This is a genomic window from Sphingobium sp. B2D3C (assembly GCF_025961835.1).
GTDB lineage: Bacteria > Pseudomonadota > Alphaproteobacteria > Sphingomonadales > Sphingomonadaceae > Sphingobium.
Genome location: NZ_JAOQOK010000001.1, coordinates 398,945 through 453,990, shown reverse-complemented (window position 1 = coordinate 453,990; position 55,046 = coordinate 398,945). Strand labels below are relative to the sequence as shown.

Below are 55,046 nucleotides of genomic sequence, written 5' to 3'. Positions count from 1 at the left end.
AAAGCCGATCAGCTTGCCCATGATCCAATCCTGGATGCCGCCGGCTTTGCGGGGCGGGCTGTTGGTCTCCGCCACCAGAATGTCGCCATTGGGCAGGCGCAACATCTGGCGTGGGTGATCGAGACCGGCCGCAAAACGCTGCACGACGAGACCACGCGCGGCCACCGGCGCGGCGCCATCGGCCCAGCCGACTGGCTTGGCGATCATGACGGTGGGGAGGATCTGCTTGCGCGCCGGCGTGAACTCGGGCTCGCGCCCTTCGAGCGCGGTTTCCGGCAGGCGCGCGACATCGGGGCGCGACAGATAATAGAACACGCCACCCGCGATGAGGATCAGCGCGGCGAGTGTCAGCAGGATGATCTTTTTCATGGCGACGATCTTACGGCTGCACCTGCCTTGACGCAACAAGCCGAGCGGCCATGCGCGCCCTTATCTGCGCGGATCAGCCCCGGCCCTTCAGCCAGATCGCGACAGCCACGATCACCCCCAGCGCAAGCCCGGCCAGAATGCCGATCGAGGGCTGCCCGGTCGCGATGCCGACGATCGTGCCAAGGAGAATAAGGCCTGCCAGCGGCGCACCGCCGCCCATGGGTGATTTGTCGCCTGGAGAATTCGGATCGGTCATGTCACGCCCATGCCATGTCCCGCGCCGCGATGCCAGCCGAACAAGCCGGCGGTCTTTGTCGTGCCGTAACTGGACAGATTGCTCCCGCGCGGGACTTGGTTAAGCCGTACTTAGCCAGCGTGTGGCGTCCGGCACGGATAGAGGGCGAAGCTGGCACGGTCCGTGAATGGATACAGCTGGACCAGAATGACTTGATTTTGCGGGGGCAAGGGATTCGAATATTGAATGCATCTTCCGATCATGGTCGACCGTCGGAGTTACGACGACGCCACCGCATTGATGCGCATTTTCGGCGATCACGCGGGCCTTGAAGCGGCTCAGCGCGCAGATCGCAGCCGCGATGTCGGCAACCACATCCGCTTCTGCCACTGGAGAGAGGTGGAGCGCGTCCTGTTTCTTCTCCAGGTCCAACATTGCGTGGGAACCGTCCATTGACAGCCGCGTTGAGGGAATGATGCGGCTCCCCGCAATTGCCGCTATCATCTCTCCCGGCTCATCCCTCAGTCCCCCCCAACGATGAGCCGGGAGAGAAACCCTCAAACAAGCCCCGCCTTGGCCCGCTCTTCCGCGACAAGTTCCTTGCGCGAGAGCTTTCCGACCAATGTGCGCGGCAGGCTCTCACGGATTTCAACCGCGCAGACGCGCTCATGCTTGCCGAGCTGCGGATTGAGCCAGTCCTTGAGACGCTCGCCGTCGATGTCGTCCTCCATCTCTGACCGCAAGGTCACGAACGCCTTGGGCACCTCACCGCGATAATCATCGGGAATGCCGATCACGAGCGCTTCCCGGACCGCGGGATGGCGATACAACACGTCTTCGACCTGGCTAGGGAAGACCTTGAAGCCGCCGACCGCGATCATGTCCTTGATGCGGTCGACCACGCGGAAATAGCCGTCTTGATCGATGGTGCCGACGTCACCGGTGCGCAGGAAACCATCGACGAAGACCTCCCGATCGGCATCCGGATTCTGCCAATAGCCTTGCATTCTTTGCGGGCCGTCAAAGGCGATCTCACCCGGTTCCCCCGGCTGGGCAAGCCGGGACGGGTCTTCCCGGTCGAGCAGGCGCACGCGCGTGCCGGGAATGGGCTGGCCGATCGAGCCGGTCTTGCCCGGCCCATCATAGGGATTGGCCGAGACGACCCCGCTGCTCTCCGTCAGCCCATAGCCTTCGACCAGCCGCGCGCCGGTGGTCGCCATGAACCGCTCCTTGAGCGGCAGCGGCAGCGGCGCGCCGCCGGAAATGCAGACGCGTAGCGAAGAGAGGTCGGCTTTGGCGAGATAGGGGCTGTCGAGCAAAGCCTGGAACATCGTCGGCACGCCCGGGAGCGAGGTGACGCGGGTCCGCTGGATCGCCGCGATGACCTGCCGGGCATCGAACCGCGGAAGAATGACGATCTCGCCGCCGCGAACGACCGTGCGATTGAGCACCGCGGTGTTTGCGAACACATGGAAGAAGGGCAACGCACCCAGAATGCGGTCCTCAAGGGCATGCCAGGGATCGAGCAGGTCGATCTGCCGCGCATTGGCCGAAAGGTTCTGGTGGGTGAGCATCGCACCCTTGGGCCGCCCGGTGGTGCCACCGGTATATTGCAGCAAGGCAAGGTCGCGCAGCGGATCGATCGACGGCAGGCTGGAGGGATCATCGCCCAGCAACGAGCCGAACGAGAGAATGCGCGGATCGGAGGGGACATGGTCGTCCGCCGACCGCTTGAACAGGCGGTAGAGCAAGGATTTGCCCAGCGGCAGGCCACCGGCGACGGAGCCGACCACCAGCCGGTCAATGCAGGAGCAATCCAGCACGGCGCAGGCATTGCCAAACAGCGGTTTGGCGGAGATGGTCACCAGCAGGGTCGTCCCGCTGTCCTCGGCCTGATGCGCCAGCTCCTCGACCGTATAGAGCGGCGAGAAATTGACCGCGATGGCGCCGGCCATCATCGCGCCATAATAGGCCACGACGTAGTGCGGGACGTTGGGGAGGTAGAGGCCGACCCGATCGCCGGGCTGGACGCCGAGGCCGATCAACCCGGCCGCGAAGCGCCGTGCATTGCGGTAGCACTCGGCATAGCTGAACTTGCGCCCGTAAAAATCAAGCATCGGGCGGCTGCCGTCCTGCTCCACGGCAGATCGCAGCATCTCCGGCAGCGATAGCGGGGCAAAGTCCTGCGCCCACGCAACGGGGTGATCATAATGGTCCTGCCAGGCGGGTTTTTCGCTCTCCATACGGAGAGGCTATGCGATCCCGCGTGGCAAGGCAACGCCATGCCGGGCGACGCTACGTCGCCCGGATGAATGCTTTTGATGACAGTGCAAATTCGACCCCGAACGCCCCGAATCGGGGCGCGAAATCAGTCTTCGCGGGGGCGGCTCGCGAACAAAGCGGCTTCCTCCGCCAGCATCGTTTCAGACGCGCGGCGCTGTGCGTCCTCGCGCTCCTGACGCAGTTCGGCGATCAGTGCCTCACGGTCGCCATCGAGACGGTTGTCGGTGGGCGCTTCGATGCCGGCCTTCTTGGCCGCCTTTGCCACCAGCGCATCCAGCTCACGCTGCGAGCACAGGCCCAGCGTCACCGGGTCCTTGGGCTGGATATTGCTGATGTTCCAGTGCGTCCGCTCACGGATCGCCTGGATGGTCGTGCGCGTCGTGCCGATCAGCTTGCCGATTGCGCCGTCCGAAACCTCGGGATGGTGGCGCAGAATCCATGCGATGCCGTCCGGCTTGTCCTGACGCTTGGAAACCGGCGTGTAGCGCGGTCCCTTGGTGCGGCGGACCGGGTCCGGCCCCTTGAGCATCTGCAGCTTGTAATCGGGGTTCTGCTCACCCTTGTGGATTTCCTCCACCGAGATTTCATGCGCACGGACCGGATCACGGCCGGTATATTTGGTGCCGGCGGTATCGTCCGCGATCGCCTGCACCTCGAGGATGTGCAAACCGCAGAATTCCGCAATCTGCTCAAAGCTGAGCGCAGTGTTGTCGACCAGCCAGCTGGCTGTGGCGTGGGGCATGAGCGGCTGTGCCACGGGACAAGTCCTTCTGTGCAAAATAGAAGGGCCACCCCTCACGGGATGGCCTTGATGGTCGCACAGATAAGCTATTCCGGCTGGATCGGCAAGCGTTCGCGCGCGTCGCGGCCCCCGAGGGAGCGAAAGACCGTTCGGCCCTTACAACGGGCTCAGGCCGCGTGTGCCAACGCCGGGGCGTCGAGCCAGTGCAAGCTCTCGAGGAACTGCTCCGCGCTGCGCCGCCAGGTGAAGCCGCGCGCATGCGCCGTGCAGGCCGACGGAGAAAGCTCCAGCGCCTGCGTCACGGCGCGCGCGAGATCCTCGTCCATCGCGCCGGTCTGTGCTGTCAGCACGTCGACCGGGCCGGTGACCGGATAAGCCGCCACCGGCGTGCCGCAGGCGAGCGCCTCGATCATCACCAGCCCAAAGGTGTCGGTGCGACTGGGGAAGACGAAGACATCGGCAGCCCGATAGGCCGAGACAAGCGCCTCTCCGCTCAACATGCCCAGGAAGTGAACGGCGGGATGCCGCGCCTCCAGCGACGCGCGCGCAGGCCCATCGCCCACCACGACCTTGCTGCCGGGCGTATCGAGCGCGAGGAAGGCCTCGATATTCTTCTCCACGGCGACACGGCCGACGTGGAGAAGGATCGGCCTCGGCAAGCCGGCAAGCGCGGGATGCCCATCCCCCTGCGGCGAGAACTGCGTCAGATCGACGCCGCGCCCCCAGTGATGCGTGTGGCGGATGCCGGCGCGATGCAGTTCGGCGCGCACGGACGGCGTTGCTGTGAGCACCGCTTGCGCCGCCCCATGAAACCAGCGGAAATACGGCCAGAACCAGTCCGCCGAGAGGCCCGTGCGTCGCTCGACATAATCAGGGAAATTGGTGTGGAATGCCGTGGTGAACGGGCGGTTGTGGCGCAGGCACCAGCGCCGCGCGGCCAGACATAGCGGGCCTTCGGTCGCGAGATGAATCGCATCCGGCCCGAACGCCGCGATCATGCGGGCAATCGCCCCCGGCGCCGGCATTGCCAGCCGAATTTCGGGATAAGTGGGGCAAGGCAGCGTGTGAAAGCGGTCGGGCGCAATCACCTCGACCGCGTGCCCCATGGCGATAAGTTCTGCGCGAACCGCCTGAAGCGTGCGCACGACGCCATTGACCTGGGGTGCCCAGGCATCGGTGACGATGAGGATGCGCCGGCCGGCCGGAGCAGGCCCATAACCGCTCAAGCGGCGGCCTCCAGATCATCCGCAGCGGCGCCTGGGGTGCGCGCCGCCATCACCTCGGCCCAGTGCAGGATTTCCATCCGCCCATCATGATGCTCGACAAGCGCCGTGCATCCCTCCACCCAGTCGCCATCATTATAATAAGTGATCTCGCCGAACTGGCGGATTTCCGCCGTGTGGATGTGCCCGCAGACGACGCCATCGACACGCCGTCGTCCCGCCTCATGCGCGACGATCTCCTCGAAGCGCGTGATGAACGCCACGGCGTTCTTGACCTTGTGTTTGGCGATCTTGGAGAGCGACCAATAAGGCAGGCCCAGCCAGCGGCGGACCTGGTTGACGCGGCGATTGAGCGCCATCAGCGCGGTGTAAGCGGCGTCCCCCACGAAGGCGAGCCAGCGATGGGCGAGCATGACCGTGTCGAACTCATCGCCATGCAGCACCAGCAGCTTGCGGCCCTCTACGGTCGTGTGGATCATCTTGCGGCGGATCTCGACGCCGCCAAAGCTCATGCCGGTGAACTGGCGAAAAATCTCGTCATGATTGCCGGGGATATAGATGACGCGCGTGCCGCGCCGCGCCCGCTTCATCACGCGCCAGACCACATCGTTATGGGCGGTCGGCCAGTAGACCCGCTTCTTGAGCTGCCAGCCATCGACGATGTCGCCGACCAGGTACAGCGTGTCGCTGTCCACATTGTCGAGAAAATCGACCAACATCTCCGCATTGCACCCTTTGGTGCCGAGATGGATGTCGCTGATCCAGATCGTGCGGTAGTGGGCGCGCGGATGACCGCTGCGGACAGCCCGCTCCTGCGCGATTGAGCTGATGGCGTTCATGGCTTTCTCGACCCCCGGGGACACCATTTCCCCAAGCGCGCTCTAGCCGAACAATGTGACAGTTTTTCTGGGAATATGACGGATTTGCGTCACTCGGCAACTCTTCACCGCACCTTCAGGACGATCTTGCCAAAGTGCTCGCCCGCTTCCATCAGCGCGTGCGCTTGCGCTGCTTCGCCAAGCGGGAAGACGCGGTCCAGTGCGGGACGCAGCGCACCCTCCTCCGCCATCGACCAGACCGTGCGGCGGATCTCATCGACGAGCAGGCCCTTGAAGCCCGCGGTCCGCGCCCGCAATGTGGACCCGGTGAGCGTCAGGCGGCGCATCATGATTTTGGGAATGAACAGGTCGGCCTTGGCCCCACCCAGCACCGCAATGGAGACATGCCGGCCGTCCTCGGCCAGGCACTCCAGGTTGCGCGGGAGATAATCGCCGCCCACCATGTCCAGCACCGCCGTCACGCCCTTGCCGTCCGTGATGCGCTTTACCGCCTCGACGAAGTCCTCGCTGCGATAATTGATCGCATGGCCAGCGCCCCATTCCAGCGCGGCGCGGCACTTGTCGTCACTGCCACAGGTGACGATCGTCGTGATCTCGAACAGTCGGCATAGGGCCACGGCCATGGTGCCGATGCCGCTCGTCCCGCCATGGATGAGCACGCTGTCGCCGTTCACGATATAGGCGCGCTCGAAGAGATTGTGCCAGACCGTCATCAGCGTCTCAGGAATTGCGGCCGCTTCTTCCATCGAGAGCGCCGAAGGGATGGCGAGGCATTGGGCATAGTCGGCGCAGGCATATTCGGCATAGCCGCCGCCCGCGACCAGCGAACAGACGCGCTCGCCGATCACGTCAGGGCCTATCCCCTCACCCACCGCAACAATGGTTCCGGCCACTTCGAGCCCGGGCAGCGGGGAGGCGCCGGGCGGAGGCGGATAGCTGCCCTGCCGCTGCAGAACGTCTGGGCGATTGACGCCTGCCGCCGCGACCGCAACGAGCACTTCGCCTTGCGCGGGCACCGGCAGGGGAACCTGAACCTCGGTCAGCACATCCGGCCCGCCCGGCTCCAGAATAGCAATGGCGCGCATGGTCTCGGGCAGGTTCGTCACCTTGGCTTGCTCCCCCTGGCTGGCCGTGATCGGCCCTACGTCTAGAGTCCGGTGCGAAAAAGACCAGCCCGGAAAGCAGGGTAGGCGGATTGAGATCGCCCCTTCCGGCATGCCGAGGCTTCTGCCAACCCCGGTTGACTTGCGCGGACTTTGGCGCAAGCATGTCGCCATGGATTTCGACGACGCCTCACCCCGGGCGCGGCCCGGCGACCTGATTGCACAGCTGATCCGCGAAGATTTGGATCGGCTTTCGGTCGATGAGCTCGATGAACGCATCAGCCTTCTTTCAGCCGAAATCGAGCGCACCCGCGCCAAGAAATCGAGCGCAGTTCACCATAAGGCAAGCGCTGAGGCGCTATTCAAGAAATGAGGAGAGCGGAGGCAGGATCGCCTTCTGGCGCATATCGGCCCCCGGCAAATCGGTGGATGACAGAGCGGCCCTTGAAGGCGGCTCGCGGCGTGCCGACATTGACCCTAACGCGACCCTCTCTCGGGCCGCAGGAGTAGAACATATGCCCTCTTTCGCGTCCGCCCTCGAAACAACTCTGCACAATGCTCTGGCACATGCCACGGAGCGCGCGCACGAATATGCGACGCTCGAGCATCTGCTGCTGGCGCTGATTGACGATGAACATGCCGCAAAGGTCATGCAGGCCTGTGGCGTGGATCTTGGTGAGCTTGGCGACACGGTCACCCATTATCTCGATACCGAACTGGAGAGCCTGAAGGTCTCCGGCGGCGTCGACCCCTCTCCCACCAGCGGGTTCCAGCGCGTCGTCCAGCGCGCGATCCTTCACGTCCAGTCTTCCGGCAAGGAAGAAGTGACCGGTGCGAATGTGCTGGTGGCTTTGTTCTCCGAGCGGGAGAGCTACGCCGTGTATTTCCTGCAGCAGCAGGACATGAGCCGCCTCGACGCGGTTTCCTATCTCTCGCACGGCGTCGGCAAGGGCGCTGCCTCGCCGGAGCCGGCCAAGCCGGCCCAGGCCGAGGAAGAGAAGAAGCCGGAGGCCAAGAAGAAGGAAGGCGCGCTCGACCAGTTCACCGTCAATCTCAACGAGAAGGCGAAGGAAGGAAAGGTCGATCCGCTGATCGGCCGCGATTCCGAGGTGGATCGGACGATCCAGATCCTGTGCCGGCGTTCCAAGAACAACCCGCTCTATGTGGGTGATCCGGGCGTGGGCAAAACGGCCATTGCCGAGGGTCTGGCGCGCAAGATCGTCAATGGCGAAGTGCCCGACGTGCTCAAGGAAGCGGTGATCTACTCACTCGACATGGGCGCGCTGCTCGCTGGCACGCGCTATCGCGGCGACTTCGAGGAGCGGCTGAAGGCCGTCGTCACCGAACTGGAAAAGATGCCGCACGCGGTGCTGTTCATCGACGAGATCCACACGGTGATCGGCGCCGGCGCGACGTCAGGCGGAGCCATGGATGCCTCGAACCTCCTGAAGCCTGCGCTGTCGGGTGGCGCGATCCGCTGCATCGGCTCGACGACCTACAAGGAGTTCCGCAACCACTTCGAGAAGGACCGCGCGCTGCTGCGTCGCTTCCAGAAGATCGATGTGAACGAGCCGACCGTGGATGATACCGTCAAGATCCTCATGGGCCTGCGTTCGGCCTTCGAGGATCACCACTCGGTCAAATACACGCCCGATGCCATCAAGGCGGCGGTGGAGCTGTCAGCGCGGTATATCAATGATCGCAAGCTGCCGGACAAGGCGATCGACGTGATCGACGAAGTCGGCGCGATGCAGATGCTTGTGCCGCCCTCGCGTCGCAAGAAGATGATCACGCCCAAGGAGATCGAGGCTGTGATCGCCACGATGGCGCGCATCCCGCCCAAGACCGTGTCGAGCGACGACAAGAGCGTGCTGGAAACCCTCCAGACCGATCTCAAGCGTGTCGTCTTCGGGCAGGACAAGGCCATCGAGGTGCTCAGCTCCGCGATCAAGCTGTCGCGCGCCGGCCTACGCGATCCGGACAAGCCGATCGGCAACTATCTCTTCTCCGGCCCTACCGGCGTCGGCAAGACAGAGGTCGCCCGCCAGCTCGCCACGCTGCTCGGCATCCCGCTCCAGCGCTTCGACATGTCGGAATATATGGAGCGGCATTCGGTCAGCCGCCTGATCGGCGCGCCGCCCGGCTATGTCGGCTATGATCAGGGCGGCCTGCTGACCGATGCTATCGACCAGAACCCGCATTGCGTGCTGCTGCTGGACGAGATCGAAAAGGCCCATCCGGACCTGTTCAACATCCTGCTGCAGGTGATGGACAACGGGCGCCTGACCGATCACCACGGCAAGACCGTCGACTTCCGCAACGTGATCCTGATCATGACGACCAATGCCGGCGCGTCCGACATGGCGAAGGAATCGATCGGGTTCGGGGAATCGACGCGCGAAGATGTGCAGGAGGAAGCCGTGAAGAAGCTCTTCACGCCGGAATTCCGCAACCGCCTCGATGCCATCGTGCCCTTCGGCTATCTGCCGTCCGAGGTTGTCGCCCGCGTGGTCGACAAGTTCATCCTGCAACTCGAGCTTCAACTGGCCGATCGCGATGTCCACATCACGCTCGACGACGAAGCCCGCAACTGGCTCACCGCCCGCGGTTACGACAAGCTGTACGGTGCCCGTCCGATGGGTCGGCTCATGCAGGAGAAGATCAAGCAGCCCCTCGCCGAGGAACTGCTGTTCGGCAAGCTCGTGCACGGTGGCGAGGTTCATGTCCGCCTCAAGGACGACGCTCTCACCTTCGAGATCACGCCTGCTGCGCCCAAGCGCAGCAAGGGGAGTGCTACGCGCAAGGCAAAGAGCGGCCCTTCCGAGGTCTCAGAACCGAAGAGCTGAACACCATCGACGGCACAGTTCATATAATCTCGACCGGCCCCGGGCAGTTGCTCGGGGCCGGCTTGCTTTCAGGATATCCGCATCACCTTGAGGATGGCCGGGATCGCTCAGGCATGATCAGGCGTTGACACCCACCGTGCAGCCGACCGTCCTCCTCATTCATGGCTTTGCCGGATTCGCGGTGATGAACCGTCCCCTCGCCGCCATGCTTCGCAGCACCGGCTATCAGCCCGTCGATCTGAGTTACAACAGTTGGCGGCTGGACCTCGAGGGCATCTGCAAACTGCTCGGCCCACGTCTGGAAGAGATCGATACAGCGGGTAGCCCGGATCAGCCTCTCCACATCGTCTGCCATTCCATGGGCGGTCTGGTCGCCCGCGCGCTCATCAAAGCGCGGCGCCCGGCGCGGCTGGGCCGGGTCGTCATGTTGGGAACGCCTAACGCTGGCAGCGAGATAGCCGACACATTGCACCGTTATGCGTTGCTGCGCCCGATCCTCGGTAGGGCCGCACCGGCCCTGATCACGCAGCGCCCGGCAGAGATCACTGCTATGTTGGGTGAGATCGACTATCCGGTGGGAATCATCGCCGGCGACCGCCCGATGATGCGCTATGGCGCGTCACGCCTTCTGCCAGGGCCGAGCGATGGCAAGGTCAGCGTGGCCTCGACCAGATTGAGGGACGCGACTGACCACATCGTCCTCCCGCTCTCCCATATGCTGCTGCCCTATCACCCGACCGCTCATGCCCAGATAAAGCACTTTCTGAGCGAAGGACGCTTCGCCCATAAGGCAGGACTTTGACGAAACCCTAAATTTCGTTCATGATACGTTCCAGTCACTGGGGAGACGATCATGAGCCAAATTCAATTCTACACCAACCCGATGTCGCGCGGGCAAATTGTCCGCTGGATGCTGGAAGAAGTCGGCGTCCCGTACGAAACCCACCTGCTCGACTACCAGACCGAGATGAAAGGCCCGGCCTATCTGGCCATCAATCCGATGGGAAAGGTGCCCGCCGTGGTGCACGAAGGAGCGGTCGTCACGGAATGCGCCGCGATTTGCGCCTGGCTGGCGGATCGCTTTCCCGAAGCAGCGCTGGCCCCGCCCCTCCCCGATCGTGCCGATTATTATCGCTGGATGTTCTTTGCGGCGGGACCGCTAGAGGCGGCTGTGACGAACCGTGCATTGGGTTTTGTCGCTGAGCCTGATCGGGAAAGGACATTGGGCTATGGCAGCTTCGAGCAGACAATCGAGACCTTGGAAAGCGCGCTCCGGGGGAAGACGTTTATTTGCGGAGAGATGTTCACGGCAGCCGATGTGTATGTCGGATCGCATATCGCTTGGGGGCTGCAGTTCGGCACCATCCCTTCCCGGCCGATTTTCTCGGACTATGTCGCGCGCCTTGAGAGCCGACCCGCCTATGTGCGCGCGAAGGAAATCGACAATGCGCTTATCGCGCAGGCGCAGTCGGGCAAAGCTTAGTCCAGACTCAGTTCCGGTGCACTCACTCGGGCTGGCCTAATAAGAAAAAGGGCCGGGAGGATGTCTCCCAGCCCTTCTTGTACAAGAAAAGAACCCGGCGAGATCAGTCGCGATTGCCGAGGAACTGCAGCAGGAACGTGAACATGTTCACGAAGTCCAGATACAGGCTCAGCGCGCCCATGATGACGGCCTTGCCCATCATGTCGGACCCGGCAACCTGGAAATACAGGCTCTTAAGGCGCTGCGTATCATAGGCAGTCAGGCCGGCAAAGATCAGGACACCAAGGATGCTGATGACCAGCTGAAGCGCCGTCGACTGCACGAAGATATTGATGACCATGGCGACGAGAATACCGACCACGCCCATGATCAGGAACGTGCCGAAACCGGAGAGGTCCTTCTTAGTCGTATAGCCGTACAGGCTCAGGCCCACGAAAGCCGCTGCCGTGGCGAAAAATGTCTGCGCAATCGAGACACCCGTGAACACCAGGAAGATCGACGACATGGAGAGGCCCATGACGACTGCAAATGCCCAATATAGCGCTTGCGCGGTGCTCGTCTGCAGCTTGTTGATGCCGAAGCTCAGCACCATCACGAAGGCCATCGGCGCCAGCATGATTACCCAGCGCAGCGGGGTCACCAGCACCTGAGCTGCGAAGCCGGAGCTTGCAAACAACAGCGCAACGATACCCGTGACCAGCACGCCGCTGGCCATGTAATTATAGATCGAGAGCATGTAGGAGCGCAGGCCTGCGTCATAAGCAACCTCGCTCGCATGCGTGGAAGCACCACCGTAGCCCGTAGCGGACGACCGGGGATCTGGCCAATTCGCCATTTTATCATCTCCTCTTTCCGGCAACAGCGCCGGACTATCAGCGCACAATATCGGGCTATGCCCTTAGATTTCAAGTGAAACCGGTCTGCGAGGCTCATCACGCCTGCTGTATCGCCCGCTCTGGATGCGCGCCCATAGACGCAAGCTGACAGCCCGACGCTCTTTCACACAAAAAAGGGGCCGGATAAGCCGGCCCCTTCCTTGTTCGTCCCGCCGAAGCGGAGAACTCTTAGTTGCCCGAACCCGGACCGTAGGTGATTTCCACGCGACGGTTCTGGAGTTCACGCACACCGTCGGCCGTGTCGACACGCGGACGCGTCTCACCGAAGGCCTGCGTCGAGATGACGCCGTCGGAGATGCCACGCGAGGTGAGGTAGCCACGGACCGACGCGTTACGACGCTCGGAAAGGCCCATGTTGTAGCGCGGCGAGCCCGAACGGTCAGCGTGACCAGCGAGCATGACCTGCGCACTACCGCAGTTCGCATAAGCCGAAACCGCGTTGTCGAGGATCGAGGCAGCATCCGGCGTAACGTCGGCGCTATCCCACTCGAAGAACACGATGTACGGCCCCGGCTGGCACTGCGCGACCGGCGGAGGCGGCGGAGGCGGAGGCGGCGGGGGAGGCGGCGGCGGGGGCGGCGGGGGAGGCGGCGGCGGAGCCGGCTCTTCACCACCGAAGTTGAACACCAGGCCAGCCAGGATGCTGTGGCTGCGAACCTCAGTTTCCAGCGGCGTGCCGGCGGTGTTGATCAGGTCGATGTTGCTGTGGTTGAAGAAGCGATACTTCAGCGACAGATCGACGTTGTTGCTGACCGGATAACGGACGCCAGCGATTGCCTGCCAGGCGAAGCCCGTGTCGGAATCGCGCGTGTCGGGCAGCGAGATCTTGGACCGCGCAACGCCGACGCCGCCGCCGACGAAGCCCTGCAGGCCATCATCGGGACCGAAGTCGAGCATACCGTTCAGCATGATGCTGTCCACGCGAGCCTGGCCGCCGGGCAGAGCCGTCGTCCGGTTCGAGTAGGTGGTGTTCTTGTTCATCGCCTTCTTGTGCGAATATTCGGCTTCCAGGCGGAACGCGCCGAAGTCGTAACCCACATAACCCGCGGCGTCGTAACCGACCTTGTGCGGGGTGTTGGCCGTGACGCCAGTGGTCGCTGCCACACCGGCAACGGTGCCGGCGTCATACGTGGTGTCAGAGTCCTCGACGATGATCGCGCCAATGTCACCGCCCAGATACCAGGCGCCGTCCTTGGCGAGCGATGGTGATGCCATCGCGGTCGAAGCGAGCGCTATGGCGAGGCCAAGCTTCCGCATATCATTCCCCTTTCAGGTTGATCGTAAAATGCTGCTCGACGTTTTTAGGAGTGCGCCGCAAAGGTTTCAAGCGCACAATCGCATGATGTTGCCTAAATGCCGCATTGTGATCAGCTAATGTTGGCCCTGCAGGAAATATTGCCTGTCGCGTCCGCATGTTGGGAACCGACAACGTCTTTGTGCTTTATGCGTGGTTACGATGCGATGAGGCCGTGTGCCCTCAGGGTATCAAGCACTGAAATGATCGCCTCTCTCGCCTGCGAATCGACGGGCGCGCCCCCGGATGGATTCGCGATTGCAGGCCGCCTGCTGCCAATCACTTTCTCGCCATCAACATAGAAACCGTCAGTCCGCAGACCGTCTTCCCGCCAGTCGCCGGCCTGGAATCTCACGCCACTTTGCGTATCCCGCTTCCAGCAATGCAAGCCCTCGAACGGCGCGAGGAAGCGCCATCCAGCCGCAGTCCACGCCGCAATCATTCGCTCGCACCCCGCCCACTCGCCCGTTGCGCCACTCCCAACGAGCCAGCACGCACCCAGATCGGGCGCGGCGGGAGGCGCTGACAGGCTTGCGCTTTCCACCACTCGCCCGATCGCGATGTCGATGAGCGACAACGCCTCATTATGGGTGAGCTCCTTTTGCGCCTGCCCAGCGGAGAGCAGCGGCAAGCCAAATCGATCGGTCTGAGCCATTGATCGTTATCCTTCTCATGTGGGGAATCGCGCGCGGAGACGCGGATAAGTCAGGGCCAGGGAATGACCAGCGCTCGCCCCGCTCCCCAGCTTCCCAACTGCCTCACTTCGATCTGCATGCCAGCCAAGGCCGCGGCCGCGAGATCGGCCGCAACGTCACTCGCCGCGTAGACGCAGGACGGGAGCGTCGTTTCCCATCGCCGCAATGTCACGCCGTCCGCGACGACACTGACCGCATAAGCCTCCCGCTCCTCCCCGAGGGGCGCATCCACGCCGTCAATCCATGCCGAGCCAAGCCGGCTTCTGCGAACCCAACTGATCTCAACATCACCACCGGCCAAAGTCGTGTGCCGCCCGTGCACCGGCGAAAGAGGCATCAATGCGCGGCCGTCGATCAAAAGGCTGTCCTGCGCGGGCGTACTGTCCCCGCTGCCGATTGCCCTCAGAGTCAGCGTCGTTCCAACCGCGCTTTGCTCGACCGAGATCGGCGCCAGCCGCTCGCGGTCGAGCAGCACGAACCGTTCGCCCGCGTCGTGCCCAGCCATGGCCCATTCGGTGCCCATGCGCCCGCGAACGAGCCGTGACAGACGATAATGCCCCGGCCCGAGCGCGTCCGCCTGACCAAATTGCAGCAGTTCCTCTCCAATCTGGCAGATGTTCGCGCCGCCGAGCAGAAGATCGTCCCCCACCCCGGTCAACACATCGCCGGGATCGTTGAGAATGATCTCAACGCTGCTGGAAAGGTCGATCCGCCACGGCGCGCCCGGAGGCAGCGCGCCACCAGTGCGGCCCATCACGGCGCGCGGCGCTGTGCTGCCAATGGGCTCGGCAATCTCCAGGACCGGATCATAGCGAAAGAGGGCTGCGCGCCGCCATCCGGCATTTGTACCGCACGCCGCTGCCGCAATCACGGGGCTCGTGGAGATCGTAGTCCCGTCACCCGGCAACTCCACAATCGCCAGACTGGTCGGCCCCTGAACGAGATCCGGCTGGCGGACCGGCTCCCCAGAGGCCCCTGCACCTGCGATGGCCCGCGTGCCGCTCTCAAAAGCCTGCAGACTGAGCCTGACGGCCATGTCATCCCATTCCGTCGTCTCGACGAGCCACTGTCCCGGTTCGCCCGCAACGGTTACAAGATCGCCCGGACCGAGGTCCAGCGCGCTCCAACCAGCGCCGATATTGACGCTTCGGCGCCGTCGCAACGCATTGCGCAGCTTCCGGTCGGCCAGGCGCCGCGCATCATCCGCCCCCATCGCCGCGGGCAGGTCGATTTCCTCACTGCGCATCCCCGGCCCGGCCCGCAACGCGGTCTGCAGGCCAAGCTGATAGTCGCGGGCCGGGTCATGGTGACGGATCGCCAGCTGGGCAGCCACCGTCTCGATCGGTGTGCGGACATGCTGAGGCTCGGCTTGCTTCTCGCCGTCTATGCTGCGCACGGCGGCTGCCGGATCGATGACATCGTCCGTCGGCCTCCCGCTGTTCAACGCAAGCGCCCCCTCGCGCTCTGTCCATCGCACGTCGTGCAGCGAGACGATGTCGCGCATCGCTTCCTCCACTGTCCCTTCCGCCGCGAAGCCCAGCAGGCGGGCTGGATCGCCGTCTCCGGCATGACTGACGGTGCGCCCGGCAAGGTCGGAGGCAATCGCCGGCAGGGCCGCTGGTTCGGCATCAGCGATCACTTCGAACGTCAGCGAGGGAATCCGGTTGCCGAAGTCCGCCAGCTGAAGCCCTTCGAACACGACATAAGCGCAGCCGCGATAAGCAGGGCATTGCGCCACGCCCACTGCGGACGCCACCAGCGGGTCCACCATCTGGTCCGGCCCGCCCAGATACAGCCGAAATGCCGTGAGCGGCGATTTGAAATCCCCGACCGCGCCACGAAGCAGATTGCCGTCCGCCCAGATGCGTCCGATGCCGAGAATAGGCCGTGAGGAAAGCGCAACAGCCAGGCTCGCGGAATAGCTGTAGGTCGTGACGCTTGGGCTGCCCTTGCCTCCACCGCTTGTCGATGTGCTTTCCTGAAGGTCCGTGGCCCAGATCACCGTGCCCGCGACACGGATCGTTCCGTGGATGCGCGGGATCGCCGCGCCGTAGCGGGATGTCTGAACCTGAAGGTCGCTCAGCCGGGGCCCCGTCCGCCCGCCGGGTCGAAAAATCAGGGCATCGACAGACCGTCCGGCGAGCGCGCCGACCGCGCCGCCAATCGCCGCGCCCACAGCGCCGAACGTTCCGCCAAGGGCACTGCCCACGGCGGTGAGAACCAATGTCGCCATGCGCTACTCCTGAAATTGCCACGCGCCCAGCACCGGCCAGGGCGATGGCCCCGGCATCAGCACCACCTTGCCCAGTCCGGCATGAGCATGGACATGGCCGCCCCGCGTCACGATCATCAGATGCAACTGCATCGGACCGCTATCGACCAGCAGCACGGCGCCCTCGCCCATCTCCGGCGCCGGTGAGAGGCCGCATGCCGCGAGGTTCCGCACCGCCCTCGCCTGCCCCATTCCCCTCAGCTTATAGGTCGGGAGCGTGGGAACGCGGACTCCGGCCCGCCGCGCCGCAAGCGCAACCAGGCCGACACAATCCACCCCCGTTTCCATGCTGCGCCCGTGCAACCGAAAGGGCACGCCGACCAAAGCCAAGGCCTCGGCCGCCATTCGTTCGCCAACGTCCATCACTCAGCTCCCGGGATAGCGCGTCAGCAGATCCATGCCGGGCAGATGCGGCTCCCCGCGGAAATTGACGGCATTGCCGAACCGCCCCGCACAAGTCGCGAGGCGCTTGTCGCACCCCTGCGTCAACTGCGCGCGCGTGCCTGCTGCCACCGGAAACACCGGCGGTTCCGCCAATAAAACGCCCCCCGCCTCCTGATCGACAATGGTCTGCAGGAGGCCGCAATTGGGCCCCTCCAGCCAGCGCAACGAGCCGAAGGGATACACCCCAGCCAGCAGGCCACCGCACGCAACGCGGTCATCCGCCACGGCATCAACCGCGACGATCTGCTGATGCCGCCGCAAATCGATCCGGCAATCCGCATCCCCCAGCGTCGCCCGGCAGGTGGCGCTGGTCACCGGCGCGACCGGGCGCTCGAGCGCCGCCGCAAGCGTAGATCGCAGGCTCACCGAATAAGCGCCGCCGCGCCGCTCGATGCTTCCCAGTTCGCCGCGCGCAAGTTCCAGCCAGAGCACCCCGGGTTCGGTCCATTCGGTGAGATGCAGGAGCAGTGTCGCACCGTCCCAGCGCCCGGCATCAAGATCGACCTCACTGATGGCCGCGCTGCTGATGGCGCCCTGCAAGTCCGTCAGGTCCGGGTCGTTGCCACCCTGCACGATGGCGCTCGGTGTGATCCCGGGTGCTGCCGCATAACGCAGGCCGTGCGCCTGCAGGCCCCGGTCATGGCTGGTCAGGCCGATGGTCACGCCATCCCGCCGCTCCAACCGCCAGCAAAAAGCGAGCGCGCAAAGCGGCTTGCTCAGGATCGCCGCAGCGCTCACTCACGCACCTCCATCAGGGGGACGGACGGGACAATGCCCGCCGCAAACGTCTCTCGGTCGATATCCAGCCGGTCTTCGGCAAAGCGCACGGGCACGTCGAAGACAAAGCCCGCCGTCACCACCGCGCCCTCGGGCGGCGGGTCATCGAACGCGATCTCCCCCATGCCCGGATGAGACCAGCCGGCAAACCGCTCGAGCCCATCCACCGCAACCCTGATGCTCCCTGCGACGGGCCGCGTGATCCGTCGTTGCTGGGGATCATCCACCCCGTAATTCTTGCGCAACTGGAAGCTGGTCGTCACGCCATCGCCCGTTCCGATCCACTGATCAAACGGCCCCGGCGCAACGCCGAACGGGCCGGACGCATGATCGAACGGATCGCGGAACCGAAACCCCCGAGCTGCACCGCGTCGAGCCCGAAAAAAGGCGATGAGCGTCGCGATATCCGCCTCAGATCGCACGCCCGGCCCCGCATCGAACTGCAGCCTCGCGTCAGCCCATTGCGTGCTGCGCTGCTCGTGGCCGGACACGCTCTCCACGATCCGCGTCGAGAAAGCCGGCGCCACCTGCGCGCGATTGCCGATGTCGAGCGGAAAGGCGAGGTCGTCGAAATGCTGCACGTCCGCATCTCCTGAAAGCTGGAAATAGGTAAAGCCGTCCCGCGCGACCTGGGGCAGCGCCCAGATGAAGGTGGCGGCATGGCCGCGCGCCCGCGCAGCATCTGCCGCTGCGGCAATGCGGTCCCAACCGGTCTGCGTTGACTCATCGGTGGAGCCAGCCGGCAAAAATCCGGCGAAATAATGCTGCTCCTCTGGCGGGTAACCCAGGCGCGCGTCCATCGCGGCGCGCCCTGCGGCTGAGCGGGCGGTTCGGCCCTCGGTCACCCAGTCATAATCTTCGATCTGCAACCGGTCGAAAGCCGGCGCGGCCCAGCCTGTCGGCACGTTCGCGCGTTTGAGCTCCGGCGCCTCAGGGTCCAGCACGCTCGGCAGATAGACAAGCAGAAGAAGCTCGGCGCCCGGCGTCTCCGCGCGCACGACATCCGCCACGCCCGCCGTCGAAGTGGCCAGCAGCGCGCCAGCCGCATCCAACAAAGCCATCTGCCCGCTGTCGAGCGTATCGCGAACCGTCGGAATTTCCACGGCGGCACTCCCGAACGCAGCGCGGGTGGCATCGTCGTACAGGCAGGGTCGCCCATCCGACATCACCCACCACCAGGGCTCGCCGATCTGGAAACGCACCGCTAGCCCGGCATCCCGCGCGATGCCCGCAAAGGCCCGCGCCACCGCACGCAAATAGTCGTTAGCCGCGGCATTGGCTGGCGAAAGCAGGGCGGAGGGCGGCGTCCACCCGGTCAGCGCGAGCTCTCCGTCCCACGCCTGCTGCTTCCACTCAGCTGGGCAATAGGCATCGAACAGCTCGTAAGAGAGCGACAGGATCAGCCCGAACCCCAGCGCCTTGCAGCGCGCCGCGAAGTCCTCGTGCCAGCGCCGGCATGGCGTCGCCAGCGCACCGCCCGCCAGCGTCACGCGAAAATCGCTGCCATCAGGGGCGAGCCGCATATAGTGGCTCATCCCGACATAATGATTGATCGCGCCGCGATAGCCCAGCGCCAGCACCTGCCGCAGCAAGCGCTCAGGCGTCTGATTGTACGCATCATCATAGCCGCTGGCGATCGACAGCCCATGCTCCGGCAGCATCGGATCGCCCATGGCGATGACCGATCCTGCCCCCTCGCAAACCATCTCGCTGACCTCCACCCGGCCTTCGCGGGCGTCAGGAAAGGTCGTCTCTCCCTCATCATAATCGGTCTGGACGATGGAGATGAACAGGCGGTCGATATCCCGCGCATCCACCGGGTCCGCATCGGCCGGCAAGGCAAAGCCACCGACCAACGCGTCGAAGTCGAGGGTGACGACCGCGTCCTCCGGACTGCCTTCCGCATAGTTCCAGAGCCGCACATACCAGGCCCGCGCATTGCCGGCCGCGTCCCGCCCCTCAAGCGTCAAGGTCGGGCCCTGAATGGCATCGAGCGGCTTGACCCCACCACTCCGCCAGCGGAACCGCAAGGTGCAGCCACGATAATCCCGTCGCGTCTCATAACGGAGCAGCGGATGGTCCCATACATCAGCCGATTCCCAGATCAGCCCGGCAAGGTCGCCCGAGCCATGGAACACCGCATCGACGCGCAATCCATCATCCCCGACCGTCACGACGGAGGCCGTCATCGGCCGTGGGAAATTGACGGTCCAGAAAGGTGGCGAGAAGCGCTTGACCACGCCGCTCTCCTGATTGCGCCTCTCGGTCGCCAGCCAGTAGGCCATCGGGGTTATCCTTTGTTGATATCGAGAGCAGCCATTTCGGCGGGCGATCCCACCCGCCCCCGCCCGTTTGTGTCGAGCCCTTCGACCGCCCGCAGGCGGGCGCTCAGGGTAAACTTCAGCCTCTCGGCTCAAGTCGAGACACAGTCATGGACGCGAAAAAGGCCTAATCCCCGAGCGCCCCACGCACCGCCCGCGCCACCTGACGCGCACTGCGCGCCAGCGCCCGCGGCGCGTCCTGCCCGCTGCCATTGACGGTGATCGACACGCGCACGTCTCGTCCGCCCTGGCCACCGACGCCGGGCACAATCTGGCCGCTGTTCGTCGGGACGAACACTTCCGGCCCGCGCTCGCCGACGAGATAGGCCCGCCCCGGCGCCACCGGGCCGCCCGTTGCCCGGCCGGGCAACCCAAGCGCACCGGTGAGGAGGCTCGTTCCCAACCCCAAAAGCCCGGAAGAGCCTCCGCCGCCGAGGATCGCCTCCAAGCCGTTACGAACCGCCGAACGGGCGATCTGGTCCATGACGGACAGCGCGATCTTGCCGAGATCTTCAAAGCCGATCCGCCCCGTCCGCACAGCACGCAGCAGCCCCGCCTCGATGGCGCGGCTCGCTCGTTCCGCGCCTGTGCTCAGTAAATCTAGCTCGTCGCGCAGACCGCTCGCATCTTCGCGCAAGCGGGCCATGTCGCTGCCCATCGGCGCGAACAGGCTTTGCATATCCTCATCCATCGGGATGCCTTTCCATCATCTTGGCCAGTGCAGATCGGTCGAACGGCGCGACCTGAGGCCCGGCCAGATCGCGCAACACCGCCAGGGCGTCGGCCAGCTCGGCCGGCGTCGCGCGCCAGAACTCGTCGGGGCGCCAGCCGAGCAACAGCCCGGCCTGCCCGGCCAACGTCCGAGCGACCTCCGCAAAGCAGGCCGACGTCATGCCCCGCCAGCCACGACCTGCCGCATGATTGCCCGGAGCGCCGGCAAGGCCACGCCCACGCCTTGCGCGATCAGCGCGTCGCCCAGATCGGCCCGGGCCATTGCCTCGGGTCGATCCGCAAGGCAGTGCCACAACAGAGCTTCCATCTCGGCGAGGCCGAGCCGCCCGTCCGCCGCGCGCTCGACCAGCGCAATCAACGGCCCGGTCTCACGCTCGGCAGCGACCAACGCCGCAAAGGTCGGGCGCACCGTCAGGCAGTGCTCGCCGACCATCAGCGCGGCTTCCCCCCGCGCCTCATTCGGGACCGCCCCGCTCACAGCGCGCTCACGGCACCGGAGCTCTCCAGCGCGAGCGTATAGGTGCGTTCGCCATTATAATCGCCGGCATAGTCCAGCCGCGTAACCAGAAACCGCCCACGCAGCTTCTCGCCGCTCTCAAAGCTCAGTTCATAATCGTCGATGGCGCCCGCCAGCGCATGATTGCGCAGCCGGGTTTCCGCCGCCGATCCGGTAAAGATCCCGGAGCCTGACACGCTCACGGAGCGCACCCCCGCGCCAGGCAGAAGGTCGCGCCAGCCGCCGGAATCCTTGGAGGTGACATTCACCGCCTCACCATTGACGGAAAGCTGCGTGGCCCGCAGCCCCGCCACCGTCGCATAGCTTACCGGCGTGCTGCCATTGCCGATCTTGAGCAGAAACGCGCTGCCCTTCTCCACTGCCATCGCCTTGATCCTTTCTGTATCCGCATCCCCGCTCGCACCGAGCGAAGTCGAGATGCGGTCTTCAATTCAGTCGCGCCGCCCGCACGGCATAGTCGGCGCTCGCTCGCCACTCGGTGCGGCTGCGCAAAATGCGTGATCGCTCGAAGCGCAGGCTGGTGATCCGCCAGTCGCCCAGATCGCCATCGACCCCCGCGAGCACGGCGTCCACACGCGCCAGCACGGCGGTCACCCGCGCCAGATCATCGCCACGAACGACCAGCTGGATGGGCAAGCGGAGCGCCAGACCCGTCACATCCCGCGCGCCCCAGGCGGTCGACATCATCTCGCCGACCAGAAGCCAGGGCGGGCTTGCCTTGATCGGCCCGCCATTGCTCACGAGGTTGACCAGGGCCATCAGGTCCGCATCGTTGCGGAGTGCGGCGATCACCACCCCCCTCACTGCCGTCTCGCCGCTCATGCGAGGTGCACCCGACGCCAGGGTCGCAACAGGGAGACAACGGAAGCCGGCAGGTCTCCCTCCAGCCCGTCGCGTCGCGCATACCACTCGCCCGCCAGCCGAACGACGGCGTGCTGAAGCGCATCGGGCACATTGTCCGTGGCAAGGGCAAGGCCAGCACGATAGGTCAAGCGAACCCGCCCGGCCGATCCCGGATTGAGGATCCGCACCCATCCCGCCCCCTGCCCATCGATATCGATGGCATAGGCCGTAACCGGCAGGACGAACGCCGCGCCATCCGCCGGCAGTCCTTCAATGCTGCTGATCGCGCTGACCGGCGCCATCGTCAGCCGACCCCATGCGCCGCTGGCGCCGCGCACTTCGGTCACAGCTCTCTCGATCAGCATCTGGCCGAGATATTGCTCGGCCGCCTCGCTCGCCGCGCACAGCAGATCGGTGAGCGCAGCATCATCGTCGCTAAGGCTGATGCCCAGATACTGCTTCAGGTCTTCGAGCGGCACCGCGAGCGGCCCACCCTTCTCGATTGTCACGGTCATGATCGCAGCCGTCCTTCAAGCATGAGAAAAAGGCGCCATGCCGGCGGGGAGAGACCGGCATGGCGCCCCTCATCGGTTCGCCGATCAGGGCCTCCTCAGGAGGCGGCGAACTTCATGAGCTTGATGGCCTCGCTGTTGGCGACCGCGCCGCCGATCCGCTTCACTGCGTAGAAGTGGACGAACGGCTTGTTGGTGAAGGGATCGCGCAGAATGCTCGTCTCGCTGCGCTCGGCGATCACATAGCCATTGGCGAAGTTGCCGAAGGCGATGGAAAGGCTGTTGGCGGCGATGTCGGGCATGTCCTCGGCCTCGATCACCGGATAGCCGAGCAGCGTCGCAGGCTGACCCGCAATCAGGCTCGGCTGCCAGAGGAACGCGCCGTCACTGGTCTTGAACTTGCGGATCGTCGCCAGCGTCGCGGCATTCATCACGAATACCGCACCCTGCCGATAGGGCGCCCGTAGCGACTGGACGAGGTCGATCAGCCGATCCTGCGGATTGCTGGCCGGGAAGCCGCCCGCTGCCCCGGATGCGACATATTGCAGCGACCCGAATGGACGAACGCTGTCCGCCTGATTGGTGGTGGCATACGTCAGGAAGCCCTTGGGCTTGCTGGTCCCGTCGCCATTGATGAATGCCGCGCCCTCGGCCCGGCCAAATTCGCGGGCGATTTCCTCGGCGAGCCAGCTCTCCACATCGAACTGGGCATCGTCCAGCATCGCCTGGCTGGCCGACGGATTGGCGTAAAGATCACCCGAGGGCGGCGCGATTTCTTGGAAGGTGGGGGTCGCCGTCTCGGGCCGCGCTGCCGTCTCGGCCGCCCAGCCGGATACGACACCGCCGGTCGTCACAAGCTTGCGATATCCCGCCGACCCCGTGCGCACCACATTGGCCACCGCACGGATCGGGGAGATTGATTTGAGCGCCGCGTCGATCATCTGGTCGATCTCGCGCGGCACCGCATAGCCACCGCTGCCGCCGCTCGCGCCCGAGAAGCTCTTCAGCTCCACACCGGCCTCGATGCCGCGCCGCAGATAGCGGTCGGTGAAGGCCGCGCGCGCCGGGTCGACATCGCTGCCCTTGGCGCCGTCCAGCGGCGGCCGACCGGCCAGCGCCACCGCCCGCTCGGCCTGCTTGCGCAGCGCCTCGTCAAAGGCATCCATCCGGGCCTCCATGCCCGTCAGCCGGTCTGCCTGCAGGATCGCGTCGAAGCTCTCCTCAAGGCTCTTGGTTTCCACGTCCTGCATTGCGTCATTCTCCTGCCGTCAAAAACAAAAATGGGGCCGCAGTCGGCCCCTTGAACATCTAGAAAGTCGGTGCGCGCTGTCAGCCAGCCTCCACTGCGTGAACCCGCGCCAGCGGCTGCATCGGGTGAGTCACCAGGCTCACCTCGACCAGATCGAGCGCATCCAGCCGGCGGGGTTGATGGCCCTCCGCCGCCGCCACGCGATAGCCGAAGGACAATCCCTCGATCCGGCGATCGCGCAGCAGCGCCTTCGCCTGTTCGGCGGTCGCGCCGGACGCACTAATCGTGCCGATCACCCGCAACCCGCGTGAGTCCTCCGCGACATGATCGATCCGGCCGATCACCGCGCCCGCCCGATGCTGCCAGAGCAGCGGCAGCGCTGTCACCGCACGGCGCGCGAGGCTGGCCGAGAAGGCGCCCGGCGCGATGACATCGCCGCCCTGATCAATCTTGTCGAAGATCGCCGCATAGCCGGCGAACCGCACGGTGCCGGCGCTCATGCGCGCGTGGCGTCCAGCCCCAGCATCGCGCGCTTTTCCTCGGTCGAAAGGAAATCGGCCCTCTCGATCCGGTCCCACAGCAGCATCCTGTCCTCGGCGAGCGCGGGCAAGCGGTTGAGATCGACCTCCAGCACCAGTTCGGGCCAGAAGTCGCGCAGCCCCTGCCCGAGCGCGCCAAGCAGTTTGGCCAGCAGCGGCAGGACGCTTTGCCGCCACAGCGCCTTATTGGCCTCCCGATAATTCGAGTAGGTGCTGTCCCCCGGCATCCCAATCAGCACGGGAGGCACACCGAAGGCGAGCGCGATGTCCCGCGCCGCCGCTGCCTTCAGCGCCACGAAATCCATGTCGTGCGGGGAAAGGCTCATCGACTGCCAATTCAGCCCGCCCTCCAGCAGCATAGGCCGCCCCGCATTGTCCGCACCCTGAAACGCACCTTCCAGTTCGGCCTTCAGCCGGGCGAACTGCTCGGGCGCGAGCACGCTGCCATCGCCCGGCGCATAAATGAGCGCGCCGGATGGCCGCGCTGCATTATCGAGCAGCGCCTTGTTCCACTGCGTCGCCGCATTGTGAATCGCCACCGCACCCGCTGCAGCGCCCAGGCAGCCTAGCCCATAATGATCGTCTGCCGGGTTGATCGCTTTGACGTGGATGACCGCAGTCCGCCCTGCCGCATCCTCGCTGGCATAGCGCATCTCGCTTTCGCCCGCCCGGTAGCGATAGCCCACCGGCCAGCCGGCGCGATCTTGCTCGATTGTCACCCGTTCGGGGCGCAGGGCATAGAGGGTCGCGGGCAGACCATCGGCGCCATGGCCAATCTGTGCGTAACCATTGCCATGCAGCAGCACATGCGCGGCGAGCGTCTCGATGAGACTTTGCCCCGCCACGCGCCGCTGCACGAGCGCCAGAGCCGCTTGCGCATCCCCCTCCTTGGCAGCCACCGCGTGCAACGCCGCGCTTCCCGCCGCCTCCGCCACCAGCCGCACCGCACGCTGCGCTACCGGGTTGGCAATCACTGACGCCTTGAGCTGCGCCTCATAGCTTTGCGGCCAGTCGCCCGCTCCTGCCCAGCCAAGCCCCAGCCAGGCGCGCGCCAGCGGCGGCCGCGTCGGTGTCGACGCGGCTTTTCGTCCAAACCATTTCACCTGATCGTCTCCTCGCTTGCGCACGAAAAAAGCCGCCAGCGTCGGGGCTGGCGGCTGCAAGATTCACTTATCGGTCGCGACGGCCGATGCGCGGCAACGCCCCCGATCGCGCGGGAATGGATCAGGCGGCGATCAAGCCCGACCCCACACCTTTGACGGCGGCAGACGTCCGGTCAGACACCTCCAGTTTCTCGTAAATCCGCCGCATATAGGTATCGACCGTTCCCGGCGATATCTGGAGGATGTCGGCAATCACCGTGTTGCTTTTACCCCGCGCCACCCAGTGCAGGATCTCCTTTTCCCGCGCCGAGAGTTGCCGTTCCCGCCCCGTTTCCTCCGCAAAAAGGCCGCAGATCCGCAAATGCGCCGCTTGCGCCGCAAAATGCAGCTGGGTCATGCGCTCTTCGCTCAGGTCCGCACCCGGCGCGATCCTCCCCAGGCCGACGACGCCATTGCGATTGCCGGGGCCATAGCAGGGCAAGGAGAACCCATCGGTGAAATCGATCTGCCGCATGGCCTCCAGAAACTGGCGCTCCTCTACCGTGAGTTCGGTATTGCCCCACACCTCATGCCACCGAATGGGTACGCCTGCTGCCAGCGCCGCGCGCGGCACGATATCCAGCCGCTGGAAATCGAACGAGCAATAGAGCGCCACCTCCTTTTTGGAGAAGCCATGTTGCAGCGGCAGGGTCGCCGGCATGTTGGTGCCGATTTTCACCCAATAATAGCTGACCGCGCCGAAGCCGTTGCGCGCATAATAGCGCGTCATCCCGCGCCACAGCAGCGGGAGGCTGGATGCCTCGGCAATCTTCTCCAAAATGTCGTTCACCCGTGGAAGCTCCTGGGGACAGCTTCATGGGACGATCATGCTGTGCCTGCTTGCAACCAATAGCAAGCACTTCCGTATCGTTCCCGAAACGGGGTGAAGCGACAAGCTAGAGTGATCGCACCCGCGCCTGCGGATTGGTCTTCAAAAGCAGTTCGGTCAGGCACCAGACGAGGGCATCCGCACGGTCAGGCGATCGTCCCGGCCCCTCGTAACGTCCATTGATCAACAAGCCGCACAACTGGTCCTCAAGCATCGCAAAGGGTCGGGCATGGCGGACCCGACCGGCCTCATAGGCGGCGGCAATCGGCTCGGCTCGCGCCACTTTGCCCTGCGCCGCATGAACCAGACGGACCGGCAGGGCCATGTCGGCCCCGCGCAGCACGGTACGCACCATCTCGCCGCCGTTGTTCGCTTCCGCCACGATGCGATCTGCCGCCCAGCGCTCCGCGGCGTGCGCTACAGCCTGTGCCCAGCGTTGCGGGCTCGCCCGCTCGACGCTCGCATCCTCCAGCACGATTGCCGTGCCGGCGTGATCGATTCCTGCGACAATGATGCCGCAAGCGTCGCCCTCCGCACTGGCTGGCGGATCAACGCCGACCGCGACCCGCACCAGATTCCCACGCTCCAGCACGGGGCCCGTTAAACGGCACGTCTCAATGAGCGCCCGCGTCCACAGCGCGCCTTCATGATCGAGCAACAATTCGCCATCCAGCTCCTGTCGCCCCAGCCGCGTGCCTCCGAAATTGCGCTCCATCTCCGCGAGGAAGCTCTGCGGAAGCGCACCTCGATTGTCCTGCGTGCTGCCCCGCGTCACCACCACGCGCGGATCGGCAGCTAGGCGTCGGACCAGTGGCACGGCGCGCGGCGTGGTGGTCGCGACGATGGTCGGTCGATTGCCCAGACGCAGCCCCATCGCCAGATTGTCCCACGCCGCTTCTCCGCGCGGCCACTTCCCGATCTCGTCCGCCCAGGCATGGCTGTGCTGCGGTCCGCGCAACGTTTCCGGGTCCGCAGCGCCGTAGAGCATGGCGCACGCCCCACCCGGCCAGCGCAACTGGCGCTTGGCAGGAAACCATTTCGGTTCAATGCCCTGCGTCGCGATGGCAAGCAGCCCGCTCTCACCTTCCACCATCACAGCTCGCGCTTCATGCAGGCTCGCCCCGACCAAAGCGATGCGCGCGGTGGGGTCGCCCTCGGCCACCATCCGCACCCATTCGGCGCCGGCTCTCGTCTTGCCAAAGCCCCGCCCCGCCATGATCATCCAGGTAAACCAGTCGCCCTGGGGCGGCAATTGCGCAGGTCGCGCCCGAAAGCGCCAAGCCTGCATCAACCGCCGCCGCTGGGCGATTGACAGGTTCCGCAAGAACTGGTGCCGCCGCGTGGGCGCCAGCCTGGCCAGGCGATCGATCATCGACAGCCTATCGTCATTCACCTGCCGCCTCCCCGGCATTCTCCTCTATATCGTCCTCCGCGAGGAACCGCTCGCAAATGGCCTCCAGTTCGGCATCCAGCGCGTCCACATCTCCCGGGTCATCGCCAGCGCCACTTGCCGCTTCGGTTTCGCGCCGCCAGGATTCCACCTCCTGCCGATGGGCTGTCAGCAATCGCACGGCCACCGTCAGCGGATAGCTGTGGATGGTCCGCACCTGCTTGACTGCCTTGGTTTCGCCATCGATAACCGTTTCGGTTCGCATCGTCCCGCCGATCGATTGGCGCATAAGATGCAATTCGAGGTCGGAATAACCCTGCTCCAGAGCCTCCTTCCAGGCTCGTGCGAAGTCCGGGTCACGCCCCTTGAGCGCATAGGCGGTGCATCGGTGCATTGAGGCCGCCTGTGCCGCTGCACTGACATTGGATGTCTCGGCGAGCACGGCAAGAAACTGGCGGCGGCGCTGGATCGTCCAGCGCGGGCGCCGGGGACGCGACATGCGCGGCCGCGGCGCACCGATCGAGCGTTGCGTCATGAACACCATCCTGTTGAGAGAAGCCTTCGCAATGCGCCACGGGACGAGCAGGCCGGCTCTATATGAGCGGCCCGTCCAAGCGATTCGAATTGCGATGATGCCTTCTTCTAACCAGAGAGCGTCACGATGTCAACAATAAATAACCTAAATGGTTATTTTTACTTCCGGCGATACCGGAAGTACCAGACCTCATGCCCTTGCCTGCGAGCCTTGGCCTCATAGCGGGTTTCGGGCCAGCCGCCCGGACGGTTGAGAAAATCGCGCGGGCTATCGCACAGCCAGTCGAAGTCCTCGCGGTCCCGCATCACCATCAGCGCCCAGCGCAGGTAGATCGGATGATCGGTCCCGAACCGGAACTCGCCGCCCGGTTTCAGCTTGGCGGCGATCATGTCGACCGGCCCCTTGTTCATCATCCGCCGCTTGGCATGGCGCGCCTTTGGCCATGGGTCCGGGTGGAGCAGATACACAAAGCTGAGCGCCCCATCGGGGATGCGCGCCAGCACTTCGAGGGCATTGCCCATATGCAGCCGGACATTGCCCAGATGCTGGTCCCGCACATGCCCCAAGGCGCCGACCACGCCATTAAGGAAAGGCTCGCAGCCGATGAAGCCATGGTCCGGCAGCATATCGGCGCGGTAGGCCAGATGCTCGCCGCTGCCGAAGCCGATCTCGAAATGCAGCGGCCGCTCGCCAAAGGCGGTCGGGCCGAACAAGCGCTCGGCGGTGATCTCGCCCTCCTCGGGCACGCTGATTGCCGGCAGCAGCTCATCGACAAGGGCCTGCTGCCCCTGCCGCAGCTTATGGCCGGATTGGCGGCCATAGAGCCGGTTGAGCGTGGTGGGATCGCCTGATTTGTGCGCAGTCATGCGCGTGCGCCTAGATCATTTTGTCGCTGGAGGAAACGGGGGACGGCGCGCGCGGTGCCTGCTTTCATCCGCCCGCGCAGCACCTACGAAAAACGGCGCGAAGCAAGCCTCGCGCCGTTCCCTATCTCTTGGAACGCAAAGGAGCGCTTCGGCTCAGCCCAGCGCGGCCTTGAGGTCCTCGACCAGATCGGTCTTTTCCCAGGGGAAGAAGTCGCCTTCCGCCTTGCGGCCGAAATGGCCGTAAGCTGCGGTCTTGCGATAGATCGGCTTGTTAAGCCCCAGATGCGTGCGGATGCCGCGCGGAGTCAGGCCGCCCAGCTTCTCGATCTTGCCGATCGCCGCCTCGATCTTGTCGTCGCCCACCGTGCCGGTGCCGTGCGTATCGACATAGAGCGAGAGAGGCTTGGACACGCCAATGGCATAAGCCAGCTGGATCGTGCACTTGCTGGCCAAGCCCGCCGCCACGATGTTCTTGGCGAGATAACGCGTGATGTAGGCCGCCGAACGGTCCACCTTGGTCGGGTCCTTGCCGGAGAACGCGCCGCCGCCATGCGGAGCCGCGCCACCATAAGTGTCCACGATGATCTTGCGGCCGGTCAGGCCTGCGTCGCCGTCCGGCCCGCCGATCTCGAAGCTGCCGGTCGGGTTGATGTGATACTCGGTCTCGTCGCTCAGCAGCGCGGCGGGCAACACGTCGGCGACCACCTTCTTTACATAGGTCTTGAGCTCGGCTTCCTTTTCGCCGGCATCATAGCCCTTGGCATGCTGGGTGGAGACGACGATAGCGGTGCAGGCGACCGGCTTGCCGTTCTCGAAGCGCAATGTGACCTGGCTCTTGGTGTCCGGCTCCAGGAAGGGCGCCGCACCCGAGTGGCGGTCGGCGGCCATGCGCTCAAGGATCTTGTGGCTGTAATCCAGCGTCGCCGGCATCAGGTCGGGGGTCTCGTTGCAGGCATAGCCGAACATGATGCCCTGGTCGCCGGCGCCTTCATCCTTGTTGCCGCTCGCATCCACGCCCTGCGCGATATGTTCGCTCTGGCCGTGGAGATTATTCTCGAAGCGCAGCGTCTCCCAGTGGAAGCCCTCCTGCTCATAGCCAATGTCCTTGACCGTCTGGCGGACCGTGCGTTCGATTTCCTCCAGCGCGCCCGGCGCCCACTGGCCATTCTCGTACACGCCCTTGCAGCGGATTTCGCCGGCCAGCACCACCAGCTGCGTCGTCGTCAGCGTCTCGCAGGCGATACGCGCTTCGGGGTCTTTGGAAAGGAACAGGTCGACGATCGAATCGCTGATCTGGTCGGAAACCTTGTCCGGGTGCCCCTCGGAAACGGATTCAGACGTGAAGAGATAGCTGGAACGCATGGGAGATCGTGACCTTTCTTCTAGCGGCTCTCGTGGCGGAAGTTCGGGGCCGCAGTTCATATAAAGAAATGTTTATGTTGCGCGCTCCTTAGCGAGTGCGCCGTGCGATAGCAACGCCGCTGACGAGCAGCAGCACGACCAGGCCGACCGGCAGCAGGTTACCCAGCCGCGCAAACAAGGTGGGCGCGAGCGGCGCGGGCAGGGGGGCCTCAAAAGCACCCGCCTGCTGGAAGGGTATGGACCGGACGACACGCCCGGCTGGGTCGACCAGCGCCGAAATGCCGGTGGGGGTCGAGCGGATCACGGACAGCCCCTCCTCGATGGCCCGCAGCCGCGCCTGCGCCAGATGCTGCGGCGGGCCCCAGCTACCGAACCACGCATCATTGGACGGGTTGAACAGGAAATCGGGACGATTAGCGCGGTCGACCACCTGCCCGGAGAAGATGATCTCGTAGCAGATCTGCACCGCCATCCGTAGCTTGCCGCGCGCCTGCCCGCCATCCGGAGTCGCAGGCAGATCGAGCGTGCGCGGCCCCGATCCGGGCCAAAAGTCGACGCTGCCCGGCACGAGCCGCGAGAGGCCGATCGCCTCCAGCACCGGCCGCATGGGGAGATACTCCCCATAAGGAACGAGGTGCGCCTTGTCATAGCGCCCATGCAGGTCCCCGCGCGCGTCCAGCACCCACAGGCTGTTATTGGCGCCCTCCAGAACCTGCGTATCCACCACGCCGCCCTGCTCGTGGAAATGATATTTGTCGCCGCCGAGCATCAGCAGATCGTCCATCCCCAGCAACGAGGCGATCCGCCCGCGCCAGCGTGGTTCCATATCCAGCACCGCTGGTACGGCTGCCTCCGGCCAGAAGATCAACGCAGGCTTGCCGGACCGCAGCATGGTCAGCTCCGCCAAACGGCGGAAGTTCAAGATTTCAAGATTGGCGTCGTACTTCTCGTTCTGATTGATATTGGGCTGCACGACATGGATATTGGCAAGGTCGCCAGACTGGCCGTTTGCGCCGATATAGCTCGCCCGCAGCAGCCCCAGCACAGCCACCAGCGCCAGGCCGACGATCATGATACCTGCCGGCCGCCATTGCCGGTGCGCCAGCCACCACAAGGCCGCCGCTGCGAGCATGGCGACCAGACCAAGACCATAAGTGCCGATGGCGATGGCCGTCTGCTCCACGCCTGTGCCCAGCCAGATCACCCCCAAAGGATTCCAGGCGAAACCGGTGAAAAGGCTCGCGCGCAGATATTCGGTCAGCAGCCAGGCCGTGGCGAGGAACAGGGCGAAGACCTGCGGCCGGCCCCGCCCGAGCGTCCAGCCGATCATGGCGGCCATCGCCGGATAAACCGCCAGATACACCGAGAGCAGCCCAACCGCTGGATAGCCCAGCCAAGCCGGCATCGAATCCTGAAAGGTGAAGGCATGGGCAATCCAGTTGAGCCCGAGCATGAAATGCCCGAGGCCGAACAGATAGCCGATCCGTCCTGCGCTCTTGCGGTCCGGCGCCGCCCAGATCAGCTGCATCAGCAGCGCGAGCATGATGAGCGTCACCGGCCACAGCCCCAGCGGCGCAAAACCGGTGGCGGAGAGCAGCCCGGCAAGCAGGGCCGTCACGCCCGGCCTGCGCGCGACGAAGGCTGCAGCGATCCGGTAAGGCGCGGGGGACATTGTCACGCCATCACACCAGATACTTGACCAGCACGAACCCACCGACGCCCAACGCGCCGACAATCGCCGTGATCAGCCCGAAGTTCCGGTCGATAAAGGCCTTCATCGGCTCTCCGAACTTCCACAGCAAACCCGCGACCAGAAAGAACCGCGCGGCCCGCGAAATGATGCTCGCGATCACCAGCACATAAAGGGGCATCCCGGTGGCGCCCGCCGCAATGGTGATCACCTTGAAAGGCAGCGGCGTGAAGCCGGCGAGCAGCACGATCAACCAGCCTTGCTCGTTAAAGCGTTGCGCGAAGTGCTGAAACTCCGCCGTCAGACCATAAAAATCGAGGATCGCCCGCCCGATCGTATCGAACAGGAACATGCCGATGACATAACCGAGCAATGCGCCCAGCACGGACGCCACGGTGCAGATCAACGCGTATTGAAAAGCCTTGTGAGGCTTGGAAAGGCACATCGGCCCCAGCAGCACGTCCGGCGGAATCGGGAAGAAACTGCTTTCCATGAAGCTGATGCCGAACAGCCAGCGCGGCGCGGTGCGATGCCCGGCCTTCTCGAGAGTCCATTCATAGATGCGACGCAGCATTGGCGCTCCCCGGCGGTGTCAGGCTGCCTGCGCCTGCCCGCCCCCGCTGCGTTCGTCAAGCACTGCCCACCGCAAGGCAGGCGGCGAACATCAGCAAACCGGCGAAGCGGTTGGAGCGAAACTTGATGAGCGGGTCCTTGCCATCCTCGCGCAAGGTCCAGACCTGCCAGCCGAACTGCACCGCCAGAGGCGCCAGGGCCATGAGGGAGAGCCAGCTCGGCACGACTTGCCAGAGCGCGCCGCCCCACAGGAGCAGGGACAGGACAAAGCAAAGCCCCACGCCTGCCCGCACATGCCGACCCATCGCCAAGGCGCTGGAGCGGATGCCGACCAGCGCGTCATCCTCCTTGTCCTGCAGGGCATAGATGGTGTCATAGGCGATCACCCAGAAGAAGGCGCCGCCATAGAGCAACAGGCCCGCCGCGTTCATGCCCCCGCTGATCTCGACCCAGCCGACTAGGGCGGCCCAGGTGAACACCAGCCCGAGCCAAGCCTGCGGCCACCAGGTAATGCGCTTCATGAACGGATAGGCCGCGACCAGCGCAAGGCTCGCCAGCGCCACGACCTGCGCCTGCCAGCGCAATTGCAGCAGCACGATCAACCCGATGAAGCACAGGATGAGCAACCACGCCCAAGCCGCCTTCAGCGACACAGCGCCGCTGGCGATGGGCCGATTGGCGGTCCGCGCCACCTTCGCGTCGAGGTCGCGGTCTACGATATCATTGTAGACACAGCCAGCGCCCCGCATCGCGATGCTGCCGATCAGGAACCAGAACAGCATCGTCCAGCGCTCGGGCACCCCACCGGCAAGCGCGATCGCCCAGGCGCCGGGCCAGAACAGCAGCCACCAGCCGATCGGCCGGTCGAACCGCGCCAGCAGCGCATAGGGCCGTGCCGCACGGGGCATAAGCCTTAACAAGCCTTTGGCCTGCGTGTCAGGGAGAGCTTCGTTCGGCGGAGATATCATCTCCCGGCTCCTGCCACAGGAGACAAGATGGTTGAAGCGCGCGATGAGATCAGCCAGAGATTTTCGATGCGCGCGTTTCTGTGTCTCATCGTTCTGATGTTGTGTCCCCTGGCATCACCCGCCATGAGCTGCTCTGTCGCCGCATCCTATGAAGTCCCTAACAATTTTGAGCTAGCTGCCACGGCGGACACAATTCTCATCGGCACCGTGGAGAGCGAGCGGGGCGATCCAATGGAAGGTGACCCAACCGTTTTGGTTCGCCCGGATGTGTTCCTCAAAGGGGAAGCGATTTCTGGGACTGTAGCGATCCCCGGAGTTCTGGAACGAGAGGATTGGACAGCGACACCAAGTGACCCGATGACCCTCGATGAAGCCAATCCGGATGCCTATGCCGGCTCCTGCTCACGTTTTCTGTACGCGCGCCACATGAAGCTTGTCCTCTTCCTCAAGAAGTACGAGGGAAGGCTCCAGTTGATCGATTATCCCTTTGCGCGCGTTTCCGAGGATGTACCCTCCATCGACGCGCCTTGGGTCCGAGCGGTGCGTATCTATGTCGAGGTCGCGGCTCTCTCTCCCGATGCGCGCAGGCCCGCACTCGAAGCGCACCGTGCAGCGTTGATGCGCGTTGGCGATGATGAAAGCGCACGCATAGCGGCCGATATCGCCCGGCAGCTTGCCAGCAATCGTCTTTCCGCGCTGAATTGATGCCCGCCACCCCTGCCTGGCCACCCAAATCTGCGCCGCGCCTGTTCGTCGAGACGGCGCTCGGCGAGCAGGTTGCCGTGCCGGTCGAGGGCAACAGCGCTCATTATCTGATTTCGGTGATGCGCATCCGCGAGGGCGACACCGTCCTTCTCTTCGACGGCCATTCCGGCGAATGGAGCGCCACGGCCGAGCAGGTCCGCAAGCGCGATCTCGTCCTGCGCTGCGCGGCGCAGACGCGGTCGCCAGAGAGCGTGCCGGACTTCTGGCTCTGTGTCGCACCGATCAAGAAGGGCCGGATCGATCTGGTCGCCGAAAAGGCCTGCGAACTGGGCGTCGCGCGTCTCGTCCCGGTACGCACCGAGCGCAGCATCGTCGACAAGGTCAACGGCGAGCGGTTGAATGCCCATCTGGTGGAGGCCGCAGAGCAATGCGGCCGCACCGCGCTGCCGGAACTGGCCGACCTCACCACCCTCCCCGCCCTGCTCGCCGACTGGCCGGCTGACCGCGCCCTTTTCTTCGCGGACGAGACGGGCGGCGAGCCGATGATCACGAGCTTCGCGGCGAACAGCGGCCCGGCCGCCCTGCTTATCGGGCCGGAAGGCGGCTTTACCGAGAAGGAACGCGCGCTCATCCGCGCGCATCCCGCAGCCCGCCCCATCTCCCTTGGCCCGCGAATCCTCCGCGCCGAGACAGCCGCCATCGCCGCCACGGCCTGCTGGATGGCGCTCAACGGCGACTGGACAAGTTTCGAATCGAAATGAATTTGCGCGGGCGCGGCAAACCTCTTATGGGCGCGCCGATGCAGGGCGAGGACCGGATCAGGCAATGAGTACACGCAAGGAAACGGCGGGCGAAGATCCGATCATCGAGTCTCGCAGCCAGCTCATCAGCCTGTTCCAGGATGGCGAAAAGCCTGCAGATCGCTGGAAAATCGGCACCGAGCACGAGAAGTTCGTCTACCGCCTCGCAGACCACCGCGCGCCCTCTTATGATGAGCCCGGCGGCATTCGCGATCTGCTCGATGGCCTGCGCGCGTTTGGTTGGGAACCGGTCGAGGAAGGCGGCAAGGTCATCGCGCTCTCGGGCAGCGATGGCACGATCAGCCTTGAGCCAGCCGGCCAGCTCGAACTCTCCGGCGCCCCGCTCGACAATCTCCACCAGACCTGCGCCGAAACCGGACGGCATCTGGAACAGGTCAAGGCCGTCGGCGACAAGCTCGGCCTCGGCTTCCTCGGCCTTGGCATGTGGCCGGACAAGACACGTGCTGAACTGCCGATCATGCCCAAGGGCCGCTATGGCATCATGCTGCAGCACATGCCGCGCGTTGGCAGCATGGGCCTGGACATGATGCTGCGCACCTGCACGATTCAGGTCAATCTGGATTATTCCAGCGAAGCGCGCATGGTGAAGATGTTCCGTACCAGCCTCGCGCTCCAGCCACTGGCGACGGCCCTGTTCGCCAATTCGCCGTTCACGGAGGGCAAGCCCAACGGCTACCTCTCCTATCGCAGCCACATCTGGTCGGACACCGATCCGCATCGCACCGGCATGCTGCCCTTTGTGTTCGAGGATGGCTTTGGCTACGAGCGCTATGCCGATTATGCGCTCGACGTGCCGATGTACTTCGTCTTCCGCGACGGCAAATATATCGACGCCGCCGGCCAGAGCTTCCGCGACTTCCTCGAAGGCAAGCTGCCCGCCCTCCCCGGCGAGCGCCCGACCATGGGCGACTGGGAGGATCACCTCTCCACCGCCTTCCCGGAAGTGCGCATGAAGAGCTTCCTCGAAATGCGCGGCGCCGATGGCGGCCCGTGGAACCGCATCTGCGCCCTTCCCGCTCTGTGGGTCGGCCTGCTTTATGACGATGGCGCGCTCGACGCGGCCTGGGATCTGGTCAAGGACTGGACGATGGAGGAGCGCGAAACCCTCCGCACCGAAGTCCCCCGCCTCGCCCTTGGCGCGCCCGTCCCCGGCGGCCGCACCCTGCAGGACATCGCCGCCGACGTCCTCGCCATCGCCCGCGCGGGCCTCACCGCCCGCACCCGCCTCAACAGCATCGGCGAAAATGAAGGCGGTTACCTCTCCGCGCTGGACGAAGTCGTCGCCACCGGCCGCACCCACGCCGAACGCCTGCTGGATCGCTACAATGGCGCGTGGGGCGGCGACATCACGAAGGTCTACGGCGAAGAGAGTTTTTAAGAGGCGAACGCCTCAACATTAGACGCTGCACACCACTCGTCATTCCCGCGAATCGTCATTCCCGCGAAAGCGGGAATCCAGATGCGGCGTGGGATCTGAGCGGTAGCGCTCAACTGGCTTCCGCGTGCGCGAGAATGACGAAGCGAGGCACCGAACTCTCACCCCTCTCTGGGCATCCGGTTCCATGCATCCAGCGCCGCGATCTTGTAGGCCTCGGCCAGCGTCGGATAGTTGAAGGTATTCTCGATAAAATAATCGATCGTACCTTTGAGATTCAGCACAGCCTGCCCGATGTGGATCAGCTCCGTTGCGCCCTCGCCGATGATGTGCACGCCAAGCAGCCGCCGTGTCTTGAGCGAGAAGATCATCTTCATCAGCCCTGAATCCAGCCCCATGATGTGCCCGCGCGAGGTTTCGCGAAAGCGCGCGATTCCGCATTCATAGGGGATCTTCTTGGCCTTCACGTCCTGCTCGCTCATGCCGACCGTGGAAATCTCCGGCACCGCGTAGATGCCATAAGGGAAATAGGCCGGCGCCGGCGGCATCGGCAGATCGAACGCATGGCACGCCGCGATCCGCCCCTGCTCCATTGAGGTCGAGGCAAGGCTGGGGAAGCCGATCACGTCGCCCGCCGCGTAAATGTGCGGCACCTCGGTCTGGAAGGTCTTGGGATCCACCTTCAGCCGGCCGCGATTGTCCACCGCCAGTCCGCAATGCTCCAGCCCGAGCGTATGCGTCGCGCCCACCCGGCCGGCCGCGAACAGCATCATCTCGGAGCGGATCGCGCGCCCGTCCTCCAGCGTCGTGACGACGGCTCCGCTCGCATCCTTCGCCACGTTGGTGACCTTGGCGCCCAGCCGGATGGTCATGCCCCGGTCGCGCAGCTGATGGATGAATTCCTCGATGATCTCGCGATCAATGAAGTCCAAAAATGTCTCGCGCGGCTCGATAAGCGTCACCGCTATATCCAGCGCAGAGAAGATGGTCGCATATTCGATGCCGATGACGCCCGCGCCTATGACCACCAGCGAGCGCGGCACGCGCGGCGCCTCGATCAGCACGTCACTGTCCAGCACGATGTCGTCGTCGAAGGGGATATTATCCGGCCGGAACGGCGCAGTGCCAACCGCAATCAGGATGCGCTCGCCACGCACCCGCAATTCGCTTTCGTCTGGCGCGGTGACCAGCAAGGTGTGCGGATCGGTAAAACGAGCAAACCCCTCCAGCGTGCGCACGCCATTGCGCTGGAACTGGTGCTCTAGCACGTCCACCTCATGCTCCAGCGTCTTGTCGATCCGGTGATCGAGATCGTTGCCGCCAATGTCCTTCTTCACCCGGTAGGAGCGGCCGTAGAAGCCGCGCTCGCGCCAGCCCGTCAGATTGAGCACGGTCTCCCGCAGGGTCTTGGACGGGATGGTGCCGGTGTGCACGGACACGCCGCCGACACGCTTGCGCCCTTCCACCACCAGCACCGATTTACCGAGCTTTGCGGCCTGCACCGCTGCCCGGCGCCCGGCCGGCCCACTGCCGATCACGACGAGATCATAAACATCCATAATGGCGCCCCCCGCTGCCTGACAGGCTGCCTGCCTGTCCACCCGCCTTCCAAGGGACATCCTCTCGAAGCGATGATGGTGGTGCATTTCCGCCGCCTTTGCAATGTTCTCTCCAAGGCGGCAGGGCCTAGCCTCAAATGGCTTAGATTTGATTTACCATCACTCCGTCTCCTCGGGAGGGCCGTGGCCGCGCAATGCAATCCACGTCCTGGCCTCCGGGGACTTACTTCTCCGCCCCATGACCCCTATACTGAAGACCGGCCTTGAACCGGCGGTGTTATATCGCAATATTACACCCCAAGGAGACCCAGATGGCGACCAGCGCGACGACGACCCAGGACAAGCTCAATCTCACCCCACCCGAGGTGGTGCCCAATGTGACGGCTGAACGCGCTGCCGGCCTCGTGCCGCTGGAAGATGAGAAGAAGAGCAAGCTCGACGAAAAGGTCGATGCTTTTGTCGAGGAACTGGCCGCGCTCGACGCCAATTCCCCCGAGTTCGGCGCCAAGGTCGATCAGATCACCAACATGGGCCGCAAGGAGATTGCGGAAGCCGCTGGCCACTCCAACCGCTTCCTCGACCGCCCGGTTCGCGCGATGGACGCGGACAGCAATGTCGGCACCGACCTCGCCGAGTTGCGCCGTGTCATCGAGGATCTCGATCCCGGCAAGCGCGGCAATCTGCTTGCGCCGCGCAAGCTGTTCGGCATCATCCCGTTCGGCAACAAGATGCGCAACTATTTCGACAGCTACAAGTCGAGCCAGACGCACATCAATTCGATCCTCGGCAGCCTCGCCAGCGGCAAGGACACGCTGATCAAGGACAATGCCGCCATCGATGTCGAGCGGCAGAACATGTGGGCGACCATGGGCCGGCTGGAGCAGATGATCCACATCGCCAAGGCCATGGACGCGCGGCTCGAGCAAAAGGCCTTCGAACTGGAGGCGACCGATCCGGCCAAGAGCAAGGCCATCAAGGAGAGCGCGCTGTTCTACGTGCGCCAGCGCACCCAGGACCTGCTGACGCAAATGGCTGTCACCGTGCAGGGCTATTTGGCGCTGGATCTGGTCAAGAAGAACAATGTCGAGCTGGTGAAGGGCGTCGACCGTGCGAGCACGACCACCGTCTCTGCCTTGCGCACGGCGGTCACCGTGGCGCAGGCACTGGCCGGGCAGAAGCTGGTCCTCGACCAGATCACCGCCCTCAACACGACCACGGCCAACCTCATCGATTCGACGGGCGAACTGCTCAAGACCCAGTCGGCGCAAATCCATGAGCAGGCGGCCAGCAGCACGATCCCGCTGGAGACGCTGCAGCGCGCCTTCCAGAATATCTACGACACCATGGACAATATCGACACCTTCAAGCTGAAAGCGCTGGAGAATATGAAGACGACGGTGAACACGCTGAGCACCGAAGTCGAGAAGTCGAAAGGCTATATCGCGCGTGCCGAGGGTCAGGCCCGCGCGCAGGCAGCGGTCACCAGCGGTCAGTCTCCGCTGACGGCAATCGAGTAACAGGGCCGCCATGCCCAGCGAAGTCGACGAGATCGTCCAGCGCGCCAATGAGCTGATCGCGCGGACCAGCGAGCGCTACCGCCATACCGGTCGCAAGATCGCCCGGATGCAGCGCGACTGGACGCGGCGGCTCAAGCGCATGATCCTCGCGGTTGCTGCCGTGCTGGTCGGCGCAGCGATTGCCGGGTTCGTGCTGGGCGGCATCGGCACCACCGGCGTTCTGCTGGTCATGGGCCTGCTCATCGCCTGCCTCGCTTTCGCGTTCATCTCCACCGAGCCCCGCGTCATGGAGCCGGAACGGCTCGCGCAAGCGGACCTCAAGACGCTTCCGCAAAAGACCGAGATCTGGCTCGATAATCAGCGTCGCGCGCTGCCGGCGCCCGCCATTCCCATCGTCAACGCCATCGGCAACCGCTTGGAGACCCTGGCACCGCAGCTCGCCAAGCTCGACCCCCGCGAGCCTGCCGCCGTCGAGGTCCGCCGCCTGCTCAGCGACCATCTGCCGGAGCTGGTTACCGGCTATCAGTCGATTCCCGAACCGCTCCGTCATGTCCCTCGCAACGGCCGCGTGCCGGATGCACAGCTGGTTGAGGGCCTCTCCGTCATCGAGCAGGAAATCGCGCACATGACGGCCCAGCTTGCCGATGGCGATCTCGACAAGCTCGCGGTTCATAACCGCTATCTTGAGCTCAAATATCAGGAAGCCCGCCAACTCGGCGAATAACGCCGGTCGCCGCGCCACGCCTGCTATGAGGCGGTTTTTGCGACAGAAAAAGCCTGTTCAGACTTGAACAGCCGTCTCGGCTTGCTACATTGGATGTGCGGGCCGGGCCCCTCTGGCGAGCAACGACGTTCCCCCTGCGTCAGCTCGTGATGTCGGACCGCATCGGGTGACACCGGTGCGACGTCTGGCACCCCCATGCAGACAAGATCATCGCCCGGTTGTCACCCGAGTTTTGGAAACCTTCCAACGGAGTGGCATATGTCCAAGCATATCTTCAGTCTCCTCGATCGGCACCAGAAGCTCGATGAAGCCCTGCGCTTTGAACAGCGGCAGCGCGCGCCGGATTTCGGAAAGCTGCAGCGACTCAAGCGCCTCAAGCTGGCGGTCAAGGACCGGCTGGCCTTGATGGCGCGCCGGCGCCACCTCGTGCCGAGCGACTGATCTCCCTCGATTGTCGCGAAATGCAGTTGCGGCGCCCGGCGTTTATGCGCGTCGGGCGTCCTTTTTTGGAGCTAGCGGCACGCGCTGACTCTGGCCGAGCCACAGCTTCACGGTCAGCTCGCCGCCCGCCAGCGTATCCACCTGCTCCAGCGCCACGCCCGCCGCGGCAAACCACGCCCTGATCTGCTCGTCGGAAAAGCCCAGCCGGCTATGGGCATCGCGCGTTCTCAACTCCTCCCGCTCATGCGGCGCGAAATCGACGATCAGCAGCCGCCCGCCAGGTCGCAAGGTGCGCGCGATCTCGGCGATGACCCGCTCGGGCGCCTGCGCATAATGCAGCACCTGATGCAAAATTGCCGTGTCGGCCGATCCATCCTCAATGGGCAAGGCACTGAAATCGCCCGCCAGAAAATGCACCCGGTCGGCGATGTCGCGCGGCAGCTTCCCGCGCGCCAGCCGCAGCATTTCGGCACTGCGATCGATCGCCAGCACCTGCTCGGACTGCGCGGCGAACAGCGTCGCGATCCGCCCCGTCCCCGTTCCCACATCAAGCAAGCGGCCAAGCTTGTGCGTCTTGAGCATCGCCAGCATGGCCGCTTCCACATCGGCCTCCGGCACATAGAGCGAGCGCTGGGCGTCCCATTCCTCGGCATGGCTCGCGAAATAATCCTCGGCCGCGCGCGCCCGCTCGGCCCGAACGGCCGTAAGGCGCGCCTGATCCGCGTCGATCCACAGCCGCTCGCTTGCTGAGGGTGCCGCCGCGTCGAGCAGGGCCAGCAATGCCGGCGTCTCCTGTCCCCCGCACAGGCGCAGGAACACCCAACTGCCTTCCTTCCGGCGTTCCGCCAGCCCGGCTTCGACCAATATGCGGACATGCCGGGAAACGCGGGGTTGGCTCTGCCCGACGACGAGCGCAACTTCGCCCACCGCCAGTTCCATCTCACGCAGAAGATGCACGATCCGCAGTCTCGTGGGATCGGCAAGAGCGCGGAAAAGATCGAGTTGTCCCAGCATCGCCCGGCTGTCTGCGGCATCCGCGGAGGCAGTTCAAGCCATAGCTTTCATCGCTGGTTAATGGGCATCATTACCAAGGGATTGCGCTGGCGCTCACAAATCGATACGAATCGCTTCGCAGGCAAAGGGGGGGGACCCCTTCCACAGCTTCTGCTCGGTTTGAATTCATCAAGGGGTTTGCCCATGACCAAGACTATTGCCATCTCGCTTGTTCTGGCTGCTTCGCTCGGCCTCGCCGCGTGCTCCAAGTCCGAGACCAACGAAGCCGTCAACAACACCGTGAACATGTCGAACGACGTGGAAAACGCTGCCGACAACACCATGAACGCCGCGGGCAACGCGATGGACAACATGGCGAACGGTGCCAGCAACGTCGCCAACAACGCGATGTAATCCACGGCTTTGCCGTAAGAATTCGAAAAGGGCTGCCGGCGATCCGGCGGCCCTTTTTTATTGCGCGCTCGCCTTAGCGGAACACCCATTGGCGGTTGAGCGTGAAGACCAGCACCGGCGTGATCACGCCCATCAAGGGAATCGGCGACCAGAGCGGCAGCATCAGCCGTTCCACGCACAGCCAGACCCAGAAGGCGTTGAGCGCCAGACTGAGCAGCGAAACGATCGCAAAGCGCACCGCCTGCGCCACCGGACGATCCCGGCTACCATGCCCCCGAAATGTGAAGCGGCCATGCAGCACATAGCCTGTAGCTACCGCAACCAGATAGCCGCAGACATTCGCGAGTTGCGGGTGGACGCCCAGCAATTGCGCCAGAACCCAGTAGACGCCAGCCTGCAGCGCCGTGACGAAGCCGCCGGTCAGCGCATAGCGCACGAGTTGTCCACCGATCATCAGCTACACGCACTTTCAGCCGACCGGCGTTTCGATTCACTCATGTGTGATTTGCCCCGTTGCGCTTTTGATGCACATGGCTAAGCCCTAGGCCGTGAACTCGGCAGCGGCAATGGTCGCGGTTCCCCATTGGGGAAGACCGCAGGCGTATCGGGACGACGAGGCCGCCCTGCCTGTTCCTGCACATATGGCTATCGGGCGCTGAACCATGCGGATTGACAGTTCTGCCACTCGAAGCGGGTGGACATCGCGCGCGAGCCGGCTGTGGCGCGCCATAGATGGGTTCGCGCAGCGTGAATGGCGCTGGCTGATCGTCATCGCTTGGCTGATCATCGCGGCCTATTTCCTGAATCGCTCCGCGGATGCCATTCGCTTCCTCTCCCTTGGCGATACCGACGATAATATGCGGTATCTGCAAGTGAGGGACTGGCTCGCCGGGCAGAGTTGGTGGGATTTGCGGCAGCACCGCATGGCCCCGCCCGATGGCGCCAATATCCACTGGAGCCGGTTGGTCGATCTGCCCATCGCTGCCCTCATCCTCTTCTTCAGCCTGTTCACCGATCGCGCGCGCGCCGAGGAACTGGCGGTTGGCGTCGAGCCTCTGCTCCCATTGCTGCTCCTGATGCTCGCCCTCGCCTTCATCGCCCGGCGCTTGTCGGATCGTGGCCAGGGCCAAGGCTGGTTCATCGCGATGCTGCTGCCGCTGGGCGCGGGCATGGGCCTCTCCATGTTCATGCCGCTGCGCATCGATCATCATGGCTGGCAGTTGGCGCTCACCGCGACCGCGCTGGCTGGCCTTGTCGATCGCAAATGGACGCGCGGTGGGGTCGTCACCGGCGTCGCCAGCGCTCTCTCCGTAGTCATCGGCATGGAAATGCTGGTGTATCTCGTCGGAGCCGGCGCGCTCATTGCCTTGCGGTGGATTTTCAAGGAAGGCGCTGCCCGCCGCGTCCGCCCCTATGCGCTTGGCCTCGGCGGTACGACGGCGCTCGGCTACGCGCTGTTCGCCAGCAATGCCAATCGCGCACCGGTGTGCGATGCCATCTCACCGGTCTGGGCCAGCGTACTCGTGCTGACAGCGGGCGTGCTTTACGGCCTCACCCTCCTGCCCCTCCGCGGCTGGCTGCAGCGCCTGGGGGCCGCGGCCCTTGGGGGAGCGGCCGTTCTCGCTTTTGCATGGCTGAGCTGGCCCAATTGCGTGACCGACCTCTACGGCATCTCGCCGGAACTCCAGAAGAGCTGGCTGGTCTACATCCGCGAGGCCAAGCCGATCTATGTGCAAGCACAATCGAGCTGGGTGCCGATGATCAGCCTACCGATCACCGGTCTGCTGTGCGGCCTGATCGGTTGCTGGGCCGCCCGCCGCGATTCGGAGCGGATGTGGGCCTGGGCCACGGTCACGCTGATGATCGCCTTCGCCATCGCGCTGACTTTCTGGCAAATCCGCGCCGGCCCTGCCGCTCAGCTTCTGGCCATCCCCCCGGTCGCCTGGGCCGGCTGGGCGATCATCGTCACCCTGCTCACCGGCTCGTGGCTCCGGCGATTGCTGGCCGTGCCGGCCGCGCTCGTCCTCATCTGGGCGAGCAGCGTCTATTTCCTCTATCCCATCGTTTCGAAGGCCTTTGCCCAGGCGCCCAAGCCGGACAATCAGGCGAACGCCGCGCCCTCGACGCGCAACCAGGCGCCGCCCTCGGCGAAGAACGCCTCAGCCAACAGCGCCAACGCCGCACCCGCGTCCAACCTCTCCGCGATCTCAAAACCCGCCACAAAGCCGCTCACCGGCGCCCATCGACCGGAAGTGCGCTGCCGCACTCAACCCGCGCTGCAACCGCTCGACCAGATCGCGCCTGCGACGATCTTCACCCTTGTCGATCTCGGGCCGCGCCTCATCGCGATTACGCATCACACGGTCATTGCCGGTCCCTATCACCGAAATCAGGAAGCCATTCTCGACGTGCACCATGCCTTCGATGGGTCGCCCGAGACATTCCGCAAGATCGCGCAGAAGCGCGGCGCGACCTATCTGCTCTATTGTCCCGGCTTCCCGGAAGGGACGATCTACCAGCGCCGCAGTCCCAAGGGCTTCTATGCACGGCTGGCGCGTGGCGAGACATTCCCCTTCCTGACGCCGGTCACCGTCAAGGCGGCGAGCGAGCTGCCCTACCGGCTTTACCGGATCACGCCGCTGGAGACGCAGGCGTCTTCCGCAACCGCGTCACCGCCGCACGGAGAAAAAGTCCCGCAAAAGGCGCGCTGAGCTGTCCTCGCCGATGCCGGAGAAAATCTCCGGACGGTGATGGCATTGCGGCTGCGCAAAAACCCGCGCGCCATGTTCGACGCCACCGCCCTTGGGATCGGCCGCGCCATAATAAAGCCGGGCGATCCGGGCATGGGCAATGGCGCCCGCGCACATTGGGCAGGGTTCGAGGGTCACCCACAGGTCGCAATCGCCCAGCCGGTCCTGCTCGAGATGCGCGCAGGCCGCGCGGATCGCGACAATCTCGGCATGTGCCGTGGGATCGCGATCGCGCCGGTTGCGATTCTCGCCCTGCGCGATCACCGCGCCATTCCGCGTCACCACAGCGCCAATCGGCACTTCCCCCGCGTCCGCAGCGCGGCGCGCACAGTCCAGCGCCAGACGCATCGGCTCGGGCAGGGGAAAAGCGCTCGACATGATCGCAGCTAGTGGCTCATCCGCCCTTCCCTGTCGAGGCCAGTCCTGCTAGGCCGCGCGCAAGGACAGGGTCGTTTTGCGGGAAACCGCCTTGACGATTCGTCCCCCGCCTTGTATCGGCGCCGCTTTCCGAACGACCAAGTATCAGGATCGATTGACATGTCGCGCATCTGCGAACTGACCGGCCGGGGCCGCCAAGTGGGCCACAATGTGTCCCACGCCAATAACAAGACCAAGCGCGTGTTTCTGCCCAACCTGCAGAATGTGACGCTCATCTCCGACACGCTGGAGCGTGGCGTGAAGCTGCGGGTTTCGACCCACGGCCTGCGCTCGGTCGAGCATAACGGTGGTCTGGACAACTGGCTGCTCAAGACCTCTGACGAAAAGCTCTCGCTGCGCGTGCGTCGCCTGAAGCGTGAGATCGTCAAGAAGGTAGCCGTCAAGGCTGCCTGAACGCGCTGGCCGATTCATTCGGCCAGACACAGAGATTGAAAGGGGCGGCCTCAGCGGGCCGCCTTTTTCTGTGCCTGTAATTCAGGGTCGCAGCCCCTCCCGATCCAGTCGGCCGGCAAGGCGAAGCGCAGCAGCAAGGTGCGCTGCAGGGCAAAGCGGTTATTGTCGGAAACGACCCACAGGATCGGCTGACCCGCCTCCCAGCCCAGCGCCAGCCCCTCGAAATTATCCGCCAGCCCGGGCGGCTCCAGCCGGGCCACGACCGTACCGGAAAGCTCGGCGCCATCCTTGAATGCTGGCAATCGCACAAGGCTCAGCCGGGCCGTAAAGCCGTGTGCCAGCGTCAGCCGTCGATTGAGAACCAGCAGCCGGTCTCCGCCAAGCCACAGCGCATCCGTCGGCCGGTAACCGGCGGGCGCGTGATAGCGAAGCTGCAGCGGCGGTGGTGTCTCCCGCGCGACCGGATCGCCCTGCCACAGCAGCGCTTCGAACGCACCGGAGCGGTCCTGCGCCATTTCGGCAATGGCGAGAAACCGCCCATCGCCCAACCGCACCAGCGATTCGATGCTGCCCGTCGAGGGCCAATGTCTGATTTCCGCAGGGGCGACGCAGGCTTCGACATGGCGAAACCGGGGCGCATAGCGGCAGATTCGCTGAAGATGCTCGAACCCCACCCAGGAGCGCCCCGACACCGGGTCATGCGCGAGGCTCTCCGAATCCATCTTCCAACGCGGCCAGTCCTGCTCGACCGCCCAGCGCGGCAGGGACTGGACCTTGCCAACGCCCGGCCGCCCCGGCCGCATGATCTCGAACAGCTCCCCCGAATCGCTCAGCCCGGTCAGATTGCCGTCAGCGCGCACCATCAGCGCGGAAATGCCGCCGAAGACCTCACGCGGGCTGGTCAGGGACCAGGCGCCCGTCAGGCGGAGCGGCCCGAAGGCCGTGGCGTCGGCTGCGGCCGACCTTAGCGCCAGTGGCTCGGCCTTGATGAGCAGCGACCCGCTCTCAAGACCCGGAGAAAGCGCCGGGTGGCGGCCATTCATCAACAGAATGAAGAGGGCGAGAATGAGCAGGATGCGCCGCATGGCCTTGCTCCTAGCGCCCCCTCGGGCAGCGCGCCAGCCAAGCGACGTCAGGTCGGCAAAGCTGAACCTTGGCTAAAATGTCCATTCAGCTTTGGCTCAACGGATGGGGTCTAAACCGAAATCATGACGGACAAGGCGTGGCCACCGTGCCGCAAGATGCCCGCCAAAGGATTTCAAGGAGCAAGACCATGACTGCACGCAAGTTCCTCAGCATCACGGCGGCCGCCACCATGGTCGCAACGTCCTTCGGCGTCACGGCTCCGGCCATGGCCCGTGACCATTATCGCGACTATCGCGGCGATTATGGCCGTGACTATCGCTACAACGACCGCGACTATCGTGATTACCGCGATGTCCGTTATTCGGACCGTCGCAACTATCGCTACGATAACCGCTGCCGGGACAATGGCACGGGCGGCACGATCATCGGCGCCCTTGCCGGTGGCCTGCTCGGCCATGAGGTCGCCGGTCGCCGTGGTGACAAGACCGCGGGCGTGATCATCGGCGGCGCCGTGGGTGCGATTGCCGGCCGCGCGATCGACAAGGCCGACAGCCGCTGCTGAGCGGCCTGACAGCCACGCTTCTGCCTCCCAGGCAAATGGAAAGGCCGGCCCCGCAAGGGACCGGCCTTTCTTTTCATCTCGTCACCTGAGCGGTGGCGCTCTTAATGCACGAAGCGCGCGACCACGTCGCGATAGGAGCGGCTCACCTTCACCTGGCTGCCGGATTCGAGGATGAGGAAGCACTCCCCATTGGTATGCGGCTTGACCTGGCGAACCTGCGACAGGTTGACGATGGTCGAGCGATGGATGCGCTGGAAATTGCGCGGGTCGAGGCGCTTTTCGAGGTCCTTCATCGTCTCCCGAAGGATCAGCGAGTTATCCGCCGTGTAGATGCACATATAATCGCCGGCCGCGTCGATCCTTTCGATGGTGTCGACATCGATGCGGAAGATCTGCCCGCGATCCTTGATGTTGATGAGCTTCTCATAACGGCTCGATGAGGGCGCCTCATTGTCCGCAGGCATTTCGGACACCGCGTCCGGTGCCACCTCAGCCAGCACTTCGCGCAAGCGTCCGGCTTCCTCCACCTGCTTCTTCTCATGCAGGCGGGTGCGGGCACGGTCGAGCGCATCAGCAAGGCGCTGCTCCTCCACCGGCTTCATCAGATAGTCGATGGCCTTGGCCTCAAAGGCTCGCAGCGCGTGATCGGAATAGGCCGTCACGAAGATGAAGAGCGGTGGCTCAACCTCCATCACCCCCTGGACCACGGAGAAGCCGTCAAAGCCGGGCATCTGGATATCGAGAAAGACGAGATCGGGCTTGTGTGTCTTGATCGCGCGGATCGCTTCGCGACCGTTTGTGCACGTCTCCACGATCTCAACGTCGGGATGAGCCTCCAGGCGGAGCTTCAGCCCCTGAATGGCAAGGCTTTCATCGTCGACGAGAATGGTGCGTATGGTCATGCGGCTACCCTTGATGGTTCGGCGGTAATGAACGGCATCTCGATGATGACGCTGTAGCCCCCCTCGGGTGGTGAACGCGTTTCCATATTCTGGCGTTCCCCGAACGCCTGAACCAATCGGTCACGAATGTTGGCAAGGCCCACACCCGTACCCTTCGTCATGCGCTGATCGCTCCCATTCAAGCCGGGACCGGTGTCCGAAACGACGATCCGCACGTTTTCGCCGACAGGCTGCGCTGTGACCACGATATCCGCGCCCTCCTCCTGGGGGGTTACGGCATATTTAATGGCGTTCTCGACCAAAGGTTGCAGCAGCAGCGAAGGAAGTCGCGCGGAGGCGACCGCCGGATGAATGTCGAAGATCGGGCGCAGACGATCCTCGAAGCGCATTTTCTCGATCTCAAGATACAGCTTGAGCGTCTCCACCTCCTGCTCAAGCGTCACCTGCGCCGTCGGCTCGTTGATGAGCGTGTAGCGCAGGAAGGCCGACAGGCGGGAGAGCATCGCATTGGCCCGCTCGGTCTGCTTGAGCAGCACGAGCGTGGAAATGCTGTTGAGCGTGTTGAACAGGAAATGCGGATTGAGCTGGTAGCGCAGCATGGCAAGCTGGGCGCTGCTCGCCTGGCTCTCCAGCAACTGCAACTGGTCGGCCTGCTCTTCCACGGTGATGTAGAAATTGATCGCGTAATAAAGCGCCGACCACGCCCCCAGCAGCGTGAAATTGAGGTAAAAGGCTCCCAGGAACAGCTTGAGGCTGGAGCCGTCGCCCGACTGGTTGAGCGTCGTGAACACCCAGGCATCGATAAAGGCCGATGTCCCGCCCGCGACGATCGCGATGACGATGGAGGCCGTCCAGGTGACGATCGGGGTCTGCCTGAGCAGGAAGCGGTAGCCCACCGCCATCAGCAGCGTCAGCGAATATCCGGTGATCGTCGAGATCAGCACCGGCACGAGGAAAGACATCGGCTGGCCATTGGCGATGCCAGAAACGGCGCGCAGCAGGAACGCGCCGGTCCATCCGACCGCCTGCAAGGTCCAGAAGGCCTTGTTCTTATCCTCGAAGAACGGGCGGCGGCGGATCACGAGCACGGAGGTCATCGGCGGGCTCAACGCGGGGCGCCCATCGCGCGCAGGGGCGCGGCGGTGCAATCCGGCTCCTCGTCGGCCGCGGCCGGTGCCTCGATCCAGCACAGATCCTGATAGTCGAGCAGGCGCCCATCGGCAGCCTGCAAGCGCACCTCGCGGACCGGCTGCCGGTCCCGGCTATCCGCTAGAATCCGGCGTGCCGGCGGCACCGGTTCCCAGCGCTCGCCCCACTGGCGCAGCGCAATCATCACCGGCATCAAGGCTTTGCCTTTCTCGGTAAGGCAGTAAGCGACACGGCGCTTGTCATTGGCGACCGGCTCACGGGTGAGGATGCCCCTCGCAACCAGCTTGCCCAGCCGATTGGACAGGATGTTGCGGGCGATGCCAAGCGCACATTGGAAATCCTCGAAATAGACGATGCCGCTGAAGCAGGCGCGCAGGATCATGAATGACCACCGCTCGCCCATCGTTTCGAGCGCGGCCGGCAGGGCGCAGCCCTCAAATGCATCAAGACCCTTGCGTTCAGCCATGGCCAGCGACGCTAGCGCATTCGGCGCGCCGCGCCAAATGGCGAGTGCTCTGGACTGTGCCTTCGTCGCACGGATCGGGCGGAGCGTGGCGTTGAGGGGACAACTTCCCCCTCGCCGGCCGCTGCAGCGCGAGTTTTTTGTTGCGCTGCACGGGGTCCGGCCACCATGTTGCGCGACGATGTTGCGTCAATATGAACTGGTCGAGAGGGTCAAAGGCTATGACCCGGATGCCGATGAGGCCCTGATCAACCGCGCCTATGTGTTTTCGGTCGCCAAGCATGGCACGCAAAAGCGCGCCAGTGGCGATCCCTACTTCAGTCATCCGATTGAAGTCGCAGGCATTCTGACCGATCTGTTCCTCGACGATAAGACCATCGTCACAGCCCTGCTGCACGATACGATCGAGGATACGCTCACCACCACCGCGGAAATCGAGCGGCTGTTCGGGCAGGACGTCGCCCGGCTGGTCGATGGCGTGACCAAGCTCAGCAAGATCGAGGCGCAAAGCGAAAGCCAGCGGGCCGCCGAGAATCTGCGCAAGTTTCTGCTCGCCATGTCGGACGATATTCGCGTGCTGCTCGTCAAGCTGGCGGACCGGCTGCACAATATGCGCACGTTGCACTTCATCAAAAATGAGGAGAAGCGCCGCCGCATCGCCCGCGAGACGATGGATATCTACGCGCCGCTCGCCGAGCGCATCGGCATGTACGAGTTCATGCGCGAGATGCAGCTCCTTGCCTTTCAGCAGCTTGAGCCCGATGCTTATGACAGCGTCACCAAGCGCCTTGCCCTGCTCAAGGAAGGCGGCGAGAGCAAGGTCGCCCGCATCTCGACGCAGCTGCAAAATATGCTCACCTCGGCGGGCATGCACGTCACGGTCTCCGGCCGTGAGAAGCATCCTTACTCGATCTGGCGCAAGACGCAGGAGCGTCACATCAGCTTCGAGCAGCTGACGGACATCATGGCATTCCGCGTCGTCACCGACAGCACGGACGATTGCTACCGCGCCCTGGGCCTCATCCATCAGCGCTTCAAGATGGTGCCCGGACGGTTCAAGGATTACATCTCCACGCCCAAGCGCAACGGCTATCAGTCGCTGCACACCACCGTGATCCACGAGGAGAATGCCCGCATCGAGGTGCAAATTCGCTCGGAGCGGATGCATCAGGATAGCGAGTTCGGCCTTGCCGCCCATTGGGCCTACAAGCAGTCCGGCGCGCGACCTGACGGGCAAGCCGGCTGGCTGCGCGATCTCGTCGAAATCCTCGAACAAAGCCACGATGCGGAGGAGTTGCTCGAGCACACCCGCATGGCGATGTATCAGGATCGGATCTTCGCCTTCACCCCCAAGGGAGAGCTGCAACAGCTGCCCAAGGGATCGACGCCCGTCGATTTTGCCTATGCCGTCCACACCACGCTCGGCAACCAGACCGTCGGCGCGAAGATCAATGGGCGCGTCATGCCGCTGCGCACGCAGCTTGAGAATGGCGACCAGGTCGAGATCCTCAAGTCCGATGCGCAGGAGCCGCAGCCCGGCTGGCTCAGCTTCGCGATCACCGGCAAGGCCCGCGCAGCGATCCGCCGGTTCATCCGCCAGAAGCAGCGCACCGAGACGATCGCGCTGGGCGAGAAGCTCTACGAGGAGATCGTGCTGCGCCTGCCGGTGGAAATTGGCGACAAGGCGGAGAAAGCGGCGATCAAGCGGCTCAAACTGGAAGACAAGGCCGCGCTGATGATCGCCATCGCCACCAACCGCATCTCGGACGAGGAGGTGATGAACGCCCTCGTGCCCGGCAGTGCGGAGGACGCACCCGGCGCGGCGCGGCGGCGCAAGAAGCAGGCGCAGGCCGTTTCGATCATTGGCCTGACCCCGGGCATCGCCTTCACCCTTTCAGAATGCTGTCATCCCGTTCCGGGCGACCGCATCGTCGGCCTGCGGCGGCCGGGCGAACCGATCGAGGTGCATACCATCGATTGCCTCGTGCTGGAGACCGGTCAGGATGCCGATTGGGTGGACCTCAGCTGGGACAGCGAAGCCAAGGGCGGCACGGCGCGGCTTTCGGTCATCCTTAAAAACCAGCCCGGCGCTCTGGCGACGGTGGCCAACATCTTCGCAGTCAACAAAGCCAACATCCTCAACCTGCAACTGGTGAACCGCGAAGGCCCGTTCCACACCGATCTCATCGATCTCGAGGTGGAAGATGCGAGCCACGTCGCCCGAATTCTCTCGGCGTTGCGGGCGGTGGACGCCGTGGTGCAGGCGGATCGGATCTAGCTGCGGCGGGCGGCAGCGCCTTGCAAACGATCATCCCGCTTTTCCACGCGCGTTAATCCTTGCTGCAAAACAGTGCCAATGTCGGACAGCGCCCGGAAGGGCCAGGAAACTATCCTTAACGACCTCCCCCCTTTTTGCCGCGGGCTCTACATGCTCGGTCATCAGGAAGCCTCCGTTGGAACGAAGGCAGGCCTGCCAAGGAAACGAGCCGAGAACGCTCAGTCGGGAAGTTCGATATATGCGTAAGATCCTCATCGCGTCGCTGGTGACCTGTGCTGCTTTTGCCGTTCAGCCGGCTCAGGCTGCGCTTGTCAGCTCTGCCGCAAGCTGCTCCGCATCGGACATTGGCCTCACCGCGAGTTCGAGCTTCAGCTGCGTCGGCTTCTACAATGGCAATCTGGCCAGTCAGGCGACCACGGGAGATCAGACGTCCGCGCTGGCCCTGCTCGGTCTGACGCTCCCCAACGCCTTTTCCAGCGCCGTGGAGAAGGTTTCCGGTTCGCCCTGGATCTCGACCACGACCCTGAACTTCGACACGATGATGTACGGCACGACCTATATCGGCGTGCACTTCGGCAACATTCCCAATCCGTCGGGCAAGGGTCAGCCGCTCGCCAACAACATCACCGCATTCTACAAGTTCGATGCTGGCACCGACGGCATCGACCTGCTCAATCTCCAGTTCGCCAGCGGCTCGAACGCGACCATCTACAAGACAGGCGCAGCGCCGGTCCCGGCTCCCGTGCCGGAGCCCGCCACCTGGGCACTGATGGTCGCCGGTCTCGGTCTGGCAGGCATGCTGATGCGCCGCCGCGCCGCGAAGGTTCAGTTCGCCTGATCAACCTGACCGCCAGAATTGCATAAGGACAGGGCGTCGGGTTTCCGGCGCCCTTTCTTTTACCTCAAGGCGCAGGGCGTCCGCAGCGCACCAGACCACTCCCGACCTGGCGCACGGTACAGGCAGGGCGCCCCTCCACCACCGCGCTGCCGGTTCCCACCAGCATCACTTTGGCGGTTCGCTCGGCAAAGGTCTCGGCCGTCGCGGCGCCATCCACCGCAAGATCGAGGTCCACGGCCCGCAGGTCGCTCGCATCGAGCGTGCCGCTGCCGGAGAGACCGATCTGCGCCTTGCGCGCTCGCCCGGACAGGAGCGTGCTGCCCGCCCCGCCTTGCACGAGCTTGAGATCGTCGATCTCGATCCCCCTCACCTCGATGCGACCGCTGCCTACGAGATTCACATCGGCAGCCGCCTTGTTGAGGCCCTTCACGCGCAGCAGACCGGAGCCCACAAGTTGCACCCGGCGCAAGCTCGGTGACGTCAGAGTGAGCCGCGCGGTGCCCCGGGCGCCCTGCGCCCCTGAAGCGCCGGCCACGGGCGCGCGGAGGCGCACCGTCAGCGTGCGCGCAGACACCGTCAGTTGCAGGGCATCCAGCGTGGCACGATCTCCCTCGCCCCGCGCGGACGCCCCGCGCCCGGTTTCAAGGGAGACTTCCAATGGTCCCTCGACACGGATGCTATCAAAGTCGGTCACGATATAGGTGCGGTTCGCTGCATGGGCCGCTGACAGTCCGCCAGCGGTGGCAACGAGCATCAGCAGCCGGATCGCCCGGCGCGCGGCACCTGATGTCATGACGGTCTTCCCCCGAAGCAGTTCATGAGCGCGAGCATAGCAGATGTGTCGCCCCAAGTCGCCAACACGAGGCCCCATCGTGACGAGATGACTATGGACGATGCCCTTGGCGTGGACGCGCCCCAACAAAAAACGGCGCCCACAAGGGGCGCCGTCTCTTGGGCTCTAAGGAAGAAGCCTCGATTACTCGACGCGTTCCTTGGCATATTTCGGGGCAGCCTCGTTGAGGATCTGGAGGATCTTCTTGAGAGCCGTCGCCTCGTCCACCTCTTCCATCGCCGCGAGTTCACGCGCCAGACGGCTGGAGGCGGCTTCGAAGATCTGACGCTCGGAATAGCTCTGCTCGGGCTGATCGTCCGCCCGGAACAGGTCGCGCGTCACTTCCGCGATCGACACCAGATCACCGGAATTGATCTTCGCTTCATATTCCTGTGCGCGGCGCGACCACATCGTCCGCTTCACCTTCGGCTTGCCCTTGAGGGTTTCGAGTGCCTCGCCCAGTGTCTTGTCCGAGGAGAGCTTGCGCATCCCCACGCTTTCGGCCTTGTTCGTCGGGACGCGGAGGGTCATCCGTTCCTTCTCGAAACGCAGCACATAAAGCTCGAGGTCGATCCCGGCGATCTTCTGGCTTTGCAGCTCGATCACCCGGCCGACGCCGTGCTTCGGATAGACAACATAGTCGCCGACATCAAAAGACAGCGCTTTTGCAGCCATTCTTGCGAACCTTTCTTCTATCTGTTTGTATTCTTGGCTGAGTTACGCGGCACGTTGAGAATGCAGATTTGCGAGAATGCAGATGTGCAGGTGCCAGCCACAGGCCATGCGCGAATACTCCTGAGTGACGAGGGGTGTCACTTCCCGGCGGGTTTAACAGATTCGCAACAAAATTACCAGCCTAACCGGAGGTAATCTGATATTTTGCGGCATATCGCACGCCGACACACTATGGATGGCGTGTCGCGCTGGTCAGGAGAGTTCATCTGGCCCAACCGTAGCGGGCTCGCTCCGAACCCGCCCTTAGTCCTTCGCGAGCCAATAGGTCGGCATCGCGAGGGACCACATCCGCCCGCAATTGCAGGCGAATACAGTCAGTTGTGCGTAAGGCTCAGCCGCCTTCGCCCGGCTCGGGCGAGAAATATTTGTCGAACTTGCCGTCCTCACCCTTATGCTCTTCGGCATCCGCAGGGGGTTCGCGCTTGGTCGTGATATTCGGCCACTCGGCGGAATATTTGGTGTTCACCTCAAGCCACTGCTCAAGACCGCTCTCGGTATCGGG

At 64.3% G+C, this 55,046-nt stretch carries 59 protein-coding genes (2 of these 59 running past the window's edge); 17 read left to right on the top strand and 42 right to left on the bottom strand.

The window, feature by feature from the left end:
• Window positions 1-369, bottom strand: partial view of a PQQ-dependent sugar dehydrogenase gene (locus tag M2339_RS02070; protein ID WP_264606136.1) — the 5' end (the start) only. Its footprint begins 999 nt before the window's first position; only the first 369 of its 1,368 coding nucleotides appear in the window; the start codon lies at window positions 367-369; its stop codon lies beyond the left edge, outside the window.
• A gap of 73 nt (window positions 370-442) precedes the next feature.
• Entirely contained in the window at window positions 443-625 is a 183-nt protein-coding gene (locus M2339_RS02065) for a hypothetical protein (RefSeq protein WP_181561599.1), read from the bottom strand.
• Between the two features lie 225 nt (window positions 626-850).
• On the opposite strand from M2339_RS02065, the gene M2339_RS02060 reads away from it, so the two are divergent.
• Window positions 851-1,060 (top strand): hypothetical protein, encoded by a 210-nt coding sequence (locus M2339_RS02060; RefSeq protein ID WP_264587661.1) that lies wholly within the window; start codon window positions 851-853, stop codon window positions 1,058-1,060.
• 101 nt (window positions 1,061-1,161) lie between these two features.
• On the opposite strand, the gene M2339_RS02055 is transcribed toward M2339_RS02060, so the two are convergent.
• The 5 genes from M2339_RS02055 to M2339_RS02035 form a co-directional block, all read right to left on the bottom strand.
• Complete coding sequence (locus M2339_RS02055; RefSeq protein ID WP_264587662.1) at window positions 1,162-2,847, bottom strand: long-chain-fatty-acid--CoA ligase; 1,686 nt, start codon at window positions 2,845-2,847, stop codon at window positions 1,162-1,164.
• A 125-nt stretch (window positions 2,848-2,972) separates the two neighbouring features.
• Window positions 2,973-3,629, bottom strand: a complete 657-nt coding sequence (locus M2339_RS02050; RefSeq protein ID WP_181561486.1) for a DUF1013 domain-containing protein — start codon at window positions 3,627-3,629, stop codon at window positions 2,973-2,975.
• A 167-nt stretch (window positions 3,630-3,796) separates the two neighbouring features.
• Window positions 3,797-4,855, bottom strand: coding sequence for a glycosyltransferase family 4 protein (locus M2339_RS02045; RefSeq protein WP_264587663.1), 1,059 nt, complete (start codon window positions 4,853-4,855; stop codon window positions 3,797-3,799).
• Window positions 4,852-5,691 (bottom strand): UDP-2,3-diacylglucosamine diphosphatase, encoded by an 840-nt coding sequence (locus tag M2339_RS02040; protein WP_264587664.1) that lies wholly within the window; start codon window positions 5,689-5,691, stop codon window positions 4,852-4,854. Before M2339_RS02040 ends, M2339_RS02045 begins: the two co-directional genes overlap by 4 nt.
• A gap of 104 nt (window positions 5,692-5,795) precedes the next feature.
• Window positions 5,796-6,776, bottom strand: coding sequence for an NAD(P)H-quinone oxidoreductase (locus M2339_RS02035; protein WP_264588384.1), 981 nt, complete (start codon window positions 6,774-6,776; stop codon window positions 5,796-5,798).
• Window positions 6,777-6,966: 190 nt separating this feature from the next.
• Here M2339_RS02035 and M2339_RS02030 point away from each other — a divergent pair, with 190 nt between their 5' ends.
• From M2339_RS02030 to M2339_RS02015, 4 genes are all read left to right on the top strand, one after another.
• Entirely contained in the window at window positions 6,967-7,167 is a 201-nt protein-coding gene (locus M2339_RS02030; protein WP_181560355.1) for a DUF1192 domain-containing protein, read from the top strand.
• Window positions 7,168-7,309: 142 nt separating this feature from the next.
• Entirely contained in the window at window positions 7,310-9,640 is a 2,331-nt protein-coding gene (gene clpA, locus M2339_RS02025; RefSeq protein WP_181560356.1) for an ATP-dependent Clp protease ATP-binding subunit ClpA, read from the top strand.
• Between the two features lie 124 nt (window positions 9,641-9,764).
• The gene (locus M2339_RS02020; RefSeq protein ID WP_264587665.1) at window positions 9,765-10,442 is read left to right on the top strand and encodes a hypothetical protein; all 678 of its coding nucleotides are present in this window, start codon (window positions 9,765-9,767) and stop codon (window positions 10,440-10,442) included.
• A gap of 51 nt (window positions 10,443-10,493) precedes the next feature.
• A complete protein-coding gene (locus M2339_RS02015; RefSeq protein WP_264587666.1) occupies window positions 10,494-11,123 on the top strand; it encodes a glutathione S-transferase family protein in 630 nt (209 codons plus the stop codon).
• A gap of 103 nt (window positions 11,124-11,226) precedes the next feature.
• Here the strand turns inward: M2339_RS02015 and M2339_RS02010 are convergent, their stop codons facing one another.
• The 24 genes from M2339_RS02010 to ubiA all read right to left on the bottom strand — a co-directional run bounded on the left by M2339_RS02010 (window position 11,227) and on the right by ubiA (window position 33,569).
• Entirely contained in the window at window positions 11,227-11,958 is a 732-nt protein-coding gene (locus M2339_RS02010; RefSeq protein ID WP_264571054.1) for a Bax inhibitor-1/YccA family protein, read from the bottom strand.
• Between the two features lie 229 nt (window positions 11,959-12,187).
• On the bottom strand, window positions 12,188-13,276 hold the full coding sequence (locus M2339_RS02005) for an OmpA family protein (protein ID WP_264575196.1): 1,089 nt from the start codon (window positions 13,274-13,276) through the stop codon (window positions 12,188-12,190).
• A gap of 194 nt (window positions 13,277-13,470) precedes the next feature.
• A complete protein-coding gene (locus M2339_RS02000; RefSeq protein ID WP_264587667.1) occupies window positions 13,471-13,968 on the bottom strand; it encodes a DUF2793 domain-containing protein in 498 nt (165 codons plus the stop codon).
• Between the two features lie 50 nt (window positions 13,969-14,018).
• Window positions 14,019-16,241 (bottom strand): phage tail protein, encoded by a 2,223-nt coding sequence (locus M2339_RS01995; RefSeq protein ID WP_264587668.1) that lies wholly within the window; start codon window positions 16,239-16,241, stop codon window positions 14,019-14,021.
• Window positions 16,242-16,244: 3 nt separating this feature from the next.
• On the bottom strand, window positions 16,245-16,643 hold the full coding sequence (locus M2339_RS01990; protein WP_264587669.1) for a peptidoglycan endopeptidase: 399 nt from the start codon (window positions 16,641-16,643) through the stop codon (window positions 16,245-16,247).
• Between the two features lie 3 nt (window positions 16,644-16,646).
• Window positions 16,647-17,462, bottom strand: a complete 816-nt coding sequence (locus M2339_RS01985; RefSeq protein WP_264587670.1) for a DUF2163 domain-containing protein — start codon at window positions 17,460-17,462, stop codon at window positions 16,647-16,649.
• Window positions 17,459-19,786 (bottom strand): DUF2460 domain-containing protein, encoded by a 2,328-nt coding sequence (locus M2339_RS01980; protein WP_264587671.1) that lies wholly within the window; start codon window positions 19,784-19,786, stop codon window positions 17,459-17,461. Before M2339_RS01980 ends, M2339_RS01985 begins: the two co-directional genes overlap by 4 nt.
• Before the next feature lie 163 nt (window positions 19,787-19,949).
• The gene (locus M2339_RS01975) at window positions 19,950-20,513 is read right to left on the bottom strand and encodes a tail tape measure protein (protein ID WP_264587672.1); all 564 of its coding nucleotides are present in this window, start codon (window positions 20,511-20,513) and stop codon (window positions 19,950-19,952) included.
• Window positions 20,506-20,715: a phage tail assembly chaperone gene (locus M2339_RS01970; RefSeq protein ID WP_264587673.1), complete on the bottom strand. Its 210-nt coding sequence runs from the start codon at window positions 20,713-20,715 to the stop codon at window positions 20,506-20,508. The genes M2339_RS01975 and M2339_RS01970 overlap by 8 nt, the downstream gene beginning before the upstream one ends.
• Complete coding sequence (locus M2339_RS01965) at window positions 20,712-21,032, bottom strand: gene transfer agent family protein (protein WP_264587674.1); 321 nt, start codon at window positions 21,030-21,032, stop codon at window positions 20,712-20,714. The genes M2339_RS01970 and M2339_RS01965 overlap by 4 nt, the downstream gene beginning before the upstream one ends.
• On the bottom strand, window positions 21,029-21,436 hold the full coding sequence (locus tag M2339_RS01960) for a phage major tail protein, TP901-1 family (RefSeq protein ID WP_181560368.1): 408 nt from the start codon (window positions 21,434-21,436) through the stop codon (window positions 21,029-21,031). Before M2339_RS01960 ends, M2339_RS01965 begins: the two co-directional genes overlap by 4 nt.
• Before the next feature lie 61 nt (window positions 21,437-21,497).
• Window positions 21,498-21,893: a DUF3168 domain-containing protein gene (locus M2339_RS01955; RefSeq protein WP_264606135.1), complete on the bottom strand. Its 396-nt coding sequence runs from the start codon at window positions 21,891-21,893 to the stop codon at window positions 21,498-21,500.
• Window positions 21,890-22,429 (bottom strand): head-tail connector protein, encoded by a 540-nt coding sequence (locus M2339_RS01950; RefSeq protein ID WP_264587676.1) that lies wholly within the window; start codon window positions 22,427-22,429, stop codon window positions 21,890-21,892. The genes M2339_RS01955 and M2339_RS01950 overlap by 4 nt, the downstream gene beginning before the upstream one ends.
• Window positions 22,430-22,524: 95 nt before the next feature.
• Window positions 22,525-23,676, bottom strand: coding sequence for a phage major capsid protein (locus M2339_RS01945; RefSeq protein WP_264587677.1), 1,152 nt, complete (start codon window positions 23,674-23,676; stop codon window positions 22,525-22,527).
• A 79-nt stretch (window positions 23,677-23,755) separates the two neighbouring features.
• The gene (locus M2339_RS01940) at window positions 23,756-24,175 is read right to left on the bottom strand and encodes an HK97 family phage prohead protease (protein WP_264606134.1); all 420 of its coding nucleotides are present in this window, start codon (window positions 24,173-24,175) and stop codon (window positions 23,756-23,758) included.
• Window positions 24,172-25,317 carry a phage portal protein gene (locus M2339_RS01935; protein ID WP_264587679.1) on the bottom strand — a complete coding sequence of 382 codons (1,146 nt, stop codon included), beginning with the start codon at window positions 25,315-25,317 and terminating at the stop codon, window positions 24,172-24,174. The genes M2339_RS01940 and M2339_RS01935 overlap by 4 nt, the downstream gene beginning before the upstream one ends.
• A 121-nt stretch (window positions 25,318-25,438) precedes the next feature.
• Window positions 25,439-26,146, bottom strand: a complete 708-nt coding sequence (locus M2339_RS01930) for a helix-turn-helix transcriptional regulator (protein WP_264579565.1) — start codon at window positions 26,144-26,146, stop codon at window positions 25,439-25,441.
• 106 nt (window positions 26,147-26,252) lie between these two features.
• Window positions 26,253-27,557, bottom strand: a complete 1,305-nt coding sequence (locus M2339_RS01925) for a DNA-packaging protein (RefSeq protein WP_413714885.1) — start codon at window positions 27,555-27,557, stop codon at window positions 26,253-26,255.
• A 13-nt stretch (window positions 27,558-27,570) separates the two neighbouring features.
• Entirely contained in the window at window positions 27,571-28,110 is a 540-nt protein-coding gene (locus tag M2339_RS01920; RefSeq protein WP_264587681.1) for a hypothetical protein, read from the bottom strand.
• Window positions 28,111-28,268: 158 nt separating this feature from the next.
• Window positions 28,269-28,976, bottom strand: coding sequence for a tRNA (guanine(46)-N(7))-methyltransferase TrmB (gene trmB, locus M2339_RS01915; protein WP_181560376.1), 708 nt, complete (start codon window positions 28,974-28,976; stop codon window positions 28,269-28,271).
• 153 nt (window positions 28,977-29,129) lie between these two features.
• The gene (gene metK / locus M2339_RS01910; RefSeq protein ID WP_264587682.1) at window positions 29,130-30,338 is read right to left on the bottom strand and encodes a methionine adenosyltransferase; all 1,209 of its coding nucleotides are present in this window, start codon (window positions 30,336-30,338) and stop codon (window positions 29,130-29,132) included.
• Window positions 30,339-30,426: 88 nt separating this feature from the next.
• Window positions 30,427-32,010 carry an apolipoprotein N-acyltransferase gene (gene lnt, locus M2339_RS01905; protein WP_264606133.1) on the bottom strand — a complete coding sequence of 528 codons (1,584 nt, stop codon included), beginning with the start codon at window positions 32,008-32,010 and terminating at the stop codon, window positions 30,427-30,429.
• 10 nt (window positions 32,011-32,020) lie between these two features.
• Complete coding sequence (locus M2339_RS01900; protein ID WP_264571072.1) at window positions 32,021-32,602, bottom strand: YqaA family protein; 582 nt, start codon at window positions 32,600-32,602, stop codon at window positions 32,021-32,023.
• Window positions 32,603-32,657: 55 nt separating this feature from the next.
• The gene (ubiA, locus tag M2339_RS01895) at window positions 32,658-33,569 is read right to left on the bottom strand and encodes a 4-hydroxybenzoate octaprenyltransferase (protein WP_264587683.1); all 912 of its coding nucleotides are present in this window, start codon (window positions 33,567-33,569) and stop codon (window positions 32,658-32,660) included.
• Window positions 33,570-33,596: 27 nt separating this feature from the next.
• Between ubiA and M2339_RS01890 the strand changes: the two genes are divergently transcribed.
• The 3 genes from M2339_RS01890 (at window position 33,597) to M2339_RS01880 (ending at window position 36,473) form a co-directional block, all read left to right on the top strand.
• Window positions 33,597-34,274, top strand: coding sequence for a hypothetical protein (locus M2339_RS01890; protein ID WP_264587684.1), 678 nt, complete (start codon window positions 33,597-33,599; stop codon window positions 34,272-34,274).
• Entirely contained in the window at window positions 34,274-35,035 is a 762-nt protein-coding gene (locus M2339_RS01885) for a 16S rRNA (uracil(1498)-N(3))-methyltransferase (RefSeq protein ID WP_264587685.1), read from the top strand. Before M2339_RS01890 ends, M2339_RS01885 begins: the two co-directional genes overlap by 1 nt.
• A 64-nt stretch (window positions 35,036-35,099) precedes the next feature.
• On the top strand, window positions 35,100-36,473 hold the full coding sequence (locus tag M2339_RS01880; RefSeq protein ID WP_264587686.1) for a glutamate--cysteine ligase: 1,374 nt from the start codon (window positions 35,100-35,102) through the stop codon (window positions 36,471-36,473).
• A gap of 158 nt (window positions 36,474-36,631) precedes the next feature.
• Here M2339_RS01880 and sthA read toward each other — a convergent pair whose 3' ends face one another.
• On the bottom strand, window positions 36,632-38,029 hold the full coding sequence (sthA, locus tag M2339_RS01875) for a Si-specific NAD(P)(+) transhydrogenase (RefSeq protein WP_264587687.1): 1,398 nt from the start codon (window positions 38,027-38,029) through the stop codon (window positions 36,632-36,634).
• Between the two features lie 311 nt (window positions 38,030-38,340).
• On the opposite strand from sthA, the gene M2339_RS01870 reads away from it, so the two are divergent.
• From M2339_RS01870 to M2339_RS01860, 3 genes are all read left to right on the top strand, one after another.
• Window positions 38,341-39,546 carry a toxic anion resistance protein gene (locus M2339_RS01870; protein ID WP_264587688.1) on the top strand — a complete coding sequence of 402 codons (1,206 nt, stop codon included), beginning with the start codon at window positions 38,341-38,343 and terminating at the stop codon, window positions 39,544-39,546.
• A gap of 10 nt (window positions 39,547-39,556) precedes the next feature.
• A complete protein-coding gene (locus tag M2339_RS01865; protein ID WP_181560384.1) occupies window positions 39,557-40,270 on the top strand; it encodes a hypothetical protein in 714 nt (237 codons plus the stop codon).
• A 258-nt stretch (window positions 40,271-40,528) separates the two neighbouring features.
• Window positions 40,529-40,711: a DUF465 domain-containing protein gene (locus M2339_RS01860; RefSeq protein WP_181560385.1), complete on the top strand. Its 183-nt coding sequence runs from the start codon at window positions 40,529-40,531 to the stop codon at window positions 40,709-40,711.
• 42 nt (window positions 40,712-40,753) lie between these two features.
• Here the strand turns inward: M2339_RS01860 and M2339_RS01855 are convergent, their stop codons facing one another.
• On the bottom strand, window positions 40,754-41,725 hold the full coding sequence (locus tag M2339_RS01855) for an ArsR/SmtB family transcription factor (RefSeq protein WP_264587689.1): 972 nt from the start codon (window positions 41,723-41,725) through the stop codon (window positions 40,754-40,756).
• A 183-nt stretch (window positions 41,726-41,908) separates the two neighbouring features.
• Between M2339_RS01855 and M2339_RS01850 the strand changes: the two genes are divergently transcribed.
• Window positions 41,909-42,118 carry a circumsporozoite protein gene (locus M2339_RS01850; RefSeq protein WP_181560387.1) on the top strand — a complete coding sequence of 70 codons (210 nt, stop codon included), beginning with the start codon at window positions 41,909-41,911 and terminating at the stop codon, window positions 42,116-42,118.
• Between the two features lie 73 nt (window positions 42,119-42,191).
• Here the strand turns inward: M2339_RS01850 and M2339_RS01845 are convergent, their stop codons facing one another.
• Window positions 42,192-42,572, bottom strand: coding sequence for a GtrA family protein (locus tag M2339_RS01845; protein WP_264587690.1), 381 nt, complete (start codon window positions 42,570-42,572; stop codon window positions 42,192-42,194).
• 208 nt (window positions 42,573-42,780) lie between these two features.
• Between M2339_RS01845 and M2339_RS01840 the strand changes: the two genes are divergently transcribed.
• A complete protein-coding gene (locus M2339_RS01840; RefSeq protein WP_264587691.1) occupies window positions 42,781-44,829 on the top strand; it encodes a hypothetical protein in 2,049 nt (682 codons plus the stop codon).
• Here the strand turns inward: M2339_RS01840 and M2339_RS01835 are convergent.
• Window positions 44,788-45,246 carry a nucleoside deaminase gene (locus tag M2339_RS01835; RefSeq protein WP_264587692.1) on the bottom strand — a complete coding sequence of 153 codons (459 nt, stop codon included), beginning with the start codon at window positions 45,244-45,246 and terminating at the stop codon, window positions 44,788-44,790. The genes M2339_RS01840 and M2339_RS01835 overlap by 42 nt on opposite strands.
• Before the next feature lie 159 nt (window positions 45,247-45,405).
• On the opposite strand from M2339_RS01835, the gene rpmB reads away from it, so the two are divergent.
• Window positions 45,406-45,699 carry a 50S ribosomal protein L28 gene (gene rpmB / locus M2339_RS01830; protein ID WP_181560391.1) on the top strand — a complete coding sequence of 98 codons (294 nt, stop codon included), beginning with the start codon at window positions 45,406-45,408 and terminating at the stop codon, window positions 45,697-45,699.
• A 50-nt stretch (window positions 45,700-45,749) separates the two neighbouring features.
• Here rpmB and M2339_RS01825 read toward each other — a convergent pair whose 3' ends face one another.
• A complete protein-coding gene (locus M2339_RS01825) occupies window positions 45,750-46,784 on the bottom strand; it encodes an esterase-like activity of phytase family protein (protein WP_264587693.1) in 1,035 nt (344 codons plus the stop codon).
• Between the two features lie 188 nt (window positions 46,785-46,972).
• On the opposite strand from M2339_RS01825, the gene M2339_RS01820 reads away from it, so the two are divergent.
• Window positions 46,973-47,347: a glycine zipper 2TM domain-containing protein gene (locus M2339_RS01820; RefSeq protein WP_264587694.1), complete on the top strand. Its 375-nt coding sequence runs from the start codon at window positions 46,973-46,975 to the stop codon at window positions 47,345-47,347.
• A 101-nt stretch (window positions 47,348-47,448) separates the two neighbouring features.
• Here M2339_RS01820 and M2339_RS01815 read toward each other — a convergent pair whose 3' ends face one another.
• From M2339_RS01815 to M2339_RS01805, 3 genes are read right to left on the bottom strand one after another with little or no spacing between them, the layout of a single operon-like run.
• A complete protein-coding gene (locus M2339_RS01815) occupies window positions 47,449-48,249 on the bottom strand; it encodes a LytR/AlgR family response regulator transcription factor (protein WP_181560394.1) in 801 nt (266 codons plus the stop codon).
• Window positions 48,246-49,346 carry a sensor histidine kinase gene (locus M2339_RS01810; RefSeq protein ID WP_181560395.1) on the bottom strand — a complete coding sequence of 367 codons (1,101 nt, stop codon included), beginning with the start codon at window positions 49,344-49,346 and terminating at the stop codon, window positions 48,246-48,248. The genes M2339_RS01815 and M2339_RS01810 overlap by 4 nt, the downstream gene beginning before the upstream one ends.
• An 8-nt stretch (window positions 49,347-49,354) precedes the next feature.
• Complete coding sequence (locus tag M2339_RS01805) at window positions 49,355-49,864, bottom strand: winged helix-turn-helix transcriptional regulator (protein WP_264587695.1); 510 nt, start codon at window positions 49,862-49,864, stop codon at window positions 49,355-49,357.
• Window positions 49,865-50,042: 178 nt separating this feature from the next.
• Here M2339_RS01805 and M2339_RS01800 point away from each other — a divergent pair, with 178 nt between their 5' ends.
• Both M2339_RS01800 and M2339_RS01795 read left to right on the top strand, forming a co-directional pair.
• On the top strand, window positions 50,043-52,139 hold the full coding sequence (locus M2339_RS01800) for a RelA/SpoT family protein (protein ID WP_181560397.1): 2,097 nt from the start codon (window positions 50,043-50,045) through the stop codon (window positions 52,137-52,139).
• A 238-nt stretch (window positions 52,140-52,377) separates the two neighbouring features.
• Window positions 52,378-52,977, top strand: coding sequence for a PEPxxWA-CTERM sorting domain-containing protein (locus tag M2339_RS01795; protein ID WP_264573413.1), 600 nt, complete (start codon window positions 52,378-52,380; stop codon window positions 52,975-52,977).
• A 64-nt stretch (window positions 52,978-53,041) separates the two neighbouring features.
• Here M2339_RS01795 and M2339_RS01790 read toward each other — a convergent pair whose 3' ends face one another.
• The 3 genes from M2339_RS01790 to fdxA form a co-directional block, all read right to left on the bottom strand.
• Window positions 53,042-53,770, bottom strand: coding sequence for a DUF2807 domain-containing protein (locus M2339_RS01790; protein WP_264587696.1), 729 nt, complete (start codon window positions 53,768-53,770; stop codon window positions 53,042-53,044).
• 183 nt (window positions 53,771-53,953) lie between these two features.
• The gene (locus M2339_RS01785; protein ID WP_181560400.1) at window positions 53,954-54,484 is read right to left on the bottom strand and encodes a CarD family transcriptional regulator; all 531 of its coding nucleotides are present in this window, start codon (window positions 54,482-54,484) and stop codon (window positions 53,954-53,956) included.
• A 391-nt stretch (window positions 54,485-54,875) separates the two neighbouring features.
• A protein-coding gene (fdxA, locus tag M2339_RS01780; RefSeq protein WP_181560401.1) for a ferredoxin FdxA crosses the window boundary here: on the bottom strand, window positions 54,876-55,046 show its 3' portion. Its footprint extends 168 nt past the window's final position; only the last 171 of its 339 coding nucleotides appear in the window; its start codon lies off the right edge, out of view; it ends in the stop codon at window positions 54,876-54,878.

What these genes read in the sequence shown, in the direction of transcription:
- M2339_RS02065 (WP_181561599.1), bottom strand. Translation starts at nt 625, where the DNA reads ATGACCGATCCGAATTCTCCAGGCGACAAATCACCCATGGGCGGCGGT.
- M2339_RS02060 (WP_264587661.1), top strand. Translation starts at nt 851, where the DNA reads ATGCATCTTCCGATCATGGTCGACCGTCGGAGTTACGACGACGCCACC.
- M2339_RS02055 (WP_264587662.1), bottom strand. Translation starts at nt 2,847, where the DNA reads ATGGAGAGCGAAAAACCCGCCTGGCAGGACCATTATGATCACCCCGTT.
- M2339_RS02050 (WP_181561486.1), bottom strand. Translation starts at nt 3,629, where the DNA reads ATGCCCCACGCCACAGCCAGCTGGCTGGTCGACAACACTGCGCTCAGC.
- M2339_RS02040 (WP_264587664.1), bottom strand. Translation starts at nt 5,691, where the DNA reads ATGAACGCCATCAGCTCAATCGCGCAGGAGCGGGCTGTCCGCAGCGGT.
- M2339_RS02035 (WP_264588384.1), bottom strand. Translation starts at nt 6,776, where the DNA reads ATGCGCGCCATTGCTATTCTGGAGCCGGGCGGGCCGGATGTGCTGACC.
- M2339_RS02030 (WP_181560355.1), top strand. Translation starts at nt 6,967, where the DNA reads ATGGATTTCGACGACGCCTCACCCCGGGCGCGGCCCGGCGACCTGATT.
- clpA (WP_181560356.1), top strand. Translation starts at nt 7,310, where the DNA reads ATGCCCTCTTTCGCGTCCGCCCTCGAAACAACTCTGCACAATGCTCTG.
- M2339_RS02015 (WP_264587666.1), top strand. Translation starts at nt 10,494, where the DNA reads ATGAGCCAAATTCAATTCTACACCAACCCGATGTCGCGCGGGCAAATT.
- M2339_RS02010 (WP_264571054.1), bottom strand. Translation starts at nt 11,958, where the DNA reads ATGGCGAATTGGCCAGATCCCCGGTCGTCCGCTACGGGCTACGGTGGT.
- M2339_RS02005 (WP_264575196.1), bottom strand. Translation starts at nt 13,276, where the DNA reads ATGCGGAAGCTTGGCCTCGCCATAGCGCTCGCTTCGACCGCGATGGCA.
- M2339_RS02000 (WP_264587667.1), bottom strand. Translation starts at nt 13,968, where the DNA reads ATGGCTCAGACCGATCGATTTGGCTTGCCGCTGCTCTCCGCTGGGCAG.
- M2339_RS01995 (WP_264587668.1), bottom strand. Translation starts at nt 16,241, where the DNA reads ATGGCGACATTGGTTCTCACCGCCGTGGGCAGTGCCCTTGGCGGAACG.
- M2339_RS01990 (WP_264587669.1), bottom strand. Translation starts at nt 16,643, where the DNA reads ATGGACGTTGGCGAACGAATGGCGGCCGAGGCCTTGGCTTTGGTCGGC.
- M2339_RS01980 (WP_264587671.1), bottom strand. Translation starts at nt 19,786, where the DNA reads ATGGCCTACTGGCTGGCGACCGAGAGGCGCAATCAGGAGAGCGGCGTG.
- M2339_RS01975 (WP_264587672.1), bottom strand. Translation starts at nt 20,513, where the DNA reads ATGGATGAGGATATGCAAAGCCTGTTCGCGCCGATGGGCAGCGACATG.
- M2339_RS01970 (WP_264587673.1), bottom strand. Translation starts at nt 20,715, where the DNA reads ATGACGTCGGCCTGCTTTGCGGAGGTCGCTCGGACGTTGGCCGGGCAG.
- M2339_RS01960 (WP_181560368.1), bottom strand. Translation starts at nt 21,436, where the DNA reads ATGGCAGTGGAGAAGGGCAGCGCGTTTCTGCTCAAGATCGGCAATGGC.
- M2339_RS01955 (WP_264606135.1), bottom strand. Translation starts at nt 21,893, where the DNA reads ATGAGCGGCGAGACGGCAGTGAGGGGGGTGGTGATCGCCGCACTCCGC.
- M2339_RS01950 (WP_264587676.1), bottom strand. Translation starts at nt 22,429, where the DNA reads ATGACCGTGACAATCGAGAAGGGTGGGCCGCTCGCGGTGCCGCTCGAA.
- M2339_RS01945 (WP_264587677.1), bottom strand. Translation starts at nt 23,676, where the DNA reads ATGCAGGACGTGGAAACCAAGAGCCTTGAGGAGAGCTTCGACGCGATC.
- M2339_RS01940 (WP_264606134.1), bottom strand. Translation starts at nt 24,175, where the DNA reads ATGAGCGCCGGCACCGTGCGGTTCGCCGGCTATGCGGCGATCTTCGAC.
- M2339_RS01925 (WP_413714885.1), bottom strand. Translation starts at nt 27,557, where the DNA reads ATGATCGATCGCCTGGCCAGGCTGGCGCCCACGCGGCGGCACCAGTTC.
- M2339_RS01920 (WP_264587681.1), bottom strand. Translation starts at nt 28,110, where the DNA reads ATGACGCAACGCTCGATCGGTGCGCCGCGGCCGCGCATGTCGCGTCCC.
- trmB (WP_181560376.1), bottom strand. Translation starts at nt 28,976, where the DNA reads ATGACTGCGCACAAATCAGGCGATCCCACCACGCTCAACCGGCTCTAT.
- metK (WP_264587682.1), bottom strand. Translation starts at nt 30,338, where the DNA reads ATGCGTTCCAGCTATCTCTTCACGTCTGAATCCGTTTCCGAGGGGCAC.
- lnt (WP_264606133.1), bottom strand. Translation starts at nt 32,010, where the DNA reads ATGTCCCCCGCGCCTTACCGGATCGCTGCAGCCTTCGTCGCGCGCAGG.
- M2339_RS01900 (WP_264571072.1), bottom strand. Translation starts at nt 32,602, where the DNA reads ATGCTGCGTCGCATCTATGAATGGACTCTCGAGAAGGCCGGGCATCGC.
- ubiA (WP_264587683.1), bottom strand. Translation starts at nt 33,569, where the DNA reads ATGATATCTCCGCCGAACGAAGCTCTCCCTGACACGCAGGCCAAAGGC.
- M2339_RS01890 (WP_264587684.1), top strand. Translation starts at nt 33,597, where the DNA reads ATGGTTGAAGCGCGCGATGAGATCAGCCAGAGATTTTCGATGCGCGCG.
- M2339_RS01885 (WP_264587685.1), top strand. Translation starts at nt 34,274, where the DNA reads ATGCCCGCCACCCCTGCCTGGCCACCCAAATCTGCGCCGCGCCTGTTC.
- M2339_RS01880 (WP_264587686.1), top strand. Translation starts at nt 35,100, where the DNA reads ATGAGTACACGCAAGGAAACGGCGGGCGAAGATCCGATCATCGAGTCT.
- sthA (WP_264587687.1), bottom strand. Translation starts at nt 38,029, where the DNA reads ATGGATGTTTATGATCTCGTCGTGATCGGCAGTGGGCCGGCCGGGCGC.
- M2339_RS01870 (WP_264587688.1), top strand. Translation starts at nt 38,341, where the DNA reads ATGGCGACCAGCGCGACGACGACCCAGGACAAGCTCAATCTCACCCCA.
- M2339_RS01865 (WP_181560384.1), top strand. Translation starts at nt 39,557, where the DNA reads ATGCCCAGCGAAGTCGACGAGATCGTCCAGCGCGCCAATGAGCTGATC.
- M2339_RS01860 (WP_181560385.1), top strand. Translation starts at nt 40,529, where the DNA reads ATGTCCAAGCATATCTTCAGTCTCCTCGATCGGCACCAGAAGCTCGAT.
- M2339_RS01855 (WP_264587689.1), bottom strand. Translation starts at nt 41,725, where the DNA reads ATGCTGGGACAACTCGATCTTTTCCGCGCTCTTGCCGATCCCACGAGA.
- M2339_RS01850 (WP_181560387.1), top strand. Translation starts at nt 41,909, where the DNA reads ATGACCAAGACTATTGCCATCTCGCTTGTTCTGGCTGCTTCGCTCGGC.
- M2339_RS01845 (WP_264587690.1), bottom strand. Translation starts at nt 42,572, where the DNA reads ATGATCGGTGGACAACTCGTGCGCTATGCGCTGACCGGCGGCTTCGTC.
- M2339_RS01840 (WP_264587691.1), top strand. Translation starts at nt 42,781, where the DNA reads ATGCGGATTGACAGTTCTGCCACTCGAAGCGGGTGGACATCGCGCGCG.
- M2339_RS01835 (WP_264587692.1), bottom strand. Translation starts at nt 45,246, where the DNA reads ATGTCGAGCGCTTTTCCCCTGCCCGAGCCGATGCGTCTGGCGCTGGAC.
- rpmB (WP_181560391.1), top strand. Translation starts at nt 45,406, where the DNA reads ATGTCGCGCATCTGCGAACTGACCGGCCGGGGCCGCCAAGTGGGCCAC.
- M2339_RS01825 (WP_264587693.1), bottom strand. Translation starts at nt 46,784, where the DNA reads ATGCGGCGCATCCTGCTCATTCTCGCCCTCTTCATTCTGTTGATGAAT.
- M2339_RS01820 (WP_264587694.1), top strand. Translation starts at nt 46,973, where the DNA reads ATGACTGCACGCAAGTTCCTCAGCATCACGGCGGCCGCCACCATGGTC.
- M2339_RS01815 (WP_181560394.1), bottom strand. Translation starts at nt 48,249, where the DNA reads ATGACCATACGCACCATTCTCGTCGACGATGAAAGCCTTGCCATTCAG.
- M2339_RS01810 (WP_181560395.1), bottom strand. Translation starts at nt 49,346, where the DNA reads ATGACCTCCGTGCTCGTGATCCGCCGCCGCCCGTTCTTCGAGGATAAG.
- M2339_RS01805 (WP_264587695.1), bottom strand. Translation starts at nt 49,864, where the DNA reads ATGGCTGAACGCAAGGGTCTTGATGCATTTGAGGGCTGCGCCCTGCCG.
- M2339_RS01800 (WP_181560397.1), top strand. Translation starts at nt 50,043, where the DNA reads ATGTTGCGTCAATATGAACTGGTCGAGAGGGTCAAAGGCTATGACCCG.
- M2339_RS01795 (WP_264573413.1), top strand. Translation starts at nt 52,378, where the DNA reads ATGCGTAAGATCCTCATCGCGTCGCTGGTGACCTGTGCTGCTTTTGCC.
- M2339_RS01790 (WP_264587696.1), bottom strand. Translation starts at nt 53,770, where the DNA reads ATGACATCAGGTGCCGCGCGCCGGGCGATCCGGCTGCTGATGCTCGTT.
- M2339_RS01785 (WP_181560400.1), bottom strand. Translation starts at nt 54,484, where the DNA reads ATGGCTGCAAAAGCGCTGTCTTTTGATGTCGGCGACTATGTTGTCTAT.